59 protein-coding genes (1 of these 59 running past the window's edge) are annotated in these 57,671 nt (G+C 36.1%); 30 read left to right on the forward strand and 29 right to left on the reverse strand.

The window, feature by feature from the left end; genetic code table 11:
• The first annotated feature begins 360 nt into the window (after positions 1-360).
• The 3 genes from BMX24_RS20140 to BMX24_RS20150 all read left to right on the forward strand — a co-directional run bounded on the left by BMX24_RS20140 (position 361) and on the right by BMX24_RS20150 (position 4,201).
• Positions 361-1,221 (forward strand): ThuA domain-containing protein, encoded by an 861-nt coding sequence (locus BMX24_RS20140; protein WP_089796101.1) that lies wholly within the window; start codon positions 361-363, stop codon positions 1,219-1,221.
• A gap of 360 nt (positions 1,222-1,581) precedes the next feature.
• Positions 1,582-2,703 (forward strand): vWA domain-containing protein, encoded by a 1,122-nt coding sequence (locus BMX24_RS20145; protein ID WP_089796103.1) that lies wholly within the window; start codon positions 1,582-1,584, stop codon positions 2,701-2,703.
• A gap of 58 nt (positions 2,704-2,761) precedes the next feature.
• Entirely contained in the window at positions 2,762-4,201 is a 1,440-nt protein-coding gene (locus tag BMX24_RS20150; protein ID WP_089796105.1) for an AAA family ATPase, read from the forward strand.
• 332 nt (positions 4,202-4,533) lie between these two features.
• Here BMX24_RS20150 and BMX24_RS20155 read toward each other — a convergent pair whose 3' ends face one another.
• Positions 4,534-6,162: an acyl-CoA carboxylase subunit beta gene (locus BMX24_RS20155; RefSeq protein ID WP_089796108.1), complete on the reverse strand. Its 1,629-nt coding sequence runs from the start codon at positions 6,160-6,162 to the stop codon at positions 4,534-4,536.
• A 424-nt stretch (positions 6,163-6,586) separates the two neighbouring features.
• Between BMX24_RS20155 and BMX24_RS20160 the strand changes: the two genes are divergently transcribed.
• The 3 genes from BMX24_RS20160 to BMX24_RS20170 are packed head-to-tail and all read left to right on the forward strand — an operon-like array spanning position 6,587 to position 9,337.
• Entirely contained in the window at positions 6,587-7,465 is an 879-nt protein-coding gene (locus BMX24_RS20160; RefSeq protein WP_089796110.1) for a DMT family transporter, read from the forward strand.
• 16 nt (positions 7,466-7,481) lie between these two features.
• On the forward strand, positions 7,482-8,561 hold the full coding sequence (locus BMX24_RS20165; RefSeq protein ID WP_170835764.1) for a putative type IX sorting system protein PorV2: 1,080 nt from the start codon (positions 7,482-7,484) through the stop codon (positions 8,559-8,561).
• 14 nt (positions 8,562-8,575) lie between these two features.
• Entirely contained in the window at positions 8,576-9,337 is a 762-nt protein-coding gene (locus tag BMX24_RS20170; RefSeq protein WP_089796113.1) for a hypothetical protein, read from the forward strand.
• Between the two features lie 67 nt (positions 9,338-9,404).
• Here the strand turns inward: BMX24_RS20170 and BMX24_RS20175 are convergent, their stop codons facing one another.
• The 3 genes from BMX24_RS20175 to BMX24_RS20185 all read right to left on the reverse strand — a co-directional run bounded on the left by BMX24_RS20175 (position 9,405) and on the right by BMX24_RS20185 (position 12,961).
• A complete protein-coding gene (locus tag BMX24_RS20175; RefSeq protein ID WP_089796115.1) occupies positions 9,405-10,193 on the reverse strand; it encodes a T9SS type A sorting domain-containing protein in 789 nt (262 codons plus the stop codon).
• 132 nt (positions 10,194-10,325) lie between these two features.
• A complete protein-coding gene (gene uvrC, locus BMX24_RS20180) occupies positions 10,326-12,119 on the reverse strand; it encodes an excinuclease ABC subunit UvrC (protein WP_089796117.1) in 1,794 nt (597 codons plus the stop codon).
• Between the two features lie 80 nt (positions 12,120-12,199).
• Positions 12,200-12,961, reverse strand: coding sequence for a hypothetical protein (locus tag BMX24_RS20185; RefSeq protein WP_089796119.1), 762 nt, complete (start codon positions 12,959-12,961; stop codon positions 12,200-12,202).
• A 315-nt stretch (positions 12,962-13,276) separates the two neighbouring features.
• Here BMX24_RS20185 and hutH point away from each other — a divergent pair, with 315 nt between their 5' ends.
• The 4 genes from hutH (at position 13,277) to BMX24_RS20205 (ending at position 17,554) form a co-directional block, all read left to right on the forward strand.
• Positions 13,277-14,764 (forward strand): histidine ammonia-lyase, encoded by a 1,488-nt coding sequence (gene hutH, locus BMX24_RS20190; RefSeq protein ID WP_089796121.1) that lies wholly within the window; start codon positions 13,277-13,279, stop codon positions 14,762-14,764.
• A gap of 208 nt (positions 14,765-14,972) precedes the next feature.
• Positions 14,973-15,419 carry a GNAT family N-acetyltransferase gene (locus BMX24_RS20195; protein ID WP_089796123.1) on the forward strand — a complete coding sequence of 149 codons (447 nt, stop codon included), beginning with the start codon at positions 14,973-14,975 and terminating at the stop codon, positions 15,417-15,419.
• A 116-nt stretch (positions 15,420-15,535) separates the two neighbouring features.
• Positions 15,536-17,032: a S8 family peptidase gene (locus tag BMX24_RS20200; RefSeq protein WP_089796125.1), complete on the forward strand. Its 1,497-nt coding sequence runs from the start codon at positions 15,536-15,538 to the stop codon at positions 17,030-17,032.
• Positions 17,033-17,284: 252 nt separating this feature from the next.
• Positions 17,285-17,554: a hypothetical protein gene (locus BMX24_RS20205; protein WP_089796127.1), complete on the forward strand. Its 270-nt coding sequence runs from the start codon at positions 17,285-17,287 to the stop codon at positions 17,552-17,554.
• A gap of 53 nt (positions 17,555-17,607) precedes the next feature.
• Here the strand turns inward: BMX24_RS20205 and ygiD are convergent, their stop codons facing one another.
• Positions 17,608-18,435, reverse strand: coding sequence for a 4,5-DOPA-extradiol-dioxygenase (gene ygiD, locus BMX24_RS20210; protein WP_089796129.1), 828 nt, complete (start codon positions 18,433-18,435; stop codon positions 17,608-17,610).
• Between the two features lie 87 nt (positions 18,436-18,522).
• Positions 18,523-19,035, reverse strand: a complete 513-nt coding sequence (locus BMX24_RS20215; RefSeq protein ID WP_089796131.1) for a YceI family protein — start codon at positions 19,033-19,035, stop codon at positions 18,523-18,525.
• A 749-nt stretch (positions 19,036-19,784) separates the two neighbouring features.
• Here BMX24_RS20215 and BMX24_RS20220 point away from each other — a divergent pair.
• The 4 genes from BMX24_RS20220 (at position 19,785) to BMX24_RS20235 (ending at position 24,505) form a co-directional block, all read left to right on the forward strand.
• On the forward strand, positions 19,785-21,926 hold the full coding sequence (locus BMX24_RS20220; protein WP_089796133.1) for a S9 family peptidase: 2,142 nt from the start codon (positions 19,785-19,787) through the stop codon (positions 21,924-21,926).
• 15 nt (positions 21,927-21,941) lie between these two features.
• Positions 21,942-23,012: an acyltransferase family protein gene (locus BMX24_RS20225; RefSeq protein ID WP_089796135.1), complete on the forward strand. Its 1,071-nt coding sequence runs from the start codon at positions 21,942-21,944 to the stop codon at positions 23,010-23,012.
• A 74-nt stretch (positions 23,013-23,086) separates the two neighbouring features.
• Complete coding sequence (locus tag BMX24_RS20230) at positions 23,087-24,112, forward strand: LLM class flavin-dependent oxidoreductase (protein ID WP_089796137.1); 1,026 nt, start codon at positions 23,087-23,089, stop codon at positions 24,110-24,112.
• A gap of 144 nt (positions 24,113-24,256) precedes the next feature.
• Positions 24,257-24,505: a VF530 family protein gene (locus BMX24_RS20235; RefSeq protein WP_089796138.1), complete on the forward strand. Its 249-nt coding sequence runs from the start codon at positions 24,257-24,259 to the stop codon at positions 24,503-24,505.
• Between the two features lie 28 nt (positions 24,506-24,533).
• On the opposite strand, the gene BMX24_RS20240 is transcribed toward BMX24_RS20235, so the two are convergent.
• From BMX24_RS20240 to BMX24_RS20250, 3 genes are read right to left on the reverse strand one after another with little or no spacing between them, the layout of a single operon-like run.
• Positions 24,534-25,028 carry a hypothetical protein gene (locus BMX24_RS20240; protein ID WP_089796140.1) on the reverse strand — a complete coding sequence of 165 codons (495 nt, stop codon included), beginning with the start codon at positions 25,026-25,028 and terminating at the stop codon, positions 24,534-24,536.
• Between the two features lie 40 nt (positions 25,029-25,068).
• Positions 25,069-25,713, reverse strand: a complete 645-nt coding sequence (locus tag BMX24_RS20245; protein WP_089796143.1) for a pirin family protein — start codon at positions 25,711-25,713, stop codon at positions 25,069-25,071.
• 30 nt (positions 25,714-25,743) lie between these two features.
• Positions 25,744-26,448 (reverse strand): dioxygenase family protein, encoded by a 705-nt coding sequence (locus BMX24_RS20250; RefSeq protein ID WP_089796145.1) that lies wholly within the window; start codon positions 26,446-26,448, stop codon positions 25,744-25,746.
• Between the two features lie 363 nt (positions 26,449-26,811).
• On the opposite strand from BMX24_RS20250, the gene BMX24_RS20255 reads away from it, so the two are divergent.
• Positions 26,812-27,312: an FKBP-type peptidyl-prolyl cis-trans isomerase gene (locus BMX24_RS20255; RefSeq protein WP_089796147.1), complete on the forward strand. Its 501-nt coding sequence runs from the start codon at positions 26,812-26,814 to the stop codon at positions 27,310-27,312.
• 239 nt (positions 27,313-27,551) lie between these two features.
• Here BMX24_RS20255 and BMX24_RS20260 read toward each other — a convergent pair whose 3' ends face one another.
• Both BMX24_RS20260 and BMX24_RS20270 read right to left on the reverse strand, forming a co-directional pair.
• Positions 27,552-27,929, reverse strand: coding sequence for a YchJ family protein (locus BMX24_RS20260; RefSeq protein WP_089796149.1), 378 nt, complete (start codon positions 27,927-27,929; stop codon positions 27,552-27,554).
• 294 nt (positions 27,930-28,223) lie between these two features.
• On the reverse strand, positions 28,224-30,365 hold the full coding sequence (locus BMX24_RS20270; RefSeq protein WP_089796153.1) for a M3 family metallopeptidase: 2,142 nt from the start codon (positions 30,363-30,365) through the stop codon (positions 28,224-28,226).
• Between the two features lie 167 nt (positions 30,366-30,532).
• Between BMX24_RS20270 and BMX24_RS20275 the strand changes: the two genes are divergently transcribed.
• A complete protein-coding gene (locus BMX24_RS20275) occupies positions 30,533-31,354 on the forward strand; it encodes a head GIN domain-containing protein (RefSeq protein WP_089796155.1) in 822 nt (273 codons plus the stop codon).
• Here BMX24_RS20275 and BMX24_RS20280 read toward each other — a convergent pair whose 3' ends face one another.
• The 5 genes from BMX24_RS20280 to BMX24_RS20305 all read right to left on the reverse strand — a co-directional run bounded on the left by BMX24_RS20280 (position 31,355) and on the right by BMX24_RS20305 (position 36,137).
• Positions 31,355-33,235 (reverse strand): monovalent cation:proton antiporter-2 (CPA2) family protein, encoded by a 1,881-nt coding sequence (locus BMX24_RS20280; protein WP_089796156.1) that lies wholly within the window; start codon positions 33,233-33,235, stop codon positions 31,355-31,357. It lies immediately after the preceding gene.
• 3 nt (positions 33,236-33,238) lie between these two features.
• Positions 33,239-33,760, reverse strand: coding sequence for an NAD(P)H-dependent oxidoreductase (locus tag BMX24_RS20285; protein WP_089796158.1), 522 nt, complete (start codon positions 33,758-33,760; stop codon positions 33,239-33,241).
• Between the two features lie 547 nt (positions 33,761-34,307).
• Positions 34,308-35,120 (reverse strand): TPM domain-containing protein, encoded by an 813-nt coding sequence (locus tag BMX24_RS20295; RefSeq protein WP_089796162.1) that lies wholly within the window; start codon positions 35,118-35,120, stop codon positions 34,308-34,310.
• Positions 35,101-35,532: a TPM domain-containing protein gene (locus BMX24_RS20300; protein WP_089796164.1), complete on the reverse strand. Its 432-nt coding sequence runs from the start codon at positions 35,530-35,532 to the stop codon at positions 35,101-35,103. Before BMX24_RS20300 ends, BMX24_RS20295 begins: the two co-directional genes overlap by 20 nt.
• Entirely contained in the window at positions 35,529-36,137 is a 609-nt protein-coding gene (locus BMX24_RS20305) for a LemA family protein (RefSeq protein WP_089796166.1), read from the reverse strand. Before BMX24_RS20305 ends, BMX24_RS20300 begins: the two co-directional genes overlap by 4 nt.
• Before the next feature lie 73 nt (positions 36,138-36,210).
• On the opposite strand from BMX24_RS20305, the gene BMX24_RS20310 reads away from it, so the two are divergent.
• Positions 36,211-36,696 carry a dihydrofolate reductase gene (locus BMX24_RS20310; protein ID WP_089796168.1) on the forward strand — a complete coding sequence of 162 codons (486 nt, stop codon included), beginning with the start codon at positions 36,211-36,213 and terminating at the stop codon, positions 36,694-36,696.
• Between the two features lie 105 nt (positions 36,697-36,801).
• The gene (locus BMX24_RS20315) at positions 36,802-37,371 is read left to right on the forward strand and encodes a hypothetical protein (protein WP_089796170.1); all 570 of its coding nucleotides are present in this window, start codon (positions 36,802-36,804) and stop codon (positions 37,369-37,371) included.
• Between the two features lie 221 nt (positions 37,372-37,592).
• On the opposite strand, the gene BMX24_RS20320 is transcribed toward BMX24_RS20315, so the two are convergent.
• The 3 genes from BMX24_RS20320 to BMX24_RS20330 form a co-directional block, all read right to left on the reverse strand.
• Positions 37,593-38,225 (reverse strand): trimeric intracellular cation channel family protein, encoded by a 633-nt coding sequence (locus BMX24_RS20320; RefSeq protein WP_089796171.1) that lies wholly within the window; start codon positions 38,223-38,225, stop codon positions 37,593-37,595.
• 96 nt (positions 38,226-38,321) lie between these two features.
• Positions 38,322-38,792, reverse strand: a complete 471-nt coding sequence (gene coaD / locus BMX24_RS20325; protein WP_089796173.1) for a pantetheine-phosphate adenylyltransferase — start codon at positions 38,790-38,792, stop codon at positions 38,322-38,324.
• A gap of 92 nt (positions 38,793-38,884) precedes the next feature.
• Positions 38,885-39,871 (reverse strand): D-alanine--D-alanine ligase, encoded by a 987-nt coding sequence (locus BMX24_RS20330; protein ID WP_089796175.1) that lies wholly within the window; start codon positions 39,869-39,871, stop codon positions 38,885-38,887.
• 154 nt (positions 39,872-40,025) lie between these two features.
• On the opposite strand from BMX24_RS20330, the gene BMX24_RS20335 reads away from it, so the two are divergent.
• The 5 genes from BMX24_RS20335 to murI all read left to right on the forward strand — a co-directional run bounded on the left by BMX24_RS20335 (position 40,026) and on the right by murI (position 45,394).
• Positions 40,026-41,129 (forward strand): PASTA domain-containing protein, encoded by a 1,104-nt coding sequence (locus tag BMX24_RS20335; RefSeq protein ID WP_089796177.1) that lies wholly within the window; start codon positions 40,026-40,028, stop codon positions 41,127-41,129.
• 73 nt (positions 41,130-41,202) lie between these two features.
• Complete coding sequence (locus BMX24_RS20340) at positions 41,203-42,276, forward strand: RluA family pseudouridine synthase (RefSeq protein ID WP_089796179.1); 1,074 nt, start codon at positions 41,203-41,205, stop codon at positions 42,274-42,276.
• Positions 42,277-42,327: 51 nt separating this feature from the next.
• The gene (locus tag BMX24_RS20345) at positions 42,328-43,278 is read left to right on the forward strand and encodes a PorP/SprF family type IX secretion system membrane protein (protein WP_089796181.1); all 951 of its coding nucleotides are present in this window, start codon (positions 42,328-42,330) and stop codon (positions 43,276-43,278) included.
• Positions 43,279-43,328: 50 nt separating this feature from the next.
• Positions 43,329-44,453: a radical SAM family heme chaperone HemW gene (hemW, locus tag BMX24_RS20350; RefSeq protein ID WP_089796183.1), complete on the forward strand. Its 1,125-nt coding sequence runs from the start codon at positions 43,329-43,331 to the stop codon at positions 44,451-44,453.
• Between the two features lie 110 nt (positions 44,454-44,563).
• Positions 44,564-45,394, forward strand: coding sequence for a glutamate racemase (murI, locus tag BMX24_RS20355; protein WP_089796185.1), 831 nt, complete (start codon positions 44,564-44,566; stop codon positions 45,392-45,394).
• Positions 45,395-45,460: 66 nt separating this feature from the next.
• On the opposite strand, the gene BMX24_RS20360 is transcribed toward murI, so the two are convergent.
• Positions 45,461-46,369 carry a hypothetical protein gene (locus BMX24_RS20360; RefSeq protein ID WP_089796187.1) on the reverse strand — a complete coding sequence of 303 codons (909 nt, stop codon included), beginning with the start codon at positions 46,367-46,369 and terminating at the stop codon, positions 45,461-45,463.
• Positions 46,370-46,453: 84 nt separating this feature from the next.
• Positions 46,454-47,035, reverse strand: a complete 582-nt coding sequence (locus BMX24_RS20365) for a nitroreductase family protein (RefSeq protein WP_317040899.1) — start codon at positions 47,033-47,035, stop codon at positions 46,454-46,456.
• A gap of 113 nt (positions 47,036-47,148) precedes the next feature.
• On the opposite strand from BMX24_RS20365, the gene BMX24_RS20370 reads away from it, so the two are divergent.
• Entirely contained in the window at positions 47,149-47,502 is a 354-nt protein-coding gene (locus BMX24_RS20370; protein WP_089796191.1) for a winged helix-turn-helix transcriptional regulator, read from the forward strand.
• Here the strand turns inward: BMX24_RS20370 and BMX24_RS20375 are convergent, their stop codons facing one another.
• The 5 genes from BMX24_RS20375 to BMX24_RS20395 all read right to left on the reverse strand — a co-directional run bounded on the left by BMX24_RS20375 (position 47,503) and on the right by BMX24_RS20395 (position 50,429).
• Positions 47,503-48,081, reverse strand: coding sequence for an RsmD family RNA methyltransferase (locus BMX24_RS20375; RefSeq protein WP_089796193.1), 579 nt, complete (start codon positions 48,079-48,081; stop codon positions 47,503-47,505).
• A gap of 73 nt (positions 48,082-48,154) precedes the next feature.
• On the reverse strand, positions 48,155-48,871 hold the full coding sequence (locus BMX24_RS20380; RefSeq protein WP_089796195.1) for a DUF3822 family protein: 717 nt from the start codon (positions 48,869-48,871) through the stop codon (positions 48,155-48,157).
• An 18-nt stretch (positions 48,872-48,889) separates the two neighbouring features.
• The gene (locus BMX24_RS20385) at positions 48,890-49,384 is read right to left on the reverse strand and encodes a Smr/MutS family protein (protein ID WP_089796197.1); all 495 of its coding nucleotides are present in this window, start codon (positions 49,382-49,384) and stop codon (positions 48,890-48,892) included.
• Positions 49,385-49,482: 98 nt separating this feature from the next.
• Entirely contained in the window at positions 49,483-49,980 is a 498-nt protein-coding gene (locus tag BMX24_RS20390) for a metallophosphoesterase family protein (RefSeq protein WP_089796199.1), read from the reverse strand.
• Positions 49,980-50,429: a hypothetical protein gene (locus BMX24_RS20395; protein ID WP_089796201.1), complete on the reverse strand. Its 450-nt coding sequence runs from the start codon at positions 50,427-50,429 to the stop codon at positions 49,980-49,982. The genes BMX24_RS20390 and BMX24_RS20395 overlap by 1 nt, the downstream gene beginning before the upstream one ends.
• 387 nt (positions 50,430-50,816) lie before the next feature.
• Here BMX24_RS20395 and BMX24_RS20400 point away from each other — a divergent pair, with 387 nt between their 5' ends.
• Entirely contained in the window at positions 50,817-52,361 is a 1,545-nt protein-coding gene (locus tag BMX24_RS20400) for a serine hydrolase (protein WP_089796203.1), read from the forward strand.
• Between the two features lie 139 nt (positions 52,362-52,500).
• Here the strand turns inward: BMX24_RS20400 and BMX24_RS20405 are convergent, their stop codons facing one another.
• Both BMX24_RS20405 and BMX24_RS20410 read right to left on the reverse strand, forming a co-directional pair.
• Positions 52,501-53,391 carry an archaemetzincin gene (locus tag BMX24_RS20405; protein WP_089796205.1) on the reverse strand — a complete coding sequence of 297 codons (891 nt, stop codon included), beginning with the start codon at positions 53,389-53,391 and terminating at the stop codon, positions 52,501-52,503.
• On the reverse strand, positions 53,372-53,848 hold the full coding sequence (locus BMX24_RS20410) for a SixA phosphatase family protein (RefSeq protein WP_089796287.1): 477 nt from the start codon (positions 53,846-53,848) through the stop codon (positions 53,372-53,374). Before BMX24_RS20410 ends, BMX24_RS20405 begins: the two co-directional genes overlap by 20 nt.
• Before the next feature lie 115 nt (positions 53,849-53,963).
• Here BMX24_RS20410 and ruvX point away from each other — a divergent pair, with 115 nt between their 5' ends.
• The 5 genes from ruvX (at position 53,964) to BMX24_RS20435 (ending at position 57,588) form a co-directional block, all read left to right on the forward strand.
• Entirely contained in the window at positions 53,964-54,380 is a 417-nt protein-coding gene (ruvX, locus tag BMX24_RS20415) for a Holliday junction resolvase RuvX (RefSeq protein ID WP_089796207.1), read from the forward strand.
• Complete coding sequence (gene def / locus BMX24_RS20420) at positions 54,377-54,949, forward strand: peptide deformylase (protein ID WP_089796208.1); 573 nt, start codon at positions 54,377-54,379, stop codon at positions 54,947-54,949. Before ruvX ends, def begins: the two co-directional genes overlap by 4 nt.
• A gap of 104 nt (positions 54,950-55,053) precedes the next feature.
• Positions 55,054-55,611, forward strand: coding sequence for a DUF5606 family protein (locus tag BMX24_RS20425; RefSeq protein WP_089796210.1), 558 nt, complete (start codon positions 55,054-55,056; stop codon positions 55,609-55,611).
• A 328-nt stretch (positions 55,612-55,939) separates the two neighbouring features.
• Complete coding sequence (mazG, locus tag BMX24_RS20430) at positions 55,940-56,713, forward strand: nucleoside triphosphate pyrophosphohydrolase (protein WP_089796212.1); 774 nt, start codon at positions 55,940-55,942, stop codon at positions 56,711-56,713.
• A gap of 5 nt (positions 56,714-56,718) precedes the next feature.
• Positions 56,719-57,588 (forward strand): hypothetical protein, encoded by an 870-nt coding sequence (locus tag BMX24_RS20435; RefSeq protein ID WP_089796290.1) that lies wholly within the window; start codon positions 56,719-56,721, stop codon positions 57,586-57,588.
• 35 nt (positions 57,589-57,623) lie between these two features.
• Here BMX24_RS20435 and BMX24_RS20440 read toward each other — a convergent pair whose 3' ends face one another.
• Positions 57,624-57,671, reverse strand: the 3' portion of a protein-coding gene (locus BMX24_RS20440) for a hypothetical protein (protein WP_089796214.1). The gene runs 672 nt beyond the window's last position; only the last 48 of its 720 coding nucleotides appear in the window; the start codon falls outside the window, past its right edge; it ends in the stop codon at positions 57,624-57,626.

The raw sequence follows: 57,671 nt of genomic DNA on the forward strand, positions 1-57,671 counted from the left end.
TTTATCTTTGCTAGATGCTAGATGCTAGATGCTAGATGCTAGATGCTAGATGCTAGATGCTAGATGCTAGATGCTAGATGCTAGATGCTAGATGCTAGATGCTAGATGCTAGATGCTAGATGCTAGATGCTAGATGCGCGGGGAGCTCCGGAGGAGCGACCTGTTAATAGCCCATGAATGTAATGTTTGGAGAGATTAGCCCTGTAGGGGCGACCTGTAATAACAACGACATTTAATATTGCATATGGAAATATTAAAAAACGAATAAGGAATGAGTAGTTTTGCTAGTAACTAGTCTTATTTTGCAGTATTGCTATTGTAATGTTTAAGTTTTAATTATATTTTTATTAAAAAATAAAGATGTATAGCCTGAAGAACTTGAAAATTGTTCTGTTTATTTTACTGATTACTATTTTTTCTAATAATTTAAAATCTCAAAAAATAAAAGTTGGTGATTTTACAGTCTTGGCTTTCTATACAGGAAAGAATGACATGGCTCACATTAGTTTTGTTAAGGAAGCTAATCACTATTTTGATTCTTTAAGCATAGTTAAACATTTTGAGTATCAATCGACTGATGATTGGAATAGGATGACTTTTGATGAATTATCAAAATATGATGTTATATTGTTTTTAGACACACGGCCTGAAGATCCTGATCAGAGGAAGGCGTTTCAAAAGTATATGGAAAAAGGAGGTAGTTGGATGGGATTTCATTTTTCGGCTTTTTCATTGGAGAAGTCTGCTCATGAAAATAACTGGTCATGGTATCATGATACCTTTCTTGGTTCGGGAGATTACAAAAGTAATACATGGCGTCCAACTTCTGCGGTATTAAAAAGGATTGCTAAAAATAAATTTAGCCCGGAGAAATTTATTAATGCGTCGCCGAATGAATGGTACGCATGGAAAAACGACCTGAGAAGAAATAATGATATCGAAATATTGTATGCAATCGATGAGAGAAGTTTTCCTTTAGGAACCGGACCGAAAAAACATGAAATCTGGACGGAAGGATTTTATCCAATCATTTGGAAAAACAAAAATTATAATATGATCTATTCCAATATCGGGCATAATGATATGGATTATGAGCATCAATATGGAAAAAATTCTGTGAGAACTTTGTCTTTTACTTTTAGAAGTAAGGATTATGGTGATTTTATTATAAATGCAATATACTTTTTAGCGAAGGAGAAGAGGAGGAGATTTGGTTTATAGTTGTTTGTTGCTGGTTTCTTGTTAATGCAATTGGGTTACACATAGGCTGATTTTTTATCTTGTAGTGATTATTTTTTTACCGTTCTTGTTAAATTTCTTGCAATGACTGATATTACTGAATATGACAAAAACCCTAGCCCTGATAGGAACGGTTACCCCGCAGTTGACGTTGGAAAGTTTGAGAGTGGGAGGGCTTTAGAATTGGGGAGGATTGGAAGGATGGAACGAGGAGTAAAAGTGGATAGCAGGATAAGCTTCTGAAAATTTTTAACTGTATTTTAAAAGATTATTTCTAATCATAAAAATTATAATAGACCAAATCTCTTGAAGACCTCTCAATTTATGTCGTAACTTTATCTTATGAAAGAGCATATTGCGAGAGGGTTTAGATTTGAAACGTATAAGGCGCCGGAACTATCTGTGTTTGATCGGTTGCTAGAAATCTTTACGGATCTGTTGACCCATACCTCAGGAGATTTTGATGAAGCGATCGACTGGCTTCGAATGCTGGATGAAGAATATCAATTGACGACACCGGAATATACCATTGATGATTTTATCGAAGACCTCAAGAAGAAGGGATACATCCGTGAGGAAGTAGATCCTAACGGAGGTGGAAATGGCGTACGTTTGAGTGCAAAAATGGAGCAAAACATCCGTAAACAGGCTCTTAATCAAATCTTCGGAAACCTTGGAAAAAGCGGAAACGGAAATCACAAAACTAAAAAAAGCGGAACGGGTGAAGATACAACCGGTGAATTCAGAAACTATAATTTTGGAGATCCTGTTGAAAAAATTTCTATTACAGAAAGTCTGAAAAATGCCCAAATCAATAACGGAATCGGAGATTTTCATCTTACCGAAAACGATCTTATTGTGGAAGACAGTATTCATCAGTCGCAGATGAGTACGGTTTTGATGATCGACATCAGCCACAGTATGATTCTGTACGGCGAAGATCGTATCACGCCTGCCAAAAAAGTGGCAATGGCTTTAGCTGAACTTATCACAACGCGTTATCCGAAAGACACTTTGGATATTATTGTTTTTGGTGACGATGCCTGGCCGGTTAAGATTCAGGAGCTTCCTTACCTGCAGGTTGGGCCATATCATACGAATACTGTTGCCGGACTTCAACTGGCGATGGATATTTTGCGTAGAAAACGAAATACCAATAAGCAAATCTTCATGATCACCGATGGAAAGCCAAGTTGTGTACGGGAAGCAGATGGTACTTATTATATGAATTCTTATGGATTGGACGAATATGTTGTCCAGAAATGTTACAATATGGCAGCTCAGGCTCGAAGACTGCATATTCCGATTACCACTTTTATGATTGCGCAGGATCCTTATCTACAGCATTTTGTGAGCGAATTCACAGAAGCTAATCAGGGGAAAGCTTTTTATACAGGGCTTAACGGTTTAGGACACATGATTTTTGAGGATTATGAAGCTAACCGTAAGAAAAGAATACGTTAAAGAATTCAATTCATACATACTATTTAAAGAAATTATCAATCAGATTTAAAATAATACAATGACTGCAAAGCCAGATATAAAAACATTAGGTTCACTAAAAGCATCAGGATATACAATAAAAAGCATTAAAGACGAGTTAAGAGATAACCTTAGAAATAAAATCCTTAACAAAGAGTCAGTTTTTGAAGGGATTTTCGGATATGAAAATACGGTAATTCCTCAATTGGAACATGCTATTCTCAGTCGTCACAACATCAATTTACTAGGGTTGAGAGGTCAGGCAAAAACGCGTCTGGCAAGAATGATGACAACATTATTGGACGAGTGGATTCCTTTTGTTGAAGGAAGCGAAATTAATGATGATCCGTTCAACCCAATTTCCCGTTTTGCGAAAGAACTGATTGAAACGGAAGGCGATAACACTCCGATCGAATGGCTTCACCGCGATGAAAGATTTTTCGAAAAACTGGCGACTCCGGATGTTACGGTTGCCGATCTTATTGGTGATGTCGATCCCATCAAAGCCGCCAATCTCAGACTTTCTTATGCAGACGACAGGGTGATTCATTTCGGGATGATTCCTCGTGCGAACCGCTGTATTTTCGTTATTAATGAATTGCCGGATCTTCAGGCGAGAATTCAGGTTTCGTTATTTAATATTCTTCAGGAAGGCGATGTGCAGATCCGTGGTTTTAAGGTGAGAATGCCTTTGGATATCCAGTTTGTTTTCACGGCAAATCCGGAAGATTATACCAACAGAGGAAGTATCGTGACACCATTAAAAGACCGTATCGGATCACAAATTTTGACACATTATCCTGAAAATATTCATATCGCGAAAGAAATTACAAAATATGAATTAAGTGCTGATGAGCGTCAGGAAAATAAAGTATATGTCCCTTCTCTGGCAAAAGATCTGTTGGAGCAGATTGGTTTTGAAGCCCGTGAAAGTGAATATGTAGATTTGAAAAGCGGAGTGAGTGCACGTATGAGCATCACAGCATTTGAAAATTTATTAAGTACCGCAGAACGCCGGTCATTATTGGCTGGAGATGAAAAAACGACGGTAAGATTAAGTGATTTTGTGGGTGTGATTCCGGCCATTACAGGAAAAGTTGAATTGGTATATGAAGGCGAACAGGAAGGCGCAGAGGCAGTGGCTCAGATGCTTATCGATAATGCGGTGAGCAGTTTGTTTACTACCTATTTCCCGAAAGTTGAAAAACTTGAAAAAAAGGGGATTGATGGTCCGTTTAGCCAGATTACCGACTGGTTTTTGGAAGATGACGGATTCTTAGAGATTACCGATGAATCTCCGGATGAAGCCTATGCAAAAGCTCTTAATCGTATTAGTCCGCTAGATCAGATTATAGAAAAATATCAACCGAATACGAAGGAAGAAGATATTTTATTCATGAAAGAATTTATCCTTTGGGGATTGGCTGTCAACAAAAAATTGAATAAAGAACGATTCAGAACGGGAGTATTCTTTTCTTAAAATGAATTAAGTATTATTTGAAGCTATTTCCCGCTTTCCGCACTCGCTATTTTCAGGGTTTCGGGTTGGGGCAAGCCAAAGGCTTGCCCCAACCCGAAACCCTGAAAATGAGCTCAAACAATTGCTCCAATCGGGGCTAGAGCCGCGGTCGGTAATTTAAATATTGAAAAATATCCACAAAGTTTGTCATTTAAACATAGTAGATATAGTTAGTGTCAAAAGATCGCGCTTAGATCCTTCTAGGATGACAAACTTGGGATGACCTTTTGAAAATAAAAAAAGATGTAGAAAACAAGTTCTACATCTTTTTAATTTATATAATCAATTCATTATCAAACCTGAATCACTCCCAAATTAAATTTCTCTGTAATCGGAGAGTGATTGGCTGCTTCAATTCCCATAGAGATCCATTTTCTCGTATCAACAGGATTGATGATCGCATCTGTCCAAAGTCTTGCAGCAGCATAAGTAGCTTCTGTCTGTTTTTGGTATCTTTTTGAGATCGTATCTAAAATTTCGTTATGTTCTTCTTCAGTGATTTCTTTTCCTTGTTTTTTCAAAGTCGATTCCTGAATCTGAGCCAAAACTTTTGCAGCCTGAGCACCGCCCATTACTGCAAGATCCGCCCAAGGCCAAGCAACGATCAATCTCGGATCGTAAGCTTTTCCGCACATGGCATAATTTCCAGCACCGTAAGAATTTCCGGTAATGATCGTGAATTTAGGAACCACAGAATTGGAAACTGCGTTTACCATTTTTGCGCCGTCTTTAATGATTCCGCCGTGTTCAGATTTTGAACCTACCATGAAACCTGTTACGTCCTGCAAAAATACCAAAGGAATTTTTCTCTGATTACAGTTAGCAATAAATCTTGTCGCCTTATCCGCTGAATCAGAATAAATTACTCCTCCAAATTGCATTTCACCTTTTCCACTTTTTACCAGTTTTCTCTGGTTGGCAACAATTCCTACAGACCAGCCATCGATTCTCGCTGTTGCGCAGATGATACTTTTACCGTAATCAGACTTATATTCTTCATATTCAGAATTATCGACCAGACATTTGATGATTTCATATGTATCGTATTGTTCAGCCCTTGAAACCGGCATGATTCCGAAAATATTTTCAGGTTTTTCTTTCGGCAGAGCAGTTTCAATTCTGTCGAAACCTGCTTTTTCAGTACTTCCTGTAGACTTCATGATATTTTTGATTCTGTCCAAAGCATCTTTATCATCTTTCGCCTTATAATCGGTAACTCCGGAAATCGAACAATGCGTTGTTGCACCGCCCAAAGTTTCATTATCTATACTTTCTCCGATTGCAGCTTTCACCAGATAGCTTCCTGCAAGGAAAATAGAGCCTGTTTTATCGACGATCATCGCTTCATCGCTCATGATCGGGAGATAAGCGCCACCAGCGACACAACTGCCCATTACGGCCGAAATCTGGATGATTCCTGCAGCACTCATTTTGGCATTATTTCTGAAAATTCGTCCGAACATTTCTTTATCAGGGAAGATCTCATCCTGCATCGGTAAATAAACTCCCGCGGAATCCACAAGATAAATGATCGGAAGTCTGTTTTCCATCGCAATTTCCTGTGCTCTCAGGTTTTTCTTTCCTGTGATCGGAAACCATGCTCCGGCCTTTACTGATGCATCGTTGGCAACAACAATACATTGTCTTCCCGATACATATCCCATGACAACTACAACACCACCGCTTGGGCAGCCGCCGTGTTCTTCATACATTTCGTATCCTGCAAAGGCGCCAATTTCTATGGAATCGGAATTTTTATCAAGAAGATATTCAATTCTTTCTCTTGCCGTCATTTTTCCTTCGTCACGAAGCTTTTGAAGCCTCTTCTCTCCCCCTCCTTTTTTGATGTCAGCAAGTAAGCGATTGATTTCGGATAATTTTAATCTGTTTTGATCTTCTCGTTTGTTGAATTCAATGTCCATAAAAATTTCAATTTTTTCCGCTTAAAGATACTATTTTTCAGAGGATTTTAAATTGAAATAAAACAGATGTTTAATTTGTTGGTTCTCAGAAATTTGTGAAATATTTAACATAAAAATATTTTTAAATGTTTGATATTTTTTCTAACTTTACGTCAGAGTAATAGGGATAATATTCTCTAGCAAATACTCTAAGTTCCTAGTTTATTTTTTTAATAGTTTATTATTTGAAGGCCCTGAAAGTTGAACAAATTTTCAGGGTTTTTTGTTTTAATTTATTTCAAAATCATCAAACAATTCATTTTATTTTTAAAAATAATTTGAAAAAGAAAAATTGCTGAAAAAATTCATCTTTTAAACCATATTTTTTACGGGATTTGTAAAAGCTATTTGGTAAATTTGCAAAAAATAAAAAAGAAGGTAGGATATGCATAAATTAGCTCTTTTCAGATTGCATTTGATTGTATTTTTATGGGGATTTACGGCAATTTTAGGAAAACTGATTCATGCAAATGCCCAGATTCTGGTTTTTTACCGGATGTTGTTTGCGGCTGTCTTTTTGTTTGTTTTTATCAGAATTTACAAAAAGGAGAGCATTAAAGTTTCTAAGAAAATTTTCTTCCAGTTAGCGGCAATCGGCTTTGCTATGGCGCTTCATTGGTTTTGCTTCTTTTACTCGATTAAAGTTTCCAATGTTTCCATTGCTTTGAGCTGTCTGTCGTTATCGACATTATTTGCTTCGATTTTAGAGCCGGTTATTTTTAAACGGAAAATAGATATCTCGGAGGTTCTCATGGGCGTGGTGATTGTCGCCTGTATTTTGTTAATTTTTAAAACAGAGTTTCAATATAAAGAAGGTATTCTCTACGGTGTTCTCTGTGCGATTTTCGGGACAATATTTTCTGTATTTAACGGAAAGATGTTTGGAAAAACGAGTTCAGGAAATATTATTTTTTACGAAATTTTCTGTGGATGGGCTATTTTAATGATTATTTATTTGTTTACCGGACAAATTTTTCAGATGAATGAAATAAGTTACCGCGATATTGCGTTAATATGCTTATTGGCAAGTGTTTTCACGGCTTTTCCGATGTTGGAATCGGTGAATCTAATGAAGTATATTTCGCCTTTTACACTAATTTTAACAGTTAATTTAGAACCAGTTTACGGAATTATACTAGCTTTTTTTATCTTTGGGGAATCAGAACATATGAGTCCGATTTTTTATATTGCTTCAGGTGTTATGATACTGGCAATCATTGCCAATGGATTAATAAAAGCTAAGAAACAAAAAACGTTAAATTAAGCATCAATTTTGTATGATGAAAAAATATCTTTTACTCGTATTTTCCCTGTTATTTGGGATCTCACAATCTCAGATTATCAGAAAATATTCCAACGAATTTTTAAATATTGGTGCAGGAGCCAGAGGTTTGGCTATGGGTGGAGCTGTAGTTTCTAACCAGGATGATGTGTATTCTCCGATGTGGAACCCGGCTGGCTTAATGGCGATCGAAAAAGATTGGCAGGGAGCAGCAATGCACGCAGAATATTTCGAGTCGATTGCTAAGTATGATTACCTGGCGTACGCAAAAGTTCTGGAAACAGGTGTTTTCGGGGTTTCTGTGGTAAGATTGGGGGTTGATAATATCTTGAATACAACCCAGTTGATCGATACGGAAGGAAATATTGATTACGATAAGATCACAAAATTCTCACAATCCGATTACGCGGCCATTCTTTCTTATGCTTTTAATCCTGCAGGAAACACCAAATTAGACGTTGGGGTGAATGCCAAAATCGTATACAGAAATGTAGGAAAATTTGCTAACGGATACGGTTTCGGTTTTGATATCGGTGCCATCTATAAAATGGACAACGGTTATAAAATCGGGGGGATGTTGAGAGATGCAACGACTACGGTCAACTTCTGGAGTGTAAACCAAAAAGAGCTTTCCACGATTGTAAATGGTGAAGAATTCAACCCGGCACCGAAAGATAAAATGGAATTAACGATGCCAAAACTGAACGTTGGGGTAAGCAAAAATTTTGAAATCAACAGCAGTGTGTATGTTTTGCCGGAAGCAGGAATCAATGTAGATTTTGCGAAAACGGCAGCACTTATTTCTACAGATTTTGCGAGTATTACACCTTATGCCGGTGCGGAATTAGGCTATCAGAAAATGATTTTTGTGAGATTGGGGGTTAATAGATTCCAGTCGATTACTGATATTGAAGATTTGAAAAGAAAGGTTTCTTTCCAGCCAAGTGCGGGGATCGGGATCAGATACAGAGGTCTTACGTTGGATTACGCGATTACGAATTCAGGAATCGGGGGATCAAATTTCTATTCCAATTTCTTCTCTCTGAAACTGGATATGGGACAGTTTAGAAATGATTAAAATTTTAAATTAAAATGAAAAAACTTTCAATAGTATTATTAACAGCTTGTTCGATGCTTGCTTTCGGGCAAAAAATTTCGGATTATAAATATATTTCTCTTCCGGCTAAATTTGAAACTTTTAAAGAAGATTTCGGATTAAGCGAATTATTCACGAAGACATTAAGAGGTAAAAATTACACCGTTATTCCGGCAGATAAACTACAATGGCCGGCTGAAGCAAAAGATAACCCTTGTAATGTGTTGATGGGAGATGTAAAAGATGACAGCGGATTTTTGCGAAATAAAGTATTGGTACAGTTTAAGGATTGTAATGATAAGGTTGTTTCATCGATTAAAGGAGCTTCTAGCATTAAAGATTTTAAAGAAGGCTTCCAGGATGCTCTGAAACAGACATTTGTTTCAATTTCTCCTGCGAACCCGGTAAATCAGCCGGGTGGAACTAAAATTCAGGAGACAGTTGCGACGACTCAGGTTACCACTCAGTCTACAGTTACCAATACAAGTTCTTCAGCTCCGGACAACTCAGCGTTGAAGTTCAGCAATGGTAAAATAGATCTTCAGAAAATTCAGATTGATAACAGCCAGTTTATCTTGGTGAATTCAAACAGTTCTTCACCATTTGCGACATTTAAAGCAACAACCAAAAGTGATGTGTTCAGAGTAAAACTGCAAAATGGAGATTCTACTTTAGGATATTATGAAAACGGAAATATTGTAATAGAAATTCCACAGTCTAACGGAGAATTTGCTAAGGAAGTTTTTCTGAAAAAATAATTTACTGTTATAGAAAAAATAAAAAGTCCTCAATTTGAGGACTTTTACTTTTTAAAGTTGTAATATTTTATTTTTTAATAAATTTTACTGTCTGATTGTCTTTCCCTGTTTTAATTTTCGCAACATAACTTCCCGGAACAAGATCAGATAATTTCACAGATGCATTATTGCCTTTCTGAGCAACCGTTCTAATCAATTTTCCGTTGGCATCATAAATTTCTATCGATTCAATAGCATTTTTATTTTCGATATTTAAAACATCAGAAACTGGATTAGGATAGATTTTCGCAGTCGCTTTCGTAACTTCAGAAGTTGCCAAAGGTCCTAAAACGTTCGCTGTATAGTCTGTCCACGTTCCATAGCCATACGTAGAACATGCAGAATCGGCTGTCGGTGTTCCCGCGCCGGAGTTGGCAAGACGGTTCCAGATTCTCATTCTATAAGTACCGACTGGAACAGAAGACGGAACCATAAAATCTCCTGAGTAGGTCTGATTCTGATTCGCTATATAAGCCGGTAAAAATAATACTTCACCTGCATCATCAAAATCACCGTCATTATTGAAATCTATTGCCATTCCACACGCAATCCAATTTGTGGTGGATACATTGATGGTGTAGTTGGTATTCGTATTAAGGTTTACCATTACGGAAGTTCTGTCTCTTCCACTTGTACAGGTACCTGCTGCAAATGTATTATCAAAACTTGCCTGAGGAATGGTCACCTGTGTGATTCTCCAGCTTGTACAGCCACTTGAATACGTAGGATTACAATAAGTTTGAGCGTTAACAAAACTTCCGACTGCAGATAAAATAAGAGATGCCAAAAGTTTTGAAAAAGAATAATTAATTTTCATATGTATTTATTTTTAAAGTTGTAGCAAAAATAACAATTAAATAAATATTTTTTTGAAAATTGATATTATTTGATGCTAATTTATTAATGTAAATAATTTTTATTTATGATAAATTTAATTTTGAAATTATTTTTATAGATTATTAAAAAAATCATGTATTATTTTCGCCTTACTTTTTCCTAAAATCTCCTCTAAAGTTTCCAAACTCGACTCTTTAATTCTTTTTACGGATTTTAATTTTGATAAAAGCATTTCAATTGTTTTTTCCCCGACGCCCGGAATTTCTTCCAGTTCAGATTTTATGGTTGAGTTTTTTCTTCTGGTTCTGTGATGCTTCACGCCAAAACGGTGGGCTTCATCCCTTACTCTCTGCAAAATTTTCAATGTTTCAGATTTTTTATCCAGATATAAAGGAATAGGATCTTCTGGGAAGAAAATTTCCTCCAGTCTTTTTGCAATCCCGACGATGGTTATTTTTCCGTACAATCCTAATAACCGTAGGCTTTTCACAGCAGAGGACAGTTGCCCTTTTCCACCGTCAATCAGGATTAATTGTGGCAGATTTTCACCTTCATCCAGCATTCTTTTGTAGCGTCGGTAGATCACTTCTTCCATGGTTGCAAAGTCATTCGGACCTTCCACGGTTTTCGGGTGGAAAATTCTGTAATCGGCCTTGCTAGGCTTTCCGTCTTTAAAAACAACACACGCCGAAACAGGATTTGTCCCCTGAATATTCGAGTTGTCAAAACCTTCGATATGTCGCGGTTCCACAGGCATTCTCAACAGTTTCTGCATTTCAGCCATGATTCTGTTGGTGTGTCTTTCCGGATCAACGATTTGCACTTGTTTTAATTTTTCCAAACGATATTCTTTCGCATTTTTTTCGGAAAGTTCAACAATGCGTTTTTTATCTCCAACTTTCGGAACGATTAGCTTCACATTCGGAATTTCAATCGGCAGATGGAAAGGAAGCAAAACTTCTTTTGAATCCGAGCTGAATTTTTGTCTGATCTCGATCAACGCCTGTTCCATAATTTCCTCATCGCTTTCTTCAAGGATTTTCTTGATTTCAGTCGTGAAACTCTGGATGATATTTCCGTTCCGGATTTTAAAGAAATTCACGTATGCAGCTGTTTCATCACTTGTCATTCCGAAAACATCTACATCATCAATATTAGGATTTACAACAGTATTTTTTGCCTGATAATCTTCCAGGACATCCAGTCTTTCCTTGATGAGCTGTGCGTGTTCAAACTGCAAATTGGCAGCGTGTTTCATCATCTGATTGACCAGATATTCCTTTGCTTTCCGGAAATCTCCTTTTATAATTCCCCGTATGGCGTCGATTTTCTCATCATAATCCTGCTTGCTTTCCAGATCTTCACAAGGTCCTTCACAGTTTTTAATATGATATTCCAGGCAGACTTTATATTTTCCTTCATTGATCTTGTTGGGTGAAAGATTTAAATTACAGGTTCTTAATTTATAAATATGTTTAATGGTGTCCAGTAAAATTTTTGCGGGACGAACTTTCGCGTAAGGCCCATAATATTCCGAACCGTCTTTGATCACCGTTCTTGTAAGGAAAATTCTTGGGAAATCTTCATTTTTAATGCAGATCCAGGGATATGTTTTGTCATCTTTCAGCATGACATTATAAAACGGCTGATGCTCTTTGATCAGATTATTTTCTAATAAAAGCGCGTCATATTCGCTGTTTACAATAGTCGTTTCCAGTCGCTGGATTTTACCGACCATTATTTTTGTCCTGTATCCTGAAAGGTTTTTATTAAAATAGGAAAGAACCCTTTTCTTTAAATTTTTCGCCTTTCCCACGTACAAAAGCTGCTCATTTTTATCATAATAACGATAAACGCCGGGTTCGGATGGTAAGGTTTTGAGTTGTAATTCTAAAGAAGGATTCATATAACAAAAATAAGGAATTTCGGGGCATAAAAAAAGCTGCAGGAATTCCACAGCTTTAAGATTTATGTTAAAATTTAATTTTATCCGTTATTCATTGAAGTATATTCATACACCAGGAAGCTGAAATAATCCCATTCTACCGAATTTTTAGGATATTTTTTCATGAATTCTGCGTTGTCTCCGAAAAGAAAATCATAGTTGTCTTCGAAATCATCTTTGTGAAGCCACATTACTTTATCGCCTTTTTTTACATAATAAGACTTGATAACGCCTCCACCCAGCTGAGGAGAGCCCATCACTGAAAATCCTGTTGTTTCTTTCGCTCTGGGATCGTGATAAACAGAGATGATATCATCAAATTCAGGGTTGATTACCTGCATTAAGAATTCTTTGTCATCTTTTTTGTTTTTCAAAGAAACTGTTTGGTTTACAAAATGAATACGACCGTTTGTTGTTGTATTTTTCAGTTTTTTTGTCTGATAATTTCTGATGTTGCCCATATATTTTGCAACTTTCATAAATTTCTCAGCTTCATTTGGAAACAAATACATTTCGCTGATATTGTCCGCCTCCAAAACAGTTGGCTTTTTCGTAACGCTGTCTTTGATAGACACTTCGAAAATCTGACCTTTTTTAGTATCAATTTTATTGCAGAAACCTTTCACGGTGGTTCCGTCTTTTAAAATAACTGTTGATGTTTTTTTAGGTGATGGTGCATTAAAGCCTTCATTGAAAAGGTACTGTTCCATCTTTTTGATTTCTTCTTTAGAATATTTTACTTTTTGGGCAAAAGAAGCAGTGCTTACCAGAAACAATGCAAGCAACAAAGTTTTAAGTTTCATAAGGGTATTAATTTTTTTATTCGGCGGTAAAAATAGTAAATTAAATCACTTGTTTTTATGCAGATATAATATTTACCACAAAAGAGGCAAAGATTTTTAATGATCTTTAAGATTTTCAATAGAAGATAAACAAATTAATCAATATAAATTTTACATTTTGTCAACTTTGTCATCCTTTTTTCTCGATTATTTCTTTTGTCTCTTTTGCGGTAAAAAACACATCACCCAAAATAATTTTCATAAAAATATAAAGTAGAAAAATTTAGTTTTTCCAATTATTGTTAAATGCGTAATTTTAAGACAAATTTTTTTAGAATGATATACGGTGTAGATGTTTTCAGTTTCCATGATGTTTTGGAGATCTGCAAAACTCCAAATAAAGCTAAGCTGAACAAGGCTGCGAAGGAACAAATTTTAAAATCCCAGAAAAATGTTCAGAAAATTGTAGAGTCGGATCGATGTGTTTATGGGATTAATACAGGTTTCGGACCTCTTTGCGATACAAAAATTTCTGCTGATGAGACTGCTCTTTTACAATATAATCTCATTATTTCTCACGCGGTAGGTGTAGGAAAACCGATTGATAAAGAACTTTCCAAAATCATGATGATTGCTAAAGTTCATGCCTTGTCAAAAGGATTTTCGGGAGTTTCTCTTGAAGTGATCGAGAGAATGATCTTGATGTTGGAAAAAGATATTATCCCAGCCGTTCCGGAGCAGGGTTCCGTAGGAGCTTCTGGGGATTTGGCGCCTTTGGCTCACCTGGTTTTACCGCTTTTAGGACTTGGACAGGTTTGGGAAGGAGATAAAGTGGTAGAAACAGCAAAAGTTTTAAAGAAAAATAAATTAGCTCCATTGACTTTAGGTCCGAAAGAAGGTTTAGGTCTAATTAACGGGACTCAGTTTATCCTGGCTCATGCCATTAAAGGATTAGAAAAATTCGAATATTTATTGAATTTGGCGGATATGACGGCTGCGATGAGCCTTGAAGCATACAGAGGTTCCCAAAGTCCGTTCAAAAAAGAGCTTCATGAAATCAGACCATTTGAGGGAAGTAAAAAAGTAGCAGCAAGAATGCTGAAATTCCTGAAAGGTTCCGAAAATATGAAAGCGCACGAAGACTGCGAAAGAGTTCAGGATCCTTATTCCATGAGATGTGTTCCGCAAGTTCACGGAGCGAGCAGAAATGCGTATGAACATCTGAGAATGATGGCTGAAACGGAATTAAATTCTGTAACAGATAACCCAATTGTTCTCAGTGCGGAAGAATCTATTTCCGGAGGGAATTTCCATGGACAATTAATGGCTTTACCATTGGATTATGCAACATTGGCGGCGGCGGAACTGGGAAATATTTCAGACAGAAGAAGTTATTTATTACTGGAAGGAAAATACGGTTTACCAAGATTATTAACGGAAAGCTCAGGGCTAAATTCAGGATTCATGATTCCTCAATATACTTCTGCAGCGTTGGTTACAGAAAATAAAACGCTATGTTTCCCAGCTTCGGCAGATTCGATTCCGACGAGTTTGGGGCAGGAAGATCATGTTTCGATGGGAAGCATTTCGGGGAGAAAATTCAATCAGGTTTTGGGTAATCTTGTGAATATTTTAGCGGTTGAATTAATGTTTGCAGCACAAGGATTAGAATTCAGAAGACCGGCAAAATGTTCCAAAATTATTGAAGAAAACTTCACCATTCTTCGTTCAAAAGTAGCAAAACTGGAAGACGACCGATTGATCGGAAAAGACATGTTAGCTATCGCGGAATTGATTAATGAAAGAAAATTTGTAGTTAATTAATTTTTTAACTTTAAAAATATAGAGACTTCCAGAAATGGGAGTCTTTTTTATTTTTCTCCCACATATCTCGTAGATTTACACAGATGATTGCGTATATTCTTTTTTAATTTTAAAAATAATTATAAATAAAACATAAGTATCTGTGTAAATCTACGAGATATGTGGGAAAATAAAAATAATTATTTTTGTATCAGAAAAAAACAAAAAGATGACAATCAAAAGAACAGATTCTTCCAACATAGACTTTCAAAATTTAGTTAAACTTTTAGACGCAGACTTGGCGATTCGTAATGGTGAAGATCATGCATTTTATGATCAGTTCAATAAAATTGATATGATTAAAAACTGCATCGTTATTTATATTGATGAAAAACCTGCCGCTTGTGGAGCTTTTAAAAAATTTGCTGATGACACTGTTGAAATCAAGAGAATGTACACGCATCCTGATTTCAGAAAAAGAGGATTGGCTACTGCTATTGTAAATGAACTGGAAGCCTGGGCGAAAGAAATAGGCTACGAAAAAACTGTTCTCGAAAGTTCATTAGAACAAAATGAAGCCCTTTCCGTGTACGAGAAAAGTGGCTATCAGAGAATCCCGAATTATGGGCAATATATCGGAATTGATAAAAGTGTTTGTTATGAGAAGGTGTTGTAAATCATGGTTTTGCATGTTATTTTTAGCATAATAAAATTAAAGAAAATTTAAATTCAATGCATTCGTAATTCAACGTAAAGTGATATCTTGGTTTTACCAATCAAATATTATTTTATATGAAGAAAAATGTATTTTACCTATTAATGCTGTTTTTTGTTTTTACGGCATGTAACAGAGACGACCTTCAAAATAACCCGTCCAATATTGAAGTGACGCAGAAAGACCCTTTGACGGCAAAAGAAATCAACGAAAAAATTAACGAAACCATCAAAGCCAAAGGAAGATTTTCCTGGAAAGAATCTTCAGACCATTTTGTATGGAGCGCTATTTTTCAGGGAAACAAGATTGCATCGATCGGATTCGGATCCTCTTTCGACAGAAGCCTGACACCGGATAATAAAGTGATCGAAGAGGAAATTTTAAAACTAATTGAACAATACGAAGGAAAAACCGACAGAATTTTATTATCATCGGATCAATATTTAACCCAAATCGATGTTGCTATTGAAAAGCAGGAAACAGTGATTGCTCTTCGAAAAATGAAAAACATCCGTTATATCGAGCCTGCAGATTACCGTTATTTTGAAAATGAAAGAAAATTCAACGGAGCGGCAAAATCCAGCAGTTCATCTTCAGGTTGCGGGTTTGAATCCACCGCTTTAAATACCGCAGATTACACCACCGTAACGCCAAACGCAAAAGCGCCTTGGTCTTTTACAAAACATAATATCATCAACGCATGGAGCTACAGCACAGGAGCCGGAGTCACAATTGGAGTTATTGACAGCGGTGTTTCACCAGAGCAAACTTTGTTGGGAAGTAGTTTCAATAACGGACTTTCATCCGGCAGAACGATCAGCAAAAATGGAGTGTATGTAGATTCTGTATGGCCGTGGAGTAGCGGTTTTGACGGACCCAATGACCAGTGTGGTCACGGAACCAGCATGGCTTCTGCGATGGGAGCGCCCAGAAATAATTTGGGGCAACCGGTGGGAGTGGCTTATAATGCTAATTTAGTGACATACAAAGCGGCTTCTAATGTGGTTTTAGATGGTTATCACGAACAAAACGGGGTGAAAATTGCTTTTACAGAACTAGGAAACAACAATAATGTTAAAATCATTTCCATGTCGATGGGACACATTTTCTCTGTCGGAAAAATTGAAGATGGGGTAAAATATGCCTATTCAAAAGGGAAATTAATTTTCTGTGCCGGAGGGACTTCTACAAGCTTCACCAACTTTGTAGGGGTTATTTTCCCGGCCTGGATGTCTGAAGCACAGGCGATCACAGGAGTAAAAGAAAATACCTCCAATCAAAAATGTGATGTGTGCCATTCCGGATCTGAGATCGATTTTACCTATCAAATGGAAAGAGCTTCAGGAAACAGCATTCCGGTGTTGAGCTATTATAACGGACAAACAGATTACGTGGGCGGTTCTTCTGTGGCGACAGCTTCTACGGCAGGAATTGCAGCGTTAGTCTGGGCAAAAAATCCGTCATGGACAAGAGATCAGGTGTTGAATAAAATGAGACAATCAGCTACGTATTACCCGACTCCGAATTCCGATTACGGATATGGAAATATTAATGTTTTACAAGCGGTTCAGTAAAATTTTAACCTAAATATTTAACCTAAAAGGGATGTTGTTTACAAATGACATTCCTTTTTTTATTAATAAAATTATCACTCAGTATTTCTACGGATGGTGAAAAATTAGTAATTGTACGCTACTATATTCATGAGTTCTGTACTAAATTTGTCATGTGATCACAAACTAAAAACAATAACCATGGAGACCAGAAACCATCAAAACGGGGCGAAATCCGAAAGGCCAAAAGAGTAGGAAACAAAATATTAAATTATGGAAACACAAGAATTAGTAGTAGGAGGCTGGACAAAGTATCATGCTCTTACACCGGAAGATCAAAAGGTATTTGATGAAGCTATGCGCGGATTCGTAGGGGTAAAATACACGCCTCAGCAAGTATCTACACAATTGGTAAACGGAACCAACTACCGTTACAGATGTATTGCTTCTATGCCCCCTTCACAAGTAGTTTGGGAAGCAATTGTGGAAATTTATGCTCCGATCGAAGGAGAGCCGCATGTTGTTTCTATTCACAGAATTTAATTACAACTTTTTACTTATAGGAATCGGAGGATTTATCTTCCGATTTTTTTTATTTATCCTATTTTCACGCTTGTCATGCTGAGTGAACCTGCGATTAATTCATCATTAAATAAAGTCAGATTTTCAGATTTTTCTTTTAATCCTAATGTATAAATTAACGGTAAATAATGATCAGGTGTCGGAACTGCATACTGCAGAAAAGTTCCCTGATTCTGATAATCGATAATATTCCCGAAGTTTCCGTCTAGCAGCCAGTTGTTGGTTTTTTCACGCGCTTCAATCGCCCAATCCCAGCCGGCTCCTACGGTGTTGATGTTTCTCCAGTCGATCAGTCTTAAATTATGAACAATATTTCCGCTTCCGATTATTAAAATTCCTTTTTCGCGAAGCTTGTTCAGTTTTTTTGCTAAATCAAAGTGATACTGCGGAGGTTTTGTATAATCAATACTCATCTGAATCACAGGAATATCTGCATCAGGATACATATGTTTAATCACCGACCATGCGCCGTGATCCAATCCCCATTGATGATCTTCTTCCACCAAAACCGGTGCTAACAGTTCAGCGGTTTCTCTAGCCAGTTCAGGACTTCCCGGAGCCGGATACTGAACATCAAATAAGGCCTGCGGAAATCCTCCGAAATCATGAATCGTTCTCGGCATATCCATCGCCGTCACCTTCGTTCCGTTCGTAAACCAATGGGCAGAAATACACAGAATAGCATTCGGTCTCGGAATTTCGGCCGCCGCCTTTCGGAATCCCTGTACAAACTGGTTTTCTTCGATAGCATTCATCGGTGAGCCGTGTCCCAGAAATAAGACAGGCATTCGTTGCGTATTTTTGAAATGATCGCTGATATTTTGTAGATCGTTGAGGTTCATTTTTAATTATTGTTAATAAAAAAAGAGCAAAGAGTAAAGACATTACACCTTTATCCTTTGCTCTTTTATCTTGGTTCTTTTATGTGCTTACGCTTGTTTTACAAACTGCAATTCACCAGCCAATTTTACTTCTTCGCTTACCATTACACCACCTGCTTCAAGAGCTGCGTTCCAGTTTAATCCGAAATCTTTTCTGTTGATTTTCCCTTCAAAAGAGAAACCAGCTTTAGTATTTCCCCACGGGTCAACGTTGATTCCGTTAAAATCTACATCAAGAGTTACTGGTTTTGTAATCCCGTTGATGGTAAGATTTCCTGTTACTTCCCCATTCAAAGCCTGAGATTCGAATGTGATTGTAGGATTAGCTTCAGCATTGAAGAATTCTGCAGATTTCAGGTGATTATCTCTGTCTGTGTTGTGTGTAGAGATAGAATCAGTCTGGATGGTAGCATTAGTTTTAGCGTTAGCGAACGTATCGTCATCAGCTTCGATTTCTGCATTGAAATTGGTAAAATTTCCTTTGATGTTAGAAATCATCATGTGTTTTACTTTAAAAGTAATTTCACTATGCGCTGGGTCTAGGTTCCATTTTGTAGCCATTGTATACTGTTTTTTATTGTTATTTATGATGCAAATTTATATCAGAAGACAGGTACAAGTCATTGACGTAGGATAAGAAATGATTTTTGCAATGTTTTTTCACAATTTCTGTCATTTCCACAACGGAAAAAATCTATTATTCTCAATCATAAAACCTCAAAACGCTCCAACTCCCAAACTCTCCAGCTTAATTAGGAGCTATTTCCCGCTATCCACTCATACTCCTCGCGCCATTTCTTCCAACTCCAAAACCCTCCGACTTTCCAACCCTTGTTGCGGGGTAACCGTTCCTATCGGGGCTAGGGTTGTAGTTATTATTTTCGCTAGTCGACATAATAGATAATTATACAATTTGTCATCCTGAAAGGATCTAAACTATTATACCAGAGAACGACTCCTATTCATTGCAAGTAAACTGAAGGTTTGTGAAAGTTGTAAAGCAATTTTTATCTTTTATAAATAAAACTCGTCCTTTCAAACGTTGAGATCCTTTCAGGATGACAAAGTGAGTGAACTTTGCGATTAACAAAAACAGATTCTTCGCTCCTCTCTGAATGATAACCTATTCCCAAAAACAATCAACTGCAAACCAGTAACCAGCAACTAACAACCACGATCAACCAAAAACTCCACATTAAGGTAAGAATTTTTTCACATCAATTCTCCAATATCATTTTATGAATCTTTTATTTTAACATTTCTTAACGTATGATTTTATTTCTTATTTTTGATGGATTCAATTTTATACAATGAAATTATATAAGTTTTCTTTACTGATGCTGGTTTTGGGCGGTTCGGCATTGGCTCAGACCCAGAAATTTACGATGGCGGAGGCTGTGAATGGCCTGAGAAGCAACCTTGCGGTGAAAAATATCTCGCAGTTTTCATGGTCTAATGATGGCAAATCCTATATTCAGGCTGTAAAAGGCGGGTATCTGATTACAGATTTAAAGACGAACAAACAGGATACATTGGTGTCTTTAACGCAGCTTAATAAAAATCTTGCAGACAATAAATTCAAGGCGGTTCCGCAGATAAAATTTATCAGCAGTTCTCACGGATATTTTAATTCCGACGACAAAATGGTCTGGGTAGAAAAATCGGGAAGCGACTGGAAAGTGAAAAATTCTGTGGCAGTAGATAAAGAAGCTTCCAATGTGAAAGTTTTTGGAGATAATCAGACTTTTGCTTTTACGGTAAAGAATAATTTATTTGTTAATAAAAACGGAAAAACAATCGCCGTAACCAATGATTCCGATGAAAATATTTTAAACGGAGCATCCAATGTTCACAGAAACGAATTTGGCATCGATACAGGAATCTTCCCGGCACCAAACTCTGAAAGTGTAGCCTTCTACAGAATGGATCAGACGATGGTTGCAGATTACCCGATTATCGATTGGGCTGTAACTCCGGCGGTGAATCACAATATCAAATATCCGATGGCGGGGCAGACTTCGCATCAGGTAACGCTGGGCGTTTTTAATATTAAAACACAGTCTACGACTTTCTTGAAAATTGATGGTGAAAAAGATCAATATTTAACGGCAGTAACCTGGAGCCCGGATTCAAAATATATTTTTGTAGGCGTTCTGAACAGAGGACAGAATCATATGAAAATGGATCAGTATGACGCTGCAACAGGAGATTTAATAAAAACTTTGTTCGAAGAATCGAACGACAAATATGTTGAACCACAACATCCTCTGACCTTCTTCCCGAATTCCAATACAGATTTCATCTGGCAGAGCCAGAGAACGGGGTACAATCATTTATTTCATTATAGCTTAGAAAAAGGATTAATTGCACAGATCACGAAAGGGGACTGGCTCGTAACCGAGATTTTAGGGTTTAATGAAAAGAAAAAGGAAATTTATTTCACTTCTACGAAAGAAACTCCTCTGGAAAAACACTTGTATAAAATCAACTGGACGAATTTCAAAATGCAGCGTTTGGACAATGCAGAAGGTGTTCACAACGGGATTTTGAGCAGCGACGGAAATTATCTGTACGATATGTACAGCAATGCCAATACACCGAGAATTGCGAACATTATTAATACCAATACTTTAAAATCAAACAATATTCTTACTGCTGAAAATACATTGAAAAATTATCAGCGTCCGGAAATTAAAAATGTAGAATTAAAAGCAGACGATGGAACTCCTTTGTACGGAAAAATCATTCTTCCGACGAATTTTGACGCAAACAAAAAATATCCGGTCATTGTTTATCTGTACAATGGGCCGCATTTGCAGCTGATTGCCAATACTTTCCCTGCGTCCGGAAATCTTTGGTACGAATACATGGCTCAAAACGGATACATCATTTTCACGATGGACGGAAGAGGTTCTGCGAATCGAGGACTGAAGTTTGAGCAGGCTGTTTTCAGAAACCTGGGAACTACCGAGATGAACGACCAGATGAAAGGCGTAGAGTATCTGAAATCCCTTCCTTACGTAGATTCGGAAAGAATGGGAATTCACGGCTGGAGCTTTGGAGGATTTATGACGACAAGCTTCATGCTTCGCCACCCGGAAGTTTTCAAAGTGGGTGTTGCAGGAGGTCCGGTGATCGATTGGAGCATGTACGAAATTATGTACGGCGAGAGATATATGGATACGCCACAGGAAAATCCGCAAGGATATGCCACGGCAAATCTTTTGGATAAAGTGCAGAATCTGAAAGGAAAATTACTGATGATCCACGGTGCACAGGATGATGTGGTGGTTTGGCAGCATTCGGTAAAATTCATTAAAGCTGCAGTTGACAACGGAGTGCAATTGGATTATTTCGTGTATCCGGGGCATCCTCACAACGTGATTGGAAAAGACCGAGTACACCTCATGCAGAAAGTAACAGATTATTTTAACTTATATTTGAAGAAATAATCTTAAAAATATAGAATGAACTTTGTAAAAATAGATAGAGTACACTTTCATACGTTTGACTCGTTGAGGTTTCTGTCTTTTTTATTAGTTTTCTTGCGCCATTCCCCCGTTCCTGAAGATAGTATGCTTTACTATTTCTCTCATGAAGGGGGGATTGGTGTTTCTTTTTTCTTTGTATTGAGTGGTTTTCTGATCACTTATATTCTCATCCTTGAAAAAATTAATAATCAGGGGGAAATCCCGTTAAAAAAGTTTTTTAAAAGAAGAATTCTAAGAATCTGGCCTTTGTATTATGCGATGGTTATCTTCGCGATGTGTACACCTTTTATTCTGGGATTTTTTAATATTTCTTATTCCAATCAAGGATATCAGCCGAATTGGTTTTTTACCCTTACCTTTCTGGAAAATTACGTGGCCATGTTTACCAGGCAGCTTCCGAATGTGGCACCATTGACGGTCATTTGGTCGCTTTGTGTAGAAGAGCATTTTTACATTTTCTGGGGATTGGCATTTTATTGTATTTCTTTAAAAAATGTTCCGAAACTGCTGGTGGGGTGTATTATTTTCTCTTTTATAATGCAGATTGTTTATGAGAAATATGAGATTAATACGCTGGATCTTTTTACCAATATTCATTATTTCGCTTTTGGAGCGATACCGGCTTATTTATTCGTTTTTAAGAAAAATATTATTGAAAAATTGAGCCTGATTCCGGCTGTTTATAAATATTTGTACGCTGTTTCAATCATTGGCGTTATTGTAATCGTTTCCAATACGAATCTGATTCCGGATCTGAAAGTAAGTTCTCTTCTTTTCAGTGTTTTCTTTTCGGGATTAATTTTATTTACGCTTGGCGAAAAAAATGTATTTAAAATTTCCGATAAAAGTATTTTAGCCAAATTAGGGAAATATACGTACGGACTTTATTTGATTCATACGATCTGTATAAGTTTATTCATTAAAATCGGAAGTAAATATGATATGAACTGGATCGTAATCACTCTGTTGTCATTCGTTTCCACTGTCATATTTTCAGCATTATCTTATCATCTTTTCGAAAAACAATTTTTAAAACTCAAAAACTGACCTTTCCTTTCTTATCATTCATCAATGTTTCTGATTTTTTATTAGCCTAATTTTGTTTACATAAAATCAACAATATGGAATTAGGAATAGGAATGTTTGGCGATTTGTCATTCGACCAGACAACCGGACAATACAGAGATCCCGGAGTGAAAATCCGTGAAATTCTGGAACAGGTAAAATTCATGGATGAGGTGGGAATTGATGTTTTCGCGATGGGAGAACACCACCGTCCTGATTATGCGGTTTCATCCCCTGAAATAGTGCTGGCTGCGGCGGCAAGCATTACGAAAAATATAAAATTGGCGAGTGGTGTAACGGTTTTAAGTTCATCCGAACCGGTAAAAGTGTATGAAGATTTTTCAACTTTGGATTTGATTTCAGACGGTCGCACGGAAATTTTCGTCGGTCGCGGAAGTTTCATCGAATCTTTTCCATTATACGGCTACTCTTTGAATGATTATGAAGAGCTTTTTGATGAAAAATTAGATTTATTATTAAAGATCAATTCAGAAAAAAATGTTACCTGGTCAGGGAAACTTCGTGCTCCGATGAACAATCAGACGGTATATCCAAGAGCAAAAAACGATGGTAAATTATCTATCTGGAGGGCTGTTGGTGGAACTCCTCAATCTGTTTTAAGTGCTGCACAATTAGGAATGCCTTTGGTGGTGGCCATTATCGGAGGAATGCCGGTTCAGTTTAAAAATTTAATTGAATTTTATAAGCAAGAGTATAAAAAAGCAGGTCACGACGTTTCAAAAATGCAGATTGCGGTGCATTCACACACTTTTGTGAGCGATGACCCGAATATTATTGATGGATATTTTGACAATTACAAAACCCAGGTAGACAGAATCGGTGCTTCGAGAGGTTGGGCGCCTTTCACAAAAATGCAGTATGAAGGAGGAAGAAGTAAAGACGGTGCTTTATTCATCGGAAATCCGAAGGAAGTGGCAGACAAAATTGTTTATCTGAAAGAAATTTTCGGAATCACAAGATTTATCGGACATATGGATGTGGGTGATCCTTCTCACGATATCATGATGAAATCTATTGAATTATTCGGGAAAGAAGTAAAACCGGTAATTAAAAATCTATAAAACAAAGCCTCCGTTGAAAATTTTTCAGCGGAGATTTTTTCTGACGAGTATGTTTTTCTTTCCGGACGTCGTCACTTCGAATAACGGAATGCAGTGGAGTGCTCTGAAAGTTATGATTAAAATAATCCTTAACTTTACAACATCATGCAGCAACCATCCAAAGATCCGCTTCACGGGAAAAGATTAGACGCCATTCTTGAGGAACTGGTAGAATATTATAATGGGTTTGAAAAGTTAGGCGAACAGATTAAAATTCGTTGTTTCACAGACAATCCAAGTATAAACTCATCGCTGAAGTTTTTACGGAAAACTCCCTGGGCGAGGGAAAAGGTGGAAAGCTTATATTTATATGTTTTAAGACAGAAAAAGAAAAATAATAAACCGCAGAACTAATCTGCGGTTTTTATTTTAAGTTAAAAAATTAAGAATTTTGATAATAAGCAATAGCTATCTGAGGATGAAAAGCAAACATAAAGGTTTCCAGATGATCTGTATCCTCGCTTTTACTGAGGAGATACTTATTGTCAATAATATCAATAAGCTGAAGGATCGGAGTGTAAAATGTGATCCCTAGTTTGTGTTTGGATGCATCCGTTACATTGGAACTGATAAGATCAAGCCTGAAAGTCTCAATCGGAAAAAATGTGGTTCCCAAAACATCGGGAAGGCTTTTAATACTGCCATTGAGCTGAGCCACATAATTCGAGACGACAGCACTTAATAAAAAAGGTATTTTTGCGGCATTGGGATTCTTGACCAGAAGCTCCCAATAGTTGTCTACAGGCTCTTTTTCATTGTCAAATACCTGATGCTGAACTCTATATTCAAAATAGGTGTCTTCAAAAATATATTTGTCCCAAAGCATTGTAGATTCCTGGTCAATGACAATCCGGAAAGCGAGTTTTATCTGAACCATAATGATTGGGTTTAATTATTGATGTAATTAATTCTTTTATTTAAACTTCAAGAAAAATAATCAATAAATTTTCACTTAACGCTTCAAATTCCAGGGTGTCAAGATCGTAAAGAAGAATAGCGTCCCGCGTTTCCATGAGCCTGTCCTGAAATTCGCAGGCTCCGTTGATCACGATTCCGAAAATGGATTTATTTTCTTGCTTCAATTCATATTTTTGTTTTTTTCTTCCGTCATAAAGTCCGATAAAGGCTGGGAAGTTCAAGCTTCCGGAGAGCGGAATTAATTCATTTTTTTTCTTAATATTTAAATCTTCCAAACAGATAAAACTTTCATTATTCTGATTGTCTATTTCAAAAATGATAATATCTGCACATTCATCCTGGAAACCGTTTTTTATTTTTAATCTGTCCTTTTGAGTAGGATTTAGAATAATCATCTGGTCTGAAGGAATCTCGTACGGTAAAGAATCTGTGATTATTTTTCCATAAAGAACAATAACCACAATCTGAGAATTTGCCTCATAATCCAGATAAAATGTTTGTCCTTCATTAATGATGATTTCGGTAACTTTTTTAAGCTTCAAACCTTCGTCCGGCAATTCTATTTCATTGATAATAAAAAAATCTGTTTTGTCCCAGGATCTCGTATTGGAGTTAAATATGGTTGAATTATTTTTTGTGAGCATACCATTATATTTTATAATTAAATCAAAGCTTTAAGCTGAAACAATGAGCGTAATAGCACCTACATAGCCTTCATTAATGTTTCCGGAAATATTCAAAAGTTGGGTAGATACTCCGTCGTAGAAAAAATCGTCTTCTGAGTTGTATCTATAGCCATTCATCCCTTTGTAGCCAGGAGATTGATTCACCTTTACTACAGCACTGTTGGGGTCATCCGGAAATGCAAGTTGGGTAACCAGTAACGAATTGCCTTTGCTATTGTAGATATGAATATGCAAATGAGTAGCTCTTGTAATGTCTCCTATCGTGTACCATCCGGGAAATATGGAAGTGAATTTTACTTCTCCGTTTGTGTTCGTAACTTGCCTTCCTCTCAGAAAATGCAAATGTGTATAATCTACAGGCTGCAGCTCACCTCCTCCGTATTCCGAATAATATCCATCTTTATCGCAATGCCAGATATCAACAAAAGCACCCTGCAAATTGGAGCATTCGGTATTTTTGTTTTTAACTGTAAGGTGAATTTCAAAAGGAACACCGATTCTGTCTCCTATGATGTTTACACGTTCTAAGATCGATGGGCTTTTCGTGGGAAATGGCCCTTCCAGATCATAATTGGTAAGATTACAGTTTGTATTCTCTCTTGTAATTTCATTTTCGCAACGGATCAAGACTGGTGCGGCAATAGCCGTGACTCCGGCCAGACCAAGATTTTTTAAGAAATTTTTTCTGTCCATAATTTTTTGTTTTTAAAATTTTTGTTTCATGAAAACTAAAAAATGACATCTTTAAGGATGTTTAAAATTATTAAGCTCAGACAGAATGAAAGTGGAATAGGGTATTAATTGACGTTAATAATAAAAGTGATCAGGATAAGTAATTGTTAATTAAAAACAGTGTAAATGCTTGATTTGTAGTGTTTTTTAATTATTGTATTGTTAAGTCAAGGAAAAATATAAAAAAGCTTTAAAAACCAAATGAAAGCAAAAACAGAAAATGAAAATTGAAGGTTGTTTGAAATTTTCTCTTATGCAATCATTTCAAAAATAGTATATTTGTGCAGGTAATCGTGAAAAAATATCACGAAAAAAAAGAAAAATATGACAATTGAAAACAATCATGTTGTAGCTGTAAAGTATATACTTCATACGATCGAAGAAGATGGAAGTAAGATTCTTGTAGAAGAAACAACAGAAGAAAATCCACTTACATTTTTGTACGGTATGGGAATGATGATTCCAAAGTTTGAACAAAATATCCTTGGTCTGAAAGCTGGTGATAAAGCTGCTTTTGTGATTCAGCCGGAAGAAGCTTACGGTGAAAGACAGCCGGATGCGATTGCGCAATTACCGCTTGACATGTTTAATGAATCCGGAACGCCACCTGTAGGAGCTATTTTACCTTTATCTGATAATCAGGGGAATAATTTCCAGGCATTTGTAGTAGAAGTAACACCGGAAGCTGTAGTGGTAGATCTTAATCATCCAATGGCAGGGAAAGTTTTAGATTTCCAGGTGGAAATTTTAAATACACGTCCGGCGACAGAAGAAGAATTGTCGCATGGCCATGCTCACGGAATTGACGGGAACGAAGCTCACTAAAATATCATATAAATGTCCGATTTTTGTCGGACATTTTTTATTCTAAAGTTGCAAAAGCTTTTTAACAGATAAGTCCCATAAGTTTTAAGCCTTCAAAAATATTTAAGAACACATCAGTTGAAAATCTTTGATTTTCAAAAAGCTGTAATGTAAAATTTTATCGAAGATAAAATCCTTGCGCCTTAAAGCATGCAAATGTATAAAGACCGTGAACCTTTGCGAAAATCCAACAAAATATTTTATTCTAAAAACTCCCCACTCACATAAAACCATCGGTTTTGAATCATTTTGAATTTTGATAATTCGTGATGAACCTGTTTCTGACCGTCTTCATCAGTGTAAAAAGCCTTAAATTCAACTTTATCGGGAGCTGGTTTATTCACAATTTCCAGTTTTGTCCATTCATTAATCTCGCCCCATTCCTGCATATCTTTTTTATTGTGATATTTCCTTTTGCTCGGAAGTGTGGTTTCCATCAGATATTCACCATTCGGGATGGCAAATGCAGAAAATCTTGAACGCATTAATGCTTCTGCGTTTGGAGCATATTTTTCTCCGGTGTGATAAGGTTTGCAGCAATCTTCGTAGGATTTTCCTGAGCAGCAGGGACAGTTCATTTCTTGATTTTTTATTTAAACACAAATTTACACGAATATTTTTTTCACCAATAACACAAATCCTAATCAATAGGAACGGGCTTTAGCCCGTTTACATAAAATAATAATCCTAATTTGGCTTTAGCCAAAACTTATATGAATTTTTCCCGCGGATTACACAGATTTTTGTATTTAATTAATCTATATCATCTGCAAAATCCGCAAGAGATTATAGTGTTATTCGTGAAAAAACATTTGTGCCATCCGTGTTTAACTGAAAAAAAAAGCATCCAAAAAATGAATGCTTTTAAAAATTTATTTAATAAAACCTCTGTTTCTCAATAAAGGCTTAATATCCGGATCATGTCCCGTAAAATCTCTGAATGCCTGATTCAGATCAACAGAATTTCCGACAGAAAGAATATATTTTCTGAAACGGTCACCGTTTTCTCTCGTAAGACCACCATTCTTTGAAATCCATTCCCAGGCGTCGTTATCCAAAGTTTCAGACCATAAATAAGCGTAATATCCTGCAGAATAACCACCACCCCAAATGTGTGCAAAATAAGGAGTATGATATCTCGGAGGAACGGTTGCTAATGTAAATCCGTGTTTGGTTAATGATTGCTTTTCAAAATCCAATACAGGAATCAACTGACTTTCATTCGTTACCGTATGCCAATCCATATCCAGTTCGGCAGCAGAAACAAGCTCTGTTGTCATATATCCTTGGTTAAAAGTTGCTGCTTTTTTAATTTTATCAACCAAAGCCTGTGGAATCGGTTGTTTCGTTTCGTAATGAAGGGCATAATTTTTCAAAACGACAGGATCTAAAGCCCAGTGTTCGTTAATCTGTGAAGGGAATTCCACAAAATCTCTCGGTACATTGGTTCCGGAAAGGGAAGGGTATTTCTGGCTTGCAAACATCCCGTGGATCGAGTGACCAAACTCATGGAAAATCGTTGTAACATCGTCATAGCTGATTAATGAAGGTTTTCCCGGAGCAGGTTTCTGATAATTGTAGCAGTTTACAATCACAGGTTTTGTTCCTAAAAGGTAAGACTGCTCAACGAAATTACTCATCCAGGCTCCACCGTTTTTAGAATCTCTTGTGTAGAAATCCAGATAATAAATGGCAATGGATTTACCGTCATGATCGAAAACTTCATACGTTACCACATCAGGATGATACACCGGAAGATCTGTTCTCTTTTTGAAAGTCAGTCCATAAAATTTTTCGGCAGCGAAGAAAACTCCTTTTTCCAAAACTGTTGTGATTTCAAAATAAGGTTTTATTTCACTTTCATCTAAATCAAATTTTGCTTTTCTTACCTGTTCAGCATAAAAATTCCAGTCCCAGGGCTCAACCTGGAAACCTCCTTTCTGCTGATCGATAAGATCCTGAATATCTTTAGCTTCACGTCTTGCTGTTTCTACGGCAGGTGTTGCGATCTGATTCATTAATTTAGTTGCTGCTTCAGGCGTTTTGGCCATCTGATCCTGCAGTTTCCACTCTGCGAAGCTTTTTTTACCTAAAATCTGAGCTTTTTTAAGTCTTAATTTGGCTAATTTTTCAATCGTTTCTCTAGTATCGTTTCCGTCACCTTTTTCAGCTCTCAACCACGATGCCTTGAATAGCTTTTCTCTGGTTGCCCTGTTTTTAAGGTTTTGTAAAAGAGGTTGTTGTGTTGTATTTTGTAAAGCCAGAAGATATTGACCTTCTTTGCCTGCATTTTTAGCATCGGTTGCTGCTGCAGCGATTTCGTCGGCGGAAAGTCCGTCTAATTCTTTTGCATCGGAGAAGTAAACCCCGCCTTGTTTTCTTGCTTCAAGCAGTTTATTAGAATATTGGGTAGAAAGCGAAGCCAGCTCCTGATTGATCTGTTTCAATTTTTCTTTGTCGGCCGCAGAAAGATTGGCCCCTGCAATTTCAAAATTCTGTTTATAATATTGTAAAAGTCTTTTGCTTTCGGAGTCTAAGCCTTTATCGGAAATTGCTTTAATTCTTTTATAAAGATTTTCATTCAGGTACATTTTATCGGAATGCGCTGCAAAAACCGGGGCATATTGTTCATCTAAAGCCTGCAAAGTAGGATTGGTATTTGCACTGGTAAGATTGGAAAATACAATCATTGCTCTTTTCAGGACTTCACCGCTTTTTTCCAAAGCGACAATGGTGTTTTCGAAAGTCGGAGCTTCCGGATTATTGGCAATTTTTAAAATTTCGGCGTCGTGTTGTTTTAATCCGAAATCAAAAGCAGGTTTAAAATGTTCATCTTTAATTTTATCAAACTCAGGAGCTTCGTACTGAAGCTTACTTTTCTTCATGAAAGGGTTTGATGAAAGGGAAGCGTCCGGTGAAGGAACTTCCTGCTGAATATCGGTTTTTTTCATTGTAGTACAGGATTGATTAAGTGCTAATGCAGAAATTAATAATACCGATGAAATTTTCTTCATAAATTATTTATTAATAAGGCATAAAGATATTAAAACTTATGATAAAAATATATTCGCTTCTATGGTCTTTTATAATGACATTAATATAATTTTGAAAACAGATGTAATATTTTTTATAAATTAGTTGTTATTAAAGTATATAATAAACAAAACGTAAAACAAGTAACATGAAATCACAAAGTCTTTTTATTTTTTCAGCCTTTTTACTACTAGCTTCGTGTAATGAGAAGCACGACAGGAAATATAATGATAACAAAGATAGCAACTGGGTAGATAAAGTTGTGAATACAGATCACGGGCCGGTACGACAGAAAGAAGTATCGGGAGATTTTGACGAAATTGAAGTTTCTCAGGCTATTGATGCTGAAATTATAAAATCAGACGTTGAAAAAGTTGTGATTTCGGCTCCTGAAAATATTATTGATGAGGTGTTGGTAGACAATAGCGGCGGAAGGCTTCATATTCATTATAAGCCGGGAATCAGAGTAATGAACACACACAATGTTTCTGCGAAAATTTTTGCAAAAGATTTTTCAAAAATTAATGCTAATTCAGCGGCGAAAATTACCGTTAAAGATAAATTTGTTCAGGATAAAACAGATATCGAAGTCTCAAGTGCGGCATCGGTTTCCGGTGATCTTGAAGCGAATGATTTTAATATTTCGGCAGATAGCAGCAGCAATTTCACTGGAAAAGTCTGGGCTGTAGATCTTGATGTGGATGCCTCTTCTGCAGCAAGCATCGACATTTCAGGAAAAGCAAAAAATGCTGAGATCAGCTCTTCATCGGGCAGTAGTATTTCTGCAAACAATGTGGTTGCAGATAACGTAAATGCCGAAGCATCAAGCGGGGCGAGTGTCGATATCAGTGCATCTTCGACCATTAAAGCTGAAGCTTCTTCAGGAGGCAGCGTGACTGTTTACAAAAAAGGAAACGTAACTTCCGTAACGAAAGAAGAAAACAGTGGCGGAAGCGTAAGTATTCGATAATTAATTTTCGGGTTCCTCATCATCGTCAGATGAGGAATCTTCCCATTGAAGAATATCAAAATTAAGATTATCATAAGCCAATAATTCCTCCTCTCGTTGGAGGATTTCTTTTGTGGTAAAGAGAAGAACTTCATCGTCTTTATCCTTAGTTTTGGCCAGTTTTCTAATGGATGCCTTATCAATGGCCATAAATCTTTGTCCGAGACGGCGGGCTGCATATTTCCGCATTCCTGCTTCGTGGAGGACGTCGACTGCCATTTCCACGGCTGTTCCCAGCGTTTCACGATAAATATTATTAATTCCGTTATTCAGATAATCATAGGCATCAATCCTGTTTTTGGCTCTTACAAAAATTTTCACTGTGGGATAATGTTCACGCACTAGATCTGCAATGAATTTATTGTCATCGGTATCATCAAGACACAGAACAAGTATTTCCGCATCTTCAATTCCGGCAGCTCTTAATGTAGGTAGTTTTGTAGCATCACCATAATATACTTTAAACCCATAGCTTCTCAATAGCTTCACACGATCCGAATCTCTGTCCAAAACCGTTGCAGAGATTTTATTGGCCTTTAAAAGCCTTCCCACCGTACTTCCGAAATGTCCGAAACCGACGATAATGATTTTCTTTTGAGAAACATTACTGTCGAGAATATTATAATCATGATCGCCTTCTGGAACGTCTTTTATGAATTTTGGTGTAATCAGTTTATCATTAATAATTAAAAGAAGCGGAGTGATACACATCGTAATTGCGGTGACAGCCATCATTTGAGAATTCAGTTCTTTGCTTAATAGGTAAAGGCTTGATGCATAATTGATTAATACAAAAGCAAATTCTCCCACCTGCGAAAGAGCAAAAGCATAAAATAAGCTTTGTGGAGTATCGATTTTGAAAAATTTTCCGATGACATAAAGCACAAAAAATTTGATTATTAAAACCGCAAAAACAGTACTGAAAATAAATATCGGATCTTTTTGAATGACCGTGAAATTTATCGTTGAGCCAACACTCACGAAAAATACAGCCAGCAAAAGCCCTTTAAACGGGTCGATTTGAGCTTCCAATTCATGCCGGAACTCACTATTGGCCAACATAACACCCGCGAGGAAGGCTCCTAAAGCGGGAGAAAGTCCGATGGCAACCATCAGCTCGGAAACTCCGATAACGAGAAATAGGGAAGAAGCGGTTAAAAGCTCAGACATTCCTGATTTTGAAACGTATCTTAAAAAAGGAACAAAAACATATCGTCCTAATAAAATTAAAATCACCACTCCTAAAATCACGGTTGCCGCCTGCATCCACTCCGGAAGCGTCTGGATGAGAACCTGGATGTCATTATCATGATGTCTGGCTTTATAATTGGCAATAATCGGAAGAATCGCTAAAATAGGAATCACCGCAATATCCTGAAACAAAAGTGTTGAAAATGAAGCTTCACCTGCTAATGTTTTCAGGTTATTTTTTTCCTGCAGGGTCTGCAGAACGATAGCCGTGGATGAAAGGGCAAAACAAATGGCAATCGCAATCGCTTTGTCAATCCGCCAACCGGCCCAGATGAAAACCAAAAAAAGCAGAAAAATTGTCAATAGCATTTGCGTCAATCCCAGTCCGATAATTTTCTTCCGCATTTCCCAGAATTTTCTGGGTTCCAGCTCAAGACCGACCAAAAATAAAAGCATGATCACTCCAAATTCACTGGCGTGCATGATGCCGTCGACGTCTTTTCCGGTTAATTTTAAAACATATGGACCAATAAGAATTCCTCCTATAATGTATCCAATGACAGAACTCAGTCCAAATTTTCTCGCCAGCGGAACCATAATGATGGCAACGCCTAAGAAAATAAGAGTGTTCATGGCCAAGCTGGATTCCATATTTTATTTGTTGAGAAGTTCTGTAAATTCCTGTTTATGCAAGATGATGTCTTTTTTCGACAATTTATTGGCTTCGTACACAACTTTGATGTTTTTAATATTAGCTTTAAAAACATTCAAAGAGACGATCAGTCCGCTGATGAGTTCTTCCACTGTAAACTTGTAGGTTCCGGTTTTGCTGAAAGATCTTTCTTTTCCGCCGGTGGTGACGAGGATATAGACTTCTTTGCCTTCCAGAGGATTGTTATGGCCTTCTTTCAGCCAGTCTCTGTCGAAAACTTCGTCGATCCAGAGCCTTAATAACGGAGGGATTCCAAACCATATCAATGGAAACTGAAAAATAAAACGGTCATAATTTTTTAATCTTTTTCTTTCGCGAAAAGCGGCAATATGAAAATCCGGATATTCTTCATACAGATCCCGAAGGGTGAAATGCTGGTGGCGAACATAGAAATTAACGAGCTCTACATTCGAGTTGGAGTGCTCTAAATAAGGATGCGCAAAAACTACCAACGTCTTCTTCATAAACCTGTTTTCAGTAAAATTAATGAAAAATTTTTGAAATAACGATAGTGTTTTGCTGTGTTTTAATAATTTTTAATATAAAATGTTATTAATTTTTATCATTATTGTTAAATGCTTTGAGAGCCTCAGTATGACATCGCTACAAACATCCAATAAAAAACTGTTAGTATTAGGAATGTCATGCTGAGGTCTCGAAGCATCTTTATATAGAATAGATTCAATTCAAATAAACCATTTCCATATTTCTAAAAATACAGATGCGATTCCGATGAATAAAGATAATATTGCTGTAAATGTAATTCCTTTGTTTTCCTTTTTCCTGTAAGCAAAAATTATAAAAGCTAATGACAGCAAAGAGATTATTAATAAATAATATTTGTATATATATTTTAATTCTAAAAATGAATGTAAGGCTTGTGTTTTTCCGTCTGAAGCCAAGTAATCATGAAGAATTGACAAATTTATTTTTACTGAAAAAAATATTATCATTAAATTTAATATAATAGATGAAAAAGAAAATTTCATAATTAATATTAAAATTTAAAACCTACCATCCTCCCGAAGCTCCACCGCCTCCGAAACTTCCGCCACCTCCGAAGCCTCCAAATCCGCCTCCACCGCCGGAACTGCCACCGCCAAAGCCACCGCCTCCGAAACTGCCAGGGAAAGGGAAAAAGCCTCCCGGATAATTTCTACGGCCTCTTTTGGAAAGGATAACATCATCGTCGTCGTAATTTCCTCCGCCTTTTCCACCACCTCTGTTTCCGAACATAATAGCGATAATAATGAAAATAACAAACGCTATGAGAAGGATTTTAAATACACTTCCGTCACCGCCGCTTTCTTCATTATTTAAAGGTTTGAATTTCCCCTGAACAGCTTCCATGATCGCTGAAGTACCACGATTGATTCCTTCGTACCATTCGCCCTGTTTGAAATGGGGTGTAACGATATAATCTAAAATCTGGCCTGCAACGGATGCTGTTAAATATTGCTCAACCGCCCGTCCTTGTTGGATAGACATGGTGTGATCTTCTGTGGCTATTAAAAAAACAACCCCATTGTCAACATTTTTTTTACCGATTCCCCATTTTTCACCGAACATTGTAGCCAGAAAATTCACGTCTTCACCTTTGGTAGAAGGGATAATCACTACTTCAATTTCCGTTGAGGTAGAATCTGCGAAAGCGATCAGCTTTTTATTAAGATCATCTTTTTCCTGCTGGCTCAATAGATTGGCTTCATCGTAAACGGGATAAAGAATCTTCGGTTTTTCAGGAACAGTGTATTGTGCTGATACAAAATTGTAAAAGCAAATCAGTAAAAATGAAAATACTATTTTAAGAGAACGTAATTTCATTAGGAAGTTCGTTGTGGTTTTCTCCTGTTACAGGAAAATGTTTTTTTAATTCTAATCCTGTTTCCAGAATCGCGCTTTTTAAAGCTTTATAATAATTTCCTTTGGCAAATTCAGACGTAATGTAGTCGTGCAGATGATCCCAATACGACTGATGAACTTTCTCATGAATCCCCGTATCACCAATGATGGTAAGGTATTTTTGTTCAAAATTCACATGAAAAAGCACCGCATTTCTTTCTGCCGTTTTGTTCATGCACAATTCTTCGAAAACTTTAAATGCAATTTTAGCATTATCATCTTCAGTATTCGAGTCGATATGCACTCTGATCTCACCGGTAGAATGTTGCTCTGCTGACTGAATAGCTTCCACGAGGGAAGCTATCTGCTGATTTGTCAAGAATTTGCTCATTATTCTGAGAATGCATCAGGTGCTTTTTGAGCTCCTGCGTCTGCTTTGAAATAAGGTTTTTCTTTAAAGTTGGTAAAATTCGCCAGAATATTATTCGGGAAAGTTTTGATCGATGTATTGTAATCCTGAGCGGCTGCGTTGTAATAAACAGTTTCTGTTCTGATGCTGTTTTCAATGGCAGTATATTCTCTTTGGAAATTGATGTACTGCTGATCTGCTTTTAAGTTCGGATATTGTTCAACAACCGCCATCAATCTGCTTAACGCTCCGGATAATTCTCCCTGCGCAGCCTGGAATTTTGCCAAATCCTGCTCCGTCATATTTGTAGGATCTACATTGATAGAAGTTGCCTTAGAACGAGCCTCGATTACTTTTGTTAATGTTTCCTGCTCAAATTTAGAATAAGATTTTACCGTTCTTTCCAAATTCGGAATAAGATTGGCTCTTTTCTGATAGACAGTCTCTACATTAGACCATTTTGTATTTACGTTTTGTTCTTTCGTCACAAAGCTATTATAGCCGCTTTTACCCCAGAAGAATAATACTGCAACAATAATAAGAAGAGCAATACCGATGGTTCCGGCGCTCAGACAGCCCTTGTTTTTCATAGTTTATTTTTTTAAATTTTTTGTGCTAATCAAATATACAAATTATGTGCTAATTTTGTAAAAAATAATTTTAATGACAACAATAGTGGTGGCAATGGGAGAAAAGAACGAAATTGGTTTTGAAAATCAGTTACTTTGGCATCTTCCAAAAGATTTGAAACACTTTAAAGATATCACTTCGGGACATCCGGTGATCATGGGAAGAAAAACATATGAAAGCATCGGGAAACCACTTCCCAACCGTACCAATATTGTAGTGTCGCGACAAAAAGACTGGTTTGAGGAAGGCATCCTGATCGTCGGAAGCATTAAAGAAGCTGTAAAATTTGCAAAAAAAATCGATGAAGAAGTTTTCATTATCGGTGGTGGAAATATTTATGAGCAGACCATGGATGTGGTTGACCGACTTGAAGTTACTTTAGTGAAAGCTGATCTTGAAGCCGATACTTTCTTCCCGAAAATTAATGAAAAAGTCTGGAAAAAGGTAAACGAGGTTTGTCATGAAAAAGACGAGAAAAATCAATACGATTTCTGCTTTCAGACATATGAAAGAGTTTAGAGTTCTAAGTTTAGCGTTTAAAGTTTTCATTACCCTAAACTTTAATCCCATAACCCTAAACTCTGAATCTTAAATTTCTTATCTTTGCACTTCTAAAATTTAATAATGAATAAGTACATAAAAATTGTAATTGCGGCGGTTCTTATACTTTTAGGGCTTTATATGATGTTTTTTACAAGAAATCTTGGGTGGGGCATTGTGATTACTCTGCTTGCATCTTCGCCGATTTTACTTTTCTTTAAAAATGAATATATTCTTTTGGCTTTCTGGCAGTTGAGAAAACAAAATATGGAAAAAGCAGCCGTTTGGCTGAATAATATTACAAACTACCAAGCTCAGCTTCATAAGTCTCAATATGGATATTTCCATTATCTGATGGGATTGACACAAGCTCAGGATCACCCTGCAAAAGTGGAGCCTTTCATGAAAAAAGCATTGGAGTATGGTTTGAATATGAAGCACGACAGAGCAATGGCAACCCTGAATCTTGCTGCAGCAGCGATTTCTAAAGGAAGAAAACAGGAGGGGCAAAAATTATTGGAAGAAGCGAAAAGACTGGACAGTGCAGGAATGATGGCAGATCAGATCAAGATGATGAAAGACCAGTTGAAAATGCCTTCTATGCAGAAGCATATGCATAACCCGAATATGAGAAACAGAGGAAAATTCTTTTAAGAGATGCGAGTTCCGGGTTTTTCGGAATCGAATTTATAAAATAGAGCGCCTAATTTTTAGGTGCTTTTTTTGTTTTAATATTAATGGTTTTTAGTGCATTAGATTCTTCGACTGCTTCGCGTTCAGGATGACATCGCTAATACTAAAAAGTTTCCATTATGCGGAAGAGTTTGCCAGTGTCATCCTGAGCGCGAAGCAGTCGAAGGATTTAGATCAAAATATCACATTTCCCCATCATTATTATACCCATAAAATTTCGGGATCTGCCAATGATATTTTACGGCTAATGTTCTTATTGTAACAATTAATAAAATTGTAAAAATCTGGATGATTGTAAAGGAAAGTGTGGTAAACTTTGTTAATAATAAAAAAGCTGAACCACCCACAATACAGGCGGTAGCATAAATTTCTTTCCTGAAAATCAAAGGAATTCTATTAAGTAAAATGTCCCGGATAATACCTCCGAAACAACCGGTAATGGTGCCCAAGCCAATGCATATCAAAGGGTGGATATCTGCATTCAATCCTTTTTGGACTCCGATGATGGTAAACAATCCCAGTCCGAAACTATCAAAAATAAATAAAGTTACCCTGACATTTTTTTCGAAAGATTTAAAAATCATCGTGAAAATACTGGTGAGGATAATCAAGGCACAGGTCAAAAGATCATGCATCCAGAAAACCGGAATATCCAGTAATAAATCTCTTACAGTTCCGCCGCCAACAGATGTAACAAAGGCAATAATAAGCACTCCGAACGGATCAAGACGTTTCTGCATCGCAGCAAAGCTTCCCGACATCGAAAAGGAAATCGTACCGAGTACTTCTATGAGAAAATTGAACTGCTCGTGCATGGTTTATAAAAAATAAATGACAATTGATGAATGATTTCTCTTTAAACAAATTTTCTACCATTCTTCAACTATCATTAAAAACTTATTGAATTATTATTACTTTTTTCTTTCTACCCTCACCGAATCCGGTACCAGCAATTCATATTCCCCGCCGTGGTTGATAATTTCCCGCACAATGCTGCTGCTGATGAAAGATTTTCCGGATGAGGTCAGTAAAAAAACGGTTTCTAATTTTTTATGAGCTAAAGTCCTGTTGGTATGTGCAATAGCTTTTTCAAATTCAAAATCGGCAGGATTTCTTAGTCCTCTCAGGATGTACTGGGCATTTTTTTCAAAACAGTAATCCACCGTTAAGCCTTCAAAATAATCGACTTCCACATTGGGAAATTCGGCGACGGAATTTTGAATGAATTCCATTCTTTTTTCCAGCGGAAACATATATTTCTTTTGAGAATTCTGTCCGATCGCTATAATTAATTTATCAAAAAGCGGAGCCGCTCTTTCTATAATATCATAATGCCCTAAAGTGATAGGATCGAATGATCCCGGAAAAACAGCAATTTTCATGCGTATAAAAGTTATAAGTTATGAGTTATAAATGATGAGGTTAAAAGTTTGAGTGATTAACTTCCATCTTCCAGCCTCAATCTTCCATCCTCTTATTTTTTGTTTAAAGCTTTTTCAACCTCGTTTCCACAAAGGTCTTTGATAGATATTCCGTAGATTTTTGCCTGTTGCGGAAGAATACTTGCGGGTGAGAATCCCGGATTTGTGTTCATTTCCAGCATATAAGGAATGCCATCCATTAAGATAAATTCACTTCTTGAAAAACCGCTCATTCCCAGAGAATTGTACGCTCTTTTTGAGATTTCTTCCACACGGATTCTTGTCTCGTCGTCGATTCTTGCAGGGGTAATTTCTTCCGAAGCTCCTTCATATTTGGCTTCATAATCGAAAAATTCATTTTTAGGAACTATTTCCGTGATGCCCAAAACGATGGTTTCTCCTTTATAATCGATCACTCCGACAGAAACTTCCATTCCGTTGAGAAAACTTTCAATTAAAATTTCATCATCTTCTTTAAAAGCAACTTCAGTGGCAGCAATTAATTCAGATTTTTCTTTAACCTTGGAAATTCCCAGTGAAGAGCCGGATTGATTAGGTTTTACAAAGACAGGAAGCCCCAGCGTTTCTACAATTTCATCAACATTAATTTCTTCTCCTTTTCTTAAATAAACACTTTTTGCAGAAGGAATTCCATATTTTGATAATACGGCCAATGTATCTTTTTTATTGAACGTTAAAGCACTTTGATAAAAATCGCAGCCGGTATATTTTTGTCCGATAGCGTCCCAATATGCCTGCAGAATGCCATTTTCACCTGGTGTTCCATGGATAATATTGAAACATACATCAAATTTCAAGGTTTCATTATTATCTAATGTGACCGAAAAATCACCTTTGCTGATTTCATATTTTTTGTCGTTTTCTCCTAAAAAATACCATTCATCTTTAAGGATAACCACTTTATATACGTCATAAAGATCTCTGTCTAAAGAATCGTAAATTAATTGTCCGCTTTTTAATGATACAACGTATTCGTCAGAATACCCTCCCATTACTACGGCAACACTTTTTTTGCTCATAACCATAAGTATCAATTAAGGCAAATTTAATGATTTTATGCAATGCAATACGGGAAATTCATAATTTTTAAAATTGAAAATGAAATGTGTTAAATAAAAAGCACATTCTAAAATTATTAGTTATATTTGCTGTCTAATTATAGTAATTTTAAGTATGCTTAAATCACTTTTCAATTGGAAAGTTTTACTGAACTTAGTTGTAGCCATCGGTGTTTTTGTGGGGTTGGTTTGGCTTACATTTCGTTGGTTAGAATATCATACTAATCACGGTCAGGAAATTCCAGTTCCTAATATTGTAAATAAATCTGTACAGGAAGCCATCAAAATATTAGATGATGCAGGGCTGGAATATGAAGTGGATAGTTTTAAGTATGATCCAAAATATAGACCTTTTCAGGTATTGCAGGTATATCCTGCGCCGGGTTCGCGTGTAAAAGACGGAAGGGCTATCCAGCTGAAAGTAAATCCTAGAACATGGGCCAGAGTGGAAGTTCCTGATGTTATTAATAAATATTCAGGTCTTGCTTTCCAGAGACTGGAGCAGGTAGGATTGAAAGTAGGAGATACGATTTTCGAACCGAGTATTCAGAAAGATGCTGTTTTAAGAATCTTATATAAAGGTACAGCCGTAAAATCTAAAACTAAACTTCCGAGATTTTCTGTGGTAGATGTTGTGATAGGTTCAGGGCCGATGAGAAATATTGCGATTCCTAATGTGGTAGGATTAACGGTGAAAGAAGCAAGGGCAGTCATTGCAAAAAGTATGTTTGAAGTGGGGCTTGTAGAGCATGAAGACGGAGGTAAGGACGAATCTGATATTATTTATTATCAGGATCCTGCAGCCGGAGATGTCCGGGATCAGGGAATGCAGATAGACCTCTGGGCAAGTAAGAAAACGCCTGCTGAGCTGAGTGCAAAAATAGAACAGCTGAACTCTATCTATAGAATGAAAGTAGACACAGGATTGCCGCCGATAGAATATCATGAAATTCCTGCTCACCAGGAACCAAACTATGACGCGCAGCCTCCTGCGGTACCGGCTCCGAAAAGAGATATTCCGAAACCAGCAGATGCTGTGAAGCCGGATGCATCAAAAACGGGAACGGCAAAACCAACGGTTTCAGGAACGGAAAATAAACCGAAGACGACCAACTCTGGAGCTACTTCCGGAAATAATGCTGCTACGGGCGGTAAAACTGTCACAACAACACAAAAGCCGGCAGAAAAACCAAAAGCTAAAAAAGTAGTCGTAGAATAATACACTCATTATTAAGAAAAATACAGGCTTCAACTTTCATTATGTTGAAGCTTTTTGTATAAAAAATAAAACAATGGCAGAAGATAACGAAGATTTTTTGGATGAAGAATTATTAGACCAAAACAGTATTGATAATATCGATATTGATGAGGAAAATAAAGGGTTGTATGAGCATCTCAATATCACTGTTGATAAGAATCAGGAACCACTGAGGATCGATAAGTTTTTATTGATCTACCGCCAGAATTCTTCGAGAAATAAAATTTCACAGACTTGCCGTGCGGGAAATGTTATCGTCAACGGAATTCCTGTTAAGCAAAATTATCGTGTAAAGCCAGGAGATCAGGTTTCTGTACTGTTGGCGCATCCTCCACGAGAGAATGTGATCATCCCTCAGAATATTCCTATTAATATTATATACGAAGATGATGATTTAGTCGTTGTTGATAAAGACCCTGGAATGGTCGTACATCCGGGATTCGGAAATTGGGACGGAACTCTGGTGAATGCTTTGGCGTATCACTTCGAGCAAAACGGTGAAAAAACCGATCTCGACAGAGTAGGATTGGTGCATCGAATTGATAAAGATACTTCAGGATTATTGGTCATTGCTAAAAATGAGTACGCTTTAAGCTTTTTAGCAAAACAATTTTTCGACAGAAAAACAAAAAGATTGTATTGGGCTTTTGTTTGGGGGAACGTACAGGACGATGAAGGCACCATAAGAGGCCATATCGGGCGTCATCCTAAAAACAGGATGCAGATGCACACTTATGAAGACGGCAGCCAGGGGAAGCATGCGGTGACCCATTATAAAGTTTTAGAAAGATTTAAATATATGACGTGGGTAGAGTGTAAACTTGAAACGGGAAGAACTCACCAGATCAGGGCACACTTCAAACATATCGGTCATACCTTATTTAATGATGAAAGATACGAAGGGCATACCCCTTTGCGAGGAGTGAATCTTCCTAAGTATAAGCAGTTTATAAAAAATGTTTTTGAAATTTTACCAAGACATGCACTCCATGCTCATACTTTAGGATTTATACATCCTACGACCAAGAAAGAATTATATTTTGAAAGCCCAATGCCGAAAGATATGGCGGATGCCGTAAAAAAATGGAGAAATTATTTAGAAAACTAAAAATATATTGAGAATTTTTTTATATTTGTTGAATTGAAATCAAGATTTGTTATGAGAAAACTATATGCTATCGTATGTTTAGCTCTTTTGTCAAATGCATACAAAGCACAAGAAACATTACCATACTATCAACAATACCTTTTGGATGGTGAGTTTCTGTTCAACCCAGCACAATACGGAAAAACAGACTATGTGCAGCTTAATCTTAACTATCAACAGCAATTTTCGAAGTTCAGTGAATCCCCAAATGTACAATCTATTGGGATGAACGCGAATATTTTTGATAGAGTAGGAGCAGGTATCTCTGTATTCAGAGATAGCAACGGGCCAATTTCTGCGGGTGGTATTACAGCTGGTGCTTCATATTTTATTCCTCTTAGCAGCGAAGGAGACAGAAAAGACCAGTTCTCTTTCGGTACAAGTGTGAGCTTCTATAATATGAATTTTGATTATTCAAAAATTAATACGCAGGACGCTTCAGATCCATTATTGCAGGGTAGTGAAAGTAATATCTTCATGGCTTATGCTAATTTTGGGGCACAGGCTACGTACAAAAATATCTTCGCAGGAGTTTCTGTAAATGATATTGCTCTTACCAACGACGAAGCGATCGTAAACGGACGTGAGCCTTCTCCAATCAAATTCTTCTTAAACTTAGGATATGACTGGCATGTAGGAGATAATATCTATTTCACGCCTTCAGCTTTGATCAACCTAAATACGAACTCTACAAGAACAATCGATTATAACTTAATGGGTACGTTCTTTAATGATATTAATTCATTCTCTTTCGGGGTGAGCTACAGATCTGTTCAGAACAGATTCGACAGCCAGCAATTGCAGATTGCACCGGTTGTAAAAGTAAGATTCAACAAATTCATGATTGGAGCTACTTACAACTTAGGATTATCTGATATCCAGGAATATGGAGGAAACAGCTTCATGATCGGATTAGGATATAACTTCGATAACTTCATTAATCACAGAGGTTATAGATATTAATCAATTTAATTTAAATAAATTTGAGCTCTGAATTTTTCAGAGCTTTTTTTATGATCTACATTCACATTCCGTTTTGTAAGCAAAAATGCAGCTATTGCAATTTTCATTTTTCAACATCTTTAAACTTTAAGGATGAAATGCTTGCTGCTATGAAGAAGGAAATTTTTTTGCGAAAAGATGAGCTTCAAAACAAAAATTTACAGTCTCTTTACTTTGGCGGGGGAACTCCCTCGATCCTTTCTCCTGACGAAATCCATTCTTTAATTGATGAAGTTTTAAAATATTTCAGCTTTGAAAAAGATATTGAGATCACTTTGGAAGCCAATCCGGATGATTTGGATAAAAATTTTTTGAAAGGATTGTCAGATTCCCCGGTAAATCGTCTTTCCATCGGGACACAAAGTTTTTTTGATGAAGATTTAAAATTAATGAATCGTGCTCACAATGCCTCGGAAGCCGAAGGTTCTATCAAAAGAGCTCAGGATTTTGGTTTTGAAAATTTAAGTATAGATTTAATTTACGGTTCGCCAACCTCAAATTTAGAGATTTGGAAGGAGAATTTAAACAAAACCATTGCACTTGAAGTTCCGCATATTTCTTCTTATGCCCTTACGGTCGAGCCAAAAACCGCTTTGGAAAACTGGATTTCAAAAGGAAAAGTAAAAAGCCCGAAAGAAGAGGAGCAGAACAGAGAATTCTACTATTTATCAGATTTCTTAAAAGATAATGGGTTTGAACATTATGAAGTTTCCAATTTTGCGAAACCCGGGATGTATTCAAGGCACAATTCTGCGTACTGGAAATATAAAGAATATCTGGGAATTGGCCCGTCTGCACATTCTTACAACGGTTTTGATGTCAGAAGCTGGAATGTTGCCAATAATCAGCAATACATTAAAAAATTAAATTCAAATCTTTTGGCTAAAGAAGAAGAAATTCTTTCCCGTAACGATCAGTTTAATGAAATGATTATGATTGGCTTAAGAACAATCTGGGGTGTCGACCTCGATAGCCTGAAAAATAAGTTTAATGAGCAGATTCTTGAACATTTTCAGCACGAAATTCAATCAAAATTAGAAGAAGAAATTTTAATTATTGAAAACAATCACCTGAAAATCCCGGAAAAGCATTGGTTTATGGCGGATGGAATTGCTTCGGATTTGTTTATTATTTAAGCTGGAAGCCAGAAGTAAGAGGCTAGAAGAATGGTTTGTGAAAAACTTCCAACATCCAGCTTCCAGCATCCAACAATTTCACTATTTTTGTATAAAATTTCAACTTAATTTTGAAAACTAAAAAGCAAAATTATTCGCATCTTTCACCAAAGCAACCTATCGGAATTTTTGATAGTGGAGTTGGGGGATTAACGGTAGCCAAAGAGATAAAGAGACTTCTTCCCAACGAAGATCTTATCTATTTTGGGGATACAAAGCATCTTCCTTACGGTGAAAAATCCAAAGAAGCGATTATCGAATATTCTACAAAAATTACCAACTTTTTGTTGGCTCAAAACTGTAAAGCAATCGTAGTTGCCTGTAATACGGCCACGGCAAATGCTTTGAACGAAGTCATGGAATCTGTCGCAGGGAAAGTTCCTGTGATCGACGTGATCAATCCTGTTGCGGAAAAGGTTTCGTATGAAATTCATAATAATGTCGGCGTGATTGCAACAAAAGCTACGGTGAATTCCGGGCTTTATAAGAAAAGTATCCGTAAGCATAATAAGTGGATCAAAGTGGATGAATTGGCCACTCCGCTGCTGGTTCCTGCGATTGAAGAAGGTTTTAAAAATCATCCGATTACGCATGCGATTATTTATAATTATTTGAGTAATAGTAAATTAAAAAATATTGAAACATTAATTCTGGGATGCACGCATTATCCTCTATTAATTGAAGAAATCAAGCAGTATTACGGAAACCGAGTTCGTGTGATCGATTCCCCGAATATTGTGGCCAATCATTTGAAGATTATTCTGGATAAATACAATCTTCTGAATGAAAGCAACCCAAAACCGAATTACCATTTTTACCTTTCGGATTTGACCAAAAATTTTGAAAAGATCTCAAAAAAATTCTTCGGAAAAACAATTGACTTAGAATTGAAAGTATTATAAAAAAGAAAGCTGTTTCGTATAGAAGCAGCTTTTTTTATTCAGTAAAAAAACAACAAGATATATAAACTAATTATTGAATTTTTCTTTCAGAACATTATTATAATATTCTTTTTCAGAGCTGTTTATGTTTTTAAAATATTTATACTTTTCTGAAAAATAAAACCGTTGGCAACTTGGTGGGAGGTATTGATTTATGACGTTATCTCCTGTATTTTCAACTATCGTATATTTTGGAAGAGCTATATTAAGTTGATCAACATATTTTGCCAGTTCAATAATTATATTGTATTGGAGTTTATACTGGCAGCTGTAATTTTCAACATCTTTTTTGACATATTTATTAAAATAGTACAGGACCAGTTCCCTTGATTGAAGATCTAAAGTTTTTGAACCAGTGAAAACAAGATATAATGATACAATCCAATCATTAATTACGTATTTTTCTATACGCTTATATATTTTATCTTCCATACCGAGTGAGGAAGTATTTAAAGTTTTAATTTTATTAAGATAATCAGACAAGACAAATTCAGAAAAATTCATCAGCTCTTTAGGGCTTCTTTTTTTATATAATATGTCCTGATATTTACCTATATTTTCATACAGAATATAATGTTGTTGATTGACAACTAAATTATGTAATGCAACTTTATCGCCTTTAAACTCAATTGTTTTATCATAATTATCTATTGTTAGAGATAAAGTCTCATCAGAGTTTAGAAGAATAGGAATATATTTAATTATTAAATTTTTTTCACTATTGTATTCAATACTTAATTCATTGATTTCTTTTTCTGAAATTATCTTTTTTTCTCCTTCTTTTAATTTAACTCTATTGGTTTTGTATTTAATTTCAATTGTAGTATTGCTTTTATTTTCGATCGTAATCTTTTGACTGAAAAGATTTAAAAATAGAAATAGCAAAAGAATACTGAGTGTCCTTTTGCTATGATAGTTTAAAGCTTTTAATTTCAATTTTTAAAAATATTTTTATTTGTTTGAAATCTTTTGTTTTAGAATTTCAAATATAAATAATATTTTCATTTAATAGTGATTTATTTACATTTCTACAATCACTTTCTTCCTTTCCAATCTTCTCTTCGGAGTATGTATTGGCTGGTTTTTATCTTCTTCCGATTTTTGCCCGATAACGACTGCAAAAAGGGTTTCATATTTTTCGTTATTCAAAATAGAGTCGTATTTGTCGCCTTCAATTCCTTCCATTGGGGTAGAATCAATTCCAAGATCCACACATGCAGAAAGGAAGACACCAAGAGCAAGATAAACCTGGTGTGCAAACCATGATTTTATAGCAGCTTCACCTTGTGGTTTTACAAAAGTTCTATAATATTCTACCAATCCTTCCGGTAAATTTTCTTCAATCTGTTTTTCAAAATCTTCCGGATTTTTAATGGCTTGGAAAACGACCAGCTGGCTGCTTTCCAAAACTTTTTCTTTGTTAAAATAAGATGCTTCTGCCAGTTGTTCTTTTATTTCGGAGTTGCTCACAAAAATAAAATTCCATGGCTGGCTATTGATGGAAGATGGGCTTAAATGCAAAATTTCTTTAAGCATTTGTATTTTTTCATCACTGATTTTACCTTGAGGGTTATACTTTTTCACTGCATACCTCGTTTTCATTTTTTCTAAAAAGTTCATACTATTTTATACTATATTTTTTATAGTTGCAAAATTAATGTAAGTTTATTAACTTTGCAATAACGGTATAAAATGATAGTATAAAAAAGTATAAAATGTATATAATAGATGACAAGCATTATCCTTGCTGTACAACGGTAACCATGAGGTTTATCGGCGGGAAATGGAAAGCGGTAATTTTATATTACCTTATTGAAGGACCAAAAAGATATAATGAATTAAGAAAATTTATGCCCACAATTACGGAAAGAACATTAAGTCTTCAGTTAAAGCAATTGGAAGAAGATAACATTATTAACAGAAAAGTTTACACCAAAAAACCTCCTTTAATGGTAGAATATACATTAACGGAATTCGGAGAAACTTTAATTCCTATGTTAAAAGAAATCGCAAGATGGGGAATAGAAGCCGTAGAAAAATCAAAAAAAGTAAAGGAAGAAATTTCCTGATTACTCTGTTATTTCTGAGCTTTCTTCTTTATTCGGTTCAAAAAAACTGAAGCTTACGTTGCCATATTTTCTTGTGTCAATCAGATTTGGGTGGTCAAATTTCATTCGGCTTTGGTGCTCTACGATCAGTGTTCCGTTTGGTTTGAGATATTTATTATTTAAAATCAAAGAGAGCAATTCGTAGTATTTTTTTTCTTCCGTTTCGAAAGGAGCATCCGAAAATACAATTTCGAAAGATTTTTTATTTCTGAACTTCTTTAACCAGTCAAAAACATCTCCTCGCTGAACATTCACCTGCAAAGCCATATCCAGTTCCGCAGCAGTAGAATTGATAAAAGCCGTATGTTTCGGATTCATTTCCACAGAAGTGATATCCTGACAGCCTCTTGATGCAAATTCCAGTGTGATAGAACCGATTCCGGCAAAAAGATCAAGTACAGAAACCGACTGCATATCATATTTATTTTCCAAAATACTGAATAGCGCTTCCTTTGCGAAGTCCGTCGTAGGTCTTACGTCAAAATTTTTCGGAGCGGCTATTTTTTTGGCTTTCCATTTTCCTGAGATTATTCTGTACATATTTTTTAGTTGTTAGATTGTAGGTAATAGGTTGCAGGTTAGGAGCTAAGACCTATGATCTGTTACCTGGGACCTAATTAAGTATAAAATTTTTACCGGGAACATTATCAAATACAATTCTCAGATTCTTCACAAATTTCTGCAATTCTGAAATAAACGTTTCATTTTCAGTGGTTTCACCGTAAGTGAAGAAATTCGTCTCATTAATTCCGAACCCGATCTTGCTTAATGTAAACATGATGAAGTAAAGAAAATCAACCTCAGAATTTACATCAAGATTATTGTATAAAATAACTTTTTTGTTATCAATGGCGAAAAATTCACATTGATTGTGGTAAAGATTGATATGAATTTCCTTATTGTTTTTATTATTAATGGAATTTAAAAACTTCTCACCTGAAAAATTAAATTGAACCGGCAAGGCCAATTCTTTAATCTTTTTGTAAAAATTTTTCGGAAATGTATAATAAAACTGCACCTTGAATTTTTCGTTAATCGAAAGCATTAATTCTTCTTTTTCGCTGTCAACAGGCGCATTGTAGGCAATCAGCTCAAATCCTGTCTCATGCTGAGAAAATCCTTCGGGCATCAACGTAAAATGATTCAGCGCGGAAACCACCTGAATCTCATCAAATCTTTGTTTGATCAGCACTTCATCCAGCTTATCGGCAATGAAGTTTTCCGGAGATTCTTCGTCTACGAAATAAGATTTTTCCTCCACAATGCTTTTATTCTTGGCAATCTGGTAGGTCAATCCGTCTTTGGTAAAAAGTAAATTAAGTACGTTCATATTTCAATTCCTGCAAATTTAGTGAAATTCTACCATTACCGCACCCGATTGATGATGAAGTATTTCCTTATTATAAAAATCGATATTGGTCTGGCTTTCCAGCGTGTCCCAAACCAGCTTCTGTAAAACGCCGTCTCCGATTCCGTGAACAATTTCCAGCCTTTTCAGATTGTGTTTTCTGCAAAATTCTATAGTTTGCAGTAATTTTTCTTTCTGGATAAAAAGTCTCTCGAAACTATCATAATCATTAGGATTTTTAACCAGATTAGGAAAGTGGAGATCCAAAACAAGATGATTTCGCTGATGCTTTTTTGAAATGTTTTTTTTGGGTTCCGGTTTTTTTACCACTTTAATATTTTCATAAATATCGGCATTTTTCGGAACCAGTTTCTCTTTCGGGTATTGATACGTAAACCCGAATTCATCTTTAAAAACGACAATATTTCCCTTAACGGAAGTTACAACCCCGCTCAGATCTTCATCTACCACAGAAACTTTATCGCCTATCTTCATAACTTTATAAACACTAATAACACAAATATTTCACAAACCTTCACAAATTTCAATAGTGATATTCATGAAAAAAATTAGTAAAATTTGTGTTTTTAAATTCAAATTTTCGGACCTAATTCAATAATTTCCAAATCCTTAATTTCTTCTCCGTCAACCACAAAACGCATCATCGTTCTCATCTTGTGCCATCCCTGTTTTCCACAGGCTCCGGGATTGAGATGAAGCAAATTATTTTTCTCATCAAACATCGCTTTTAAAATATGCGAATGCCCTGAAATAAATAACTTCGGAGCTTTTTCAGCAATTTCTTTTTTCGCTAAAGGAGAATATCTTCCGGGATATCCGCCGATGTGGATCATTAAAACTTCTACATTTTCACAGAAAAAACGATTCGCTTCAGGAAATTCTGAACGAATTTTTGCGTTATCAATATTTCCGTAAACTCCTTTTACGGGTTTAATTTTTTCAAGTTGTTCAATGACTTCCATGCTTCCGAAATCTCCGCCGTGCCAGATTTCATCGGCTTGCCGGGCATAGTCTAAAATTCGGTCATCGATATAAGAATGAGAGTCGGAGAGAAGCAGGATTTTAGTCATTATCTAAACGTTCTTTCAGTAATATTTTCGTCGTATTTTTCTTTAAAAATCTGAACACGATCAGGATTCAGCTCACCATCACTGTTGATTACTCTTTCCTTTAACAGCCATTTAACTAATTTTTCCATTCCCTTTCTGGAATTCATAAAATTTAAAATTTTCGTAAAATCTGTTGATTCTACTTTAGTTTTTTCAGTTAAGAAGTTCAATACATAATAGTCATCTTCCTGATATCTTGGAGTTTCGTTGTCCATGTATCTATACATCAGAATTTCCTCATCATCTTTCATGGTATAAAATGAATATTGTGCAACATTGATTTTTTCAGCTTTAAGGATCTGTTTTCCGTCCAGCAGAACTTTATCATCTTTAATCACAACTTCCTGAGAAAAATACAGGTTAAAACTTAATAATAATAAAAATACGGACAGTAGTTTTTTTGTTGTCATTTTTTAGTGTTTAATTTTTTTGCAAATATAGTTGTTGAAATTATGATAGACAGATTTATTGCTTTAAAAATGAATTCTCTCAGTTTTATTTAAATGTTAGTAATCGCAAAGGCGCAAATTATATAAAATAAAGAATATTTTAAGGCGCAAGGATTTTATCTTCGATAAAATTGTATAATGTTGAACTCTGCTGAAAATCTTTGATTTTCTTGCGTCTTAAAAAACGAGCAAAATTTAAAAACCTTTGCGTCTTTGCGATAACCAACAAAAAGTTTAGAAAAGTTAAATTACAAAAAATTAATTCTATTTTAATTTAATAAAAGTCTTTTATTGAGTTATCATTAAATCTAAAGGTCATATTTAGTAAATTTGAGAAAATTTAAAAAAATGAAGCAGAAACTTTCTTTTTTCCTTCTTCTTTTGACTGTAGCTATTTTCAATGCACAAGTTGAGGAGAAAAAACTGGACGAACTGATCCAGAGTACATTAAAAACTTTCGACGTTCCCGGAATGTCTGTCGGAGTGATCAAGGACGGGAAAATCATTTATTCAAAAGGTTTCGGAGTACGTTCTTTAACGTCAAAACAACCGATGGATGATAATACGCTTGTCGGAATTGCTTCTAATTCTAAAGGTTTCACATGTACAGCGCTTGCAATTTTAGCAGACGAAGGAAAATTGAACTGGGACGATAAAGTTTCAAAATATATCCCTGAATTTCAGATGTATGATCCGTATGTTTCTCAAAATGTTACCATTAAGGATTTGGTAACTCACAGAGCCGGATTAGGTTTGGGACAGGGCGATCTAATGTTTTTTCCTGAAGGCGGAAATATGACGGTAAACGATATTGTTCACAACGTGAGATATTTAAAACCTGAAAATCCTTTCAGAACAACCTTAGATTATAATAATATTATGTTTATTGTTGCCGGAGAAGTGATTCACAGGGTTTCCGGCTTGAGCTGGGCAGAATTTATCGAACAGAGAATCATGAAACCAGTGGGAATGACCTCAAGTTTCGGAAGCTACAACAGAGCAAAAGCCGTAGCTAACAAAATCGATGCACATGCTCCGGTAGACGGAAAAGCGATCGCGGTTCCTCACGACTGGAACGAAACAGCCAACGCAGCCGGAGGAATTATGAGTAATATCAAAGACATGACAACCTGGGCAGAATTTCTGTTGAATAATTTCACAACGAAAGACGGCAAAAAATTAGTTTCAGATAAAAATGTGCAGCAGCTGTGGAGTTTGCAGATTCCAAGTGGTGTTGCAGCGAAAAATCCGTATGATACAAGTTTTTATGGGTACGGACTGGGCTGGTTTTTAAGTGATGTTAAAGGTCACAAACAAGTTCAGCATACAGGCGGATTGATCGGAACAGTTACGCAGTTTACATTGATTCCTGATATGAAATTGGGAATTGTTGTGTTGACGAATCAACAGTCTGGTGCAGCTTTCAACACGATTACCAATACCGTGAAAGATTCTTATCTGGGAGTGGCAGACAGAAACTGGCTGAAAACTTATAGCGAAAGAATGGTAAAAGCGGAAGAAGGATTTAACAAACAAAAGAAAGAAGCTTTCGCAAAATCTGAAGCCTTTAAAAAAGATAAAAATCTTCAGCCTAAAGCGGAACAATTCGTAGGAACTTACAATGATAAATGGTTTGGTGATGTTGAAATTGCCCAACAAGGAAGCGGATACAGGATTTCATGTAAAAGTTCTCCGAGATTAAAAGGTGAGTTGTTACCTTATTCCAACAATTCTTTCATCATCAAATGGGACGACAGAAGCTATGACGCCGATGCCTACATTATTTTCGATTATGATGAAAACGGAAAAGCCCAGTCTGCAAGAGTAAAACCAATTTCTGATGTCACGGATTTCAGTTTTGATTTTGAGGATTTGGATTTGAGAAGAAAATAAAAAGAAATTAAATTGAAGTTAATTATCAATAGGGACGGGCTTTAGCCCGTCTTTCGTTTTTGAAGAAAAGAGAGTGGCTTTAGCAAAATTTACTAATGAAAATTCACCATTGACCATTCACTTTTAAAATTCACAATTATTACTTTAATAGTTTCAAATCTTCTTCTGCTCTTGAAATTTCTGAATTTAAATGCTGTTTTTCGAAGAATTTTTTTAATTCAATTAAACGTTTTTTATTGTCGTATTGAAGACTTGAATTTAATTTTTGCTGACAAAGCGAACAGGCTCTTGCAAAATGAGAATCTGTTTCAGACAAGTTATTGGTGCCGTTCATCACACAATTGGCATTCAGGCAATGACTGATTCCAAACATATGTCCGATTTCGTGTGAACTTATTTTTAGCAATCGTTCGAGTCCTTCATTAGAGCCTGATTCGGTGAGATTTCCATTATAGAACCTAAACATGGATGTTACTCCAACGCCATCTTTGTAGGAGGCGAGTCCGAATACATAATTCCATTCAGGTTTGGGGAAAAGATCCCTTTCTGTAATGCCCATAAAAACGACGGCATCGTTTGGTTTTCTTTTTATTAAAATACTGTCCAGAACGTAACCGGCCGAGATTTGTTCCTGACTGTCATGACCCATTCTTCTGACAGATCTTGGAATAATACTGTTTGATAAAGACGGAAGAACTTTCGTTTCCAATTGAAAATAAGTTTTCAGATATTCTTTTGTAAGCTCGATCTGTTTTTTCTGAAATTCATTGAAATCACCGATGGGCTGAAGGTAAATGGTATTTTTTCCAGCTTCGGGTTTTATTTTTTTTAATTTTTGAAAATCTTCAAAGCTCTGAAAATGCTCATTACGATTGTACCGCCATTCACCATATCTCGGTTTTTTGAGCTGTACATCGTTGATGGCAATAGTTTCAAAATAAGTTTTTTCCTTCTTTTGACATGAAAAAAGGATAAATATTGATAATAATGAAAAGTTTTTTACAATTAATTTAAATTTTCCCCGGCTCATAAAAGAACAAAAGCTTCTTATTGGCGCCATCAAACTCTGCCCACGAATTGCAGTCGATCTCAAAACCCGCCACTCCGCAGGTCGGAAAATGGAAAATATCTTCGGAAATAGAATTGGCAAAATTCGATATTCCGTTGTTATGCGAGAAAAAAGCAACCGTATCATGGCTGTCATCCAGATCATAAATTACCGATTCGAAATTGCTTTCCGAAGGATTGTAAAGTTTCTCATTCGTAATGATATTGATGTGATAGGCTTGATTGAAAATTTTGCACGTATTAAGGGCACGAACCGCCGGACTCGAGACAAAATAATCGATCGAAATTTGATTGTTTTTCATAAATCTTGACATGTGCATGGCTTCCTCTAAGCCTTTGTCTGCCAATGGTCTGTCAAAGTCCTCCGTTTCTTCCGGCCAGTCACTTTTTGCATGTCTTACGAGGATGAGTTTCTTCATATTATCGCTTTTTGGAAAAATAAAATTATAAAAAAAATAATGGAATAAAAACATGATTTATAAAAAAAAGTGTGTAGGGAATAAAATCATTAAAATTTACTAAATTTGCAAACTTATGGGGCAAATACTTGCAATAGACTATGGAAAGGCGCGTTGTGGCATCGCTGCGACGGATGACATGCAAATTATTGCAAGCGGTCTGGATACTATACAAACATCAGTTTTAATGGAATTTCTTAAAAAATATTTCATTGAAAACAAAGTGGATGAAGTAGTAGTCGGGCTTCCCGTAGATTTGAAAGGAAATGTTTCTGAAGTGGAAACGCACATCTTAAAATTTATAGAAATTTTTCAAAAAGAATTTCCGGATGTTAAAGTAAACCGCTTCGATGAAAGATTTACATCCAAAATGGCTTCGTTTTTTATTTCCCAAAGCGGGAAAAGCAAAAAACAGAGACAGGAAAAGGGATTAATAGATAAAGTAAGCGCAACCATCATATTGCAGAATTTTTTAGAACAAAGAACAAGATGATTTTACCGATAAGAGCCTTTGGGGATCCAGTTTTAAGAAAAGTAGGTAAGGATATAGACAAAGATTATCCCGACTTACAACAGTTGATTGATAATATGTTCGAAACCATGTACAGTGCAAATGGCATAGGGTTGGCTGCACCACAAATCGGGCTAGACATCCGTCTGTTTGTCGTAGATGTTTCTCCTCTTGCGGAAGATGAAGATTATGAGGATCTTAAAGATGAACTGACAGAATTTAAAAAAGTTTTCATTAATGCGAAAATTCTTGAAGAATCAGGCGAAGAGTGGAAATTCAATGAAGGATGTCTTTCTATTCCGGATGTAAGAGAAGATGTAAAAAGAAAAGGAACGATCGTTATCGAATATTATGACGAAAATTTTGTAAAACATACAGAAACTTTTTCCGATATTAGAGCCCGCGTAATTCAACATGAATACGATCATATTGAAGGAATCTTGTTTACCGACCACCTGAGCGCTTTAAAAAAGAAGCTGGTAAAGGGTAAATTGACAAAAATTACTCACGGTGATGTAAGCATCAGTTACAAAATGAGATTTCCAAAATAATTAGAATCAAGGATAAAAAAATAAAATAATAAAGCGCAAAAAGTTTCATACTAAGCTTGTCGAAGTACTGAAAGCTGATTGCAGAATTTACAAAAAATAAAATTATGCTGTTAGAAAAAATAATTTCAATTTCTGGAAAACCAGGACTTTACAAATTAGTTTCGCAATTAAGAAACGGATTTATCATTGAAGATGTTACGTCTAAGAAAAAAGTGAGCATTGGCAATTCAAGCCAGGTAAGCTTATTAGACAATATCGCAATGTTTACAGTAGATAAAGAAGTTCCGTTATTTGAAGTTTTTGAAAATATTGCTAAAAACTTTGATTATAAAGAAGCAATCGGTCACAAATCTTCTGATGCTGAACTGAAAGAATTCATGACGGCTTCTCTTCCGAATTACGACAAAGAAAGAGTGTACGCTTCTGATATCAAGAAATTGGCTCAATGGTACAATATCCTTCAGAAAGCAGGATACATCACTCCTGAAAGCTTCATAAAAGCAGAGCCTGAAACTTTAGACGGCGAGCCGGCAGAAGAGGTAAGCATTGAAACTGAAGCTCCTAAAAAAGCTCCAAAAGCAGAAAAACCTGCAACTCCGAAAGTAAAAGCTACTTCTGCAGCCAAAGCTGCTCCAAAAAGCACACACACTAAAAAAGGATAATTCAATTATTTGAATTAAAAATACAGACCTCGTCCTAAATGGCGAGGTTTTTTGTTTTTAAGTTGGTTCTTCGCAAAGGCGCAAAATTATTCCAACAGAATGTTTTTAAGACGCAAAGATTTTATCATCGATAAAATTGCATAACGTTATACTTTACTGAAAATCTTTGATTTTCTTGCGCCTTAAAAAAGAATAATAAAAAGATTTTGCGCCTTTGCAATTGACCAATAAAATATAAGAAATCGGTTTAGGTTAAATTTTTTTGTTTCAAGACAAAAGGACATTCAAAAAGATTTACCTTAAATTTGTATCACTTGAATTCTATTGTATGAATACCAAACAGGAAAAACTGGAAGCTTTCGGAAGATTATTAGACATTATGGACGATTTGCGCGAAAAATGTCCGTGGGATCAGAAACAGACCTTAGAATCGTTACGTCACTTAACTTTGGAAGAAACGTATGAACTTTCAGATGCTATTTTGCAGAATGATTTACAGGAAATAAAGAAAGAATTGGGCGATGTTTTACTGCATCTGGTTTTTTATGCTAAAATAGGTTCGGAGAAAGAAAGTTTCGATATTGCAGATGTCATTAATTCTTTAAATGAAAAACTAATTTTCCGTCACCCTCACATTTACGGAGATACTACCGTGAAAGATGAAGAGGAAGTAAAACAGAATTGGGAAAAATTAAAATTAAAAGAAGGAAACAAATCCATTTTGGGCGGAGTTCCGAAAAGTCTGCCAAGTCTTGTGAAAGCCTACAGAATTCAGGATAAAGTAAAAGGAATTGGGTTCGAATTTCACGATGCGGAAGATGCCTGGAAAAAAGTGGATGAAGAAATTCAGGAATTCCATGCGGAAACGGATCTGGATAAAAAAGAGCAGGAATTGGGCGATGTTTTTTTCTCATTAATAAATTATGCCAGAATTTCAGGAATCAATCCGGATTCTGCGCTGGAAAGAACCAATCTGAAGTTTATCTCAAGATTCCAGAAAATGGAAGTGCTTGCAGTCGAAAAAGACCTGAAACTGGCAGATATGTCGTTGGAAGAAATGGATGTTCTTTGGGAAGAAGCAAAAATTTTAAATAAAAACTAATGAAAATGAATATTTTTTGTGCGGTTACTGCAATAGCATTAGTTGCTTGTAATCCAAAAACAGATCAGCCAAAAACCGATACTTTGGTTACGGAATTTTCTTTGCCTAAAAAGTTGAAGGAAGTTTCCGGAATCACGTTGTCAAAAGATAAAAACACGATCTGGACAATTGAAGACCAGGGAAATAAAAATGTAATTTACGGATTGGATCAGAAAGGAAACCTGACTAATGATGTTTTGGTAGAAAATACCGAAAACACCGACTGGGAGGATATGACGACAGATTCCGAGGGAAATATTTATATCGGAGATTTTGGAAATAATGAGAACGACAGACAGGATCTCAGTATTTTAAAAGTTGATTTAAAAGATGCTTCCCAGCCAACTACAAAAGTAGTTCAGACGACAAAATTTCATTATGAAGGGCAGAAAGAATTTCCGCCAAAAAAATCTTACTGGTTATATGATTGTGAGGCTTTCGTAGAAATGGACGGAAATTTTTATCTTTTTACAAAAAACAGAAGTAAAGGTTTCGACGGGACATTTCTAGTTTTTCAGATTCCGAATAAGGAAGGAGATTTTGAAGCAAAATTGGTGGGAAAACTGAAGCTTCACGGAGGATATAGTGATGCTGCCATTACATCTGCTGCCATCAACGGTACAAAAGATAAAATTGTATTATTAACTCATAAAAATATTCATGTTCTGACAGGTTTTAGTGTAAATGATTTCAGTAAAGCCAAGATTCAGAAAATATCTTTACATCACAATTCGCAAAAAGAAGCGGTTGCTTTTCTCAATGATAAAACATTGCTGATTGCCGATGAAAAGGATAAAAATATGGGAGGAAATATGTATAAATTTGATTTAAAATAAAAAAAAACCGCAGAAATTTTCTGCGGTTTTTTCAATTATGGAGTTAAATAAGTAATGTAAATATTCCCGCTGGACAATCTGAA

It is taken from the genome of Chryseobacterium wanjuense (genome assembly GCF_900111495.1).
Taxonomy (GTDB): domain Bacteria; phylum Bacteroidota; class Bacteroidia; order Flavobacteriales; family Weeksellaceae; genus Chryseobacterium; species Chryseobacterium wanjuense.

Coding starts and splice junctions, on each gene's coding strand:
- BMX24_RS20245 (WP_089796143.1), bottom strand. CDS start 25,713: ATGCTCACAAAAAATAATTCAACCATATTTAACTCCAATACGAGATCC.
- BMX24_RS20145 (WP_089796103.1), top strand. CDS start 1,582: ATGAAAGAGCATATTGCGAGAGGGTTTAGATTTGAAACGTATAAGGCG.
- BMX24_RS20250 (WP_089796145.1), bottom strand. CDS start 26,448: ATGGACAGAAAAAATTTCTTAAAAAATCTTGGTCTGGCCGGAGTCACG.
- BMX24_RS20185 (WP_089796119.1), bottom strand. CDS start 12,961: ATGAAACTTAAAACTTTGTTGCTTGCATTGTTTCTGGTAAGCACTGCT.
- BMX24_RS20310 (WP_089796168.1), top strand. CDS start 36,211: ATGACAACAATAGTGGTGGCAATGGGAGAAAAGAACGAAATTGGTTTT.
- hutH (WP_089796121.1), top strand. CDS start 13,277: ATGATATACGGTGTAGATGTTTTCAGTTTCCATGATGTTTTGGAGATC.
- mazG (WP_089796212.1), top strand. CDS start 55,940: ATGAATACCAAACAGGAAAAACTGGAAGCTTTCGGAAGATTATTAGAC.
- hemW (WP_089796183.1), top strand. CDS start 43,329: ATGATCTACATTCACATTCCGTTTTGTAAGCAAAAATGCAGCTATTGC.
- BMX24_RS20380 (WP_089796195.1), bottom strand. CDS start 48,871: ATGAACGTACTTAATTTACTTTTTACCAAAGACGGATTGACCTACCAG.
- BMX24_RS20195 (WP_089796123.1), top strand. CDS start 14,973: ATGACAATCAAAAGAACAGATTCTTCCAACATAGACTTTCAAAATTTA.
- BMX24_RS20365 (WP_317040899.1), bottom strand. CDS start 47,035: ATGAAAACGAGGTATGCAGTGAAAAAGTATAACCCTCAAGGTAAAATC.
- BMX24_RS20225 (WP_089796135.1), top strand. CDS start 21,942: ATGAACTTTGTAAAAATAGATAGAGTACACTTTCATACGTTTGACTCG.
- BMX24_RS20260 (WP_089796149.1), bottom strand. CDS start 27,929: ATGAACTGTCCCTGCTGCTCAGGAAAATCCTACGAAGATTGCTGCAAA.
- BMX24_RS20370 (WP_089796191.1), top strand. CDS start 47,149: ATGTATATAATAGATGACAAGCATTATCCTTGCTGTACAACGGTAACC.
- ygiD (WP_089796129.1), bottom strand. CDS start 18,435: ATGAACCTCAACGATCTACAAAATATCAGCGATCATTTCAAAAATACG.
- BMX24_RS20220 (WP_089796133.1), top strand. CDS start 19,785: ATGAAATTATATAAGTTTTCTTTACTGATGCTGGTTTTGGGCGGTTCG.
- BMX24_RS20295 (WP_089796162.1), bottom strand. CDS start 35,120: ATGAAATTACGTTCTCTTAAAATAGTATTTTCATTTTTACTGATTTGC.
- BMX24_RS20390 (WP_089796199.1), bottom strand. CDS start 49,980: ATGACTAAAATCCTGCTTCTCTCCGACTCTCATTCTTATATCGATGAC.
- BMX24_RS20280 (WP_089796156.1), bottom strand. CDS start 33,235: ATGGAATCCAGCTTGGCCATGAACACTCTTATTTTCTTAGGCGTTGCC.
- BMX24_RS20275 (WP_089796155.1), top strand. CDS start 30,533: ATGAAATCACAAAGTCTTTTTATTTTTTCAGCCTTTTTACTACTAGCT.
- BMX24_RS20315 (WP_089796170.1), top strand. CDS start 36,802: ATGAATAAGTACATAAAAATTGTAATTGCGGCGGTTCTTATACTTTTA.
- BMX24_RS20160 (WP_089796110.1), top strand. CDS start 6,587: ATGCATAAATTAGCTCTTTTCAGATTGCATTTGATTGTATTTTTATGG.
- BMX24_RS20345 (WP_089796181.1), top strand. CDS start 42,328: ATGAGAAAACTATATGCTATCGTATGTTTAGCTCTTTTGTCAAATGCA.
- BMX24_RS20205 (WP_089796127.1), top strand. CDS start 17,285: ATGGAAACACAAGAATTAGTAGTAGGAGGCTGGACAAAGTATCATGCT.
- BMX24_RS20170 (WP_089796113.1), top strand. CDS start 8,576: ATGAAAAAACTTTCAATAGTATTATTAACAGCTTGTTCGATGCTTGCT.
- BMX24_RS20270 (WP_089796153.1), bottom strand. CDS start 30,365: ATGAAGAAAATTTCATCGGTATTATTAATTTCTGCATTAGCACTTAAT.
- def (WP_089796208.1), top strand. CDS start 54,377: ATGATTTTACCGATAAGAGCCTTTGGGGATCCAGTTTTAAGAAAAGTA.
- BMX24_RS20425 (WP_089796210.1), top strand. CDS start 55,054: ATGCTGTTAGAAAAAATAATTTCAATTTCTGGAAAACCAGGACTTTAC.
- BMX24_RS20285 (WP_089796158.1), bottom strand. CDS start 33,760: ATGAAGAAGACGTTGGTAGTTTTTGCGCATCCTTATTTAGAGCACTCC.
- coaD (WP_089796173.1), bottom strand. CDS start 38,792: ATGAAAATTGCTGTTTTTCCGGGATCATTCGATCCTATCACTTTAGGG.
- BMX24_RS20340 (WP_089796179.1), top strand. CDS start 41,203: ATGGCAGAAGATAACGAAGATTTTTTGGATGAAGAATTATTAGACCAA.
- BMX24_RS20330 (WP_089796175.1), bottom strand. CDS start 39,871: ATGAGCAAAAAAAGTGTTGCCGTAGTAATGGGAGGGTATTCTGACGAA.
- BMX24_RS20385 (WP_089796197.1), bottom strand. CDS start 49,384: ATGAAGATAGGCGATAAAGTTTCTGTGGTAGATGAAGATCTGAGCGGG.
- BMX24_RS20200 (WP_089796125.1), top strand. CDS start 15,536: ATGAAGAAAAATGTATTTTACCTATTAATGCTGTTTTTTGTTTTTACG.
- BMX24_RS20165 (WP_170835764.1), top strand. CDS start 7,482: ATGAAAAAATATCTTTTACTCGTATTTTCCCTGTTATTTGGGATCTCA.
- BMX24_RS20155 (WP_089796108.1), bottom strand. CDS start 6,162: ATGGACATTGAATTCAACAAACGAGAAGATCAAAACAGATTAAAATTA.
- BMX24_RS20235 (WP_089796138.1), top strand. CDS start 24,257: ATGCAGCAACCATCCAAAGATCCGCTTCACGGGAAAAGATTAGACGCC.
- BMX24_RS20215 (WP_089796131.1), bottom strand. CDS start 19,035: ATGGCTACAAAATGGAACCTAGACCCAGCGCATAGTGAAATTACTTTT.
- BMX24_RS20435 (WP_089796290.1), top strand. CDS start 56,719: ATGAATATTTTTTGTGCGGTTACTGCAATAGCATTAGTTGCTTGTAAT.
- BMX24_RS20175 (WP_089796115.1), bottom strand. CDS start 10,193: ATGAAAATTAATTATTCTTTTTCAAAACTTTTGGCATCTCTTATTTTA.
- BMX24_RS20150 (WP_089796105.1), top strand. CDS start 2,762: ATGACTGCAAAGCCAGATATAAAAACATTAGGTTCACTAAAAGCATCA.
- uvrC (WP_089796117.1), bottom strand. CDS start 12,119: ATGAATCCTTCTTTAGAATTACAACTCAAAACCTTACCATCCGAACCC.
- BMX24_RS20230 (WP_089796137.1), top strand. CDS start 23,087: ATGGAATTAGGAATAGGAATGTTTGGCGATTTGTCATTCGACCAGACA.
- BMX24_RS20395 (WP_089796201.1), bottom strand. CDS start 50,429: ATGACAACAAAAAAACTACTGTCCGTATTTTTATTATTATTAAGTTTT.
- BMX24_RS20405 (WP_089796205.1), bottom strand. CDS start 53,391: ATGAGCCGGGGAAAATTTAAATTAATTGTAAAAAACTTTTCATTATTA.
- BMX24_RS20240 (WP_089796140.1), bottom strand. CDS start 25,028: ATGGTTCAGATAAAACTCGCTTTCCGGATTGTCATTGACCAGGAATCT.
- BMX24_RS20255 (WP_089796147.1), top strand. CDS start 26,812: ATGACAATTGAAAACAATCATGTTGTAGCTGTAAAGTATATACTTCAT.
- BMX24_RS20410 (WP_089796287.1), bottom strand. CDS start 53,848: ATGAAGAAACTCATCCTCGTAAGACATGCAAAAAGTGACTGGCCGGAA.
- BMX24_RS20320 (WP_089796171.1), bottom strand. CDS start 38,225: ATGCACGAGCAGTTCAATTTTCTCATAGAAGTACTCGGTACGATTTCC.
- BMX24_RS20140 (WP_089796101.1), top strand. CDS start 361: ATGTATAGCCTGAAGAACTTGAAAATTGTTCTGTTTATTTTACTGATT.
- BMX24_RS20375 (WP_089796193.1), bottom strand. CDS start 48,081: ATGTACAGAATAATCTCAGGAAAATGGAAAGCCAAAAAAATAGCCGCT.
- BMX24_RS20335 (WP_089796177.1), top strand. CDS start 40,026: ATGCTTAAATCACTTTTCAATTGGAAAGTTTTACTGAACTTAGTTGTA.
- BMX24_RS20400 (WP_089796203.1), top strand. CDS start 50,817: ATGAAGCAGAAACTTTCTTTTTTCCTTCTTCTTTTGACTGTAGCTATT.
- BMX24_RS20305 (WP_089796166.1), bottom strand. CDS start 36,137: ATGAAAAACAAGGGCTGTCTGAGCGCCGGAACCATCGGTATTGCTCTT.
- ruvX (WP_089796207.1), top strand. CDS start 53,964: ATGGGGCAAATACTTGCAATAGACTATGGAAAGGCGCGTTGTGGCATC.